Annotated in this window: 35 protein-coding genes and 1 riboswitch; of the genes, 9 read left to right on the top strand and 26 right to left on the bottom strand. The window is 56.7% G+C overall.

Annotation, left to right across the window (positions count from 1 at the left end; translation table 11 throughout):
- Positions 1-237: 237 nt before the first annotated feature.
- The 9 genes from ACESLM_RS02430 to ACESLM_RS02390 all read right to left on the bottom strand — a co-directional run bounded on the left by ACESLM_RS02430 (position 238) and on the right by ACESLM_RS02390 (position 13,380).
- Positions 238-2,520, bottom strand: coding sequence for an FG-GAP-like repeat-containing protein (locus ACESLM_RS02430; RefSeq protein WP_372629669.1), 2,283 nt, complete (start codon positions 2,518-2,520; stop codon positions 238-240).
- A gap of 84 nt (positions 2,521-2,604) precedes the next feature.
- On the bottom strand, positions 2,605-4,392 hold the full coding sequence (locus ACESLM_RS02425; RefSeq protein WP_372629667.1) for a type 2 periplasmic-binding domain-containing protein: 1,788 nt from the start codon (positions 4,390-4,392) through the stop codon (positions 2,605-2,607).
- Positions 4,393-4,461: 69 nt separating this feature from the next.
- A complete protein-coding gene (locus tag ACESLM_RS02420) occupies positions 4,462-5,343 on the bottom strand; it encodes a carbohydrate ABC transporter permease (RefSeq protein WP_372629665.1) in 882 nt (293 codons plus the stop codon).
- 31 nt (positions 5,344-5,374) lie between these two features.
- Positions 5,375-6,268 carry an ABC transporter permease gene (locus ACESLM_RS02415; RefSeq protein ID WP_372629663.1) on the bottom strand — a complete coding sequence of 298 codons (894 nt, stop codon included), beginning with the start codon at positions 6,266-6,268 and terminating at the stop codon, positions 5,375-5,377.
- Positions 6,269-6,450: 182 nt separating this feature from the next.
- On the bottom strand, positions 6,451-8,274 hold the full coding sequence (locus ACESLM_RS02410) for a sensor histidine kinase (protein WP_372629661.1): 1,824 nt from the start codon (positions 8,272-8,274) through the stop codon (positions 6,451-6,453).
- A 28-nt stretch (positions 8,275-8,302) separates the two neighbouring features.
- Entirely contained in the window at positions 8,303-9,961 is a 1,659-nt protein-coding gene (locus ACESLM_RS02405; RefSeq protein ID WP_372629659.1) for a response regulator, read from the bottom strand.
- A gap of 51 nt (positions 9,962-10,012) precedes the next feature.
- Positions 10,013-12,538: a U32 family peptidase gene (locus ACESLM_RS02400; RefSeq protein ID WP_372629657.1), complete on the bottom strand. Its 2,526-nt coding sequence runs from the start codon at positions 12,536-12,538 to the stop codon at positions 10,013-10,015.
- 172 nt (positions 12,539-12,710) lie between these two features.
- On the bottom strand, positions 12,711-13,049 hold the full coding sequence (locus tag ACESLM_RS02395; RefSeq protein ID WP_372629656.1) for a hypothetical protein: 339 nt from the start codon (positions 13,047-13,049) through the stop codon (positions 12,711-12,713).
- Between the two features lie 121 nt (positions 13,050-13,170).
- Positions 13,171-13,380: a hypothetical protein gene (locus tag ACESLM_RS02390; protein WP_372629654.1), complete on the bottom strand. Its 210-nt coding sequence runs from the start codon at positions 13,378-13,380 to the stop codon at positions 13,171-13,173.
- A 241-nt stretch (positions 13,381-13,621) separates the two neighbouring features.
- On the opposite strand from ACESLM_RS02390, the gene ACESLM_RS02385 reads away from it, so the two are divergent.
- Positions 13,622-13,774 carry a hypothetical protein gene (locus ACESLM_RS02385; RefSeq protein WP_372629652.1) on the top strand — a complete coding sequence of 51 codons (153 nt, stop codon included), beginning with the start codon at positions 13,622-13,624 and terminating at the stop codon, positions 13,772-13,774.
- Positions 13,775-13,855: 81 nt separating this feature from the next.
- A complete protein-coding gene (locus ACESLM_RS02380; RefSeq protein WP_372629650.1) occupies positions 13,856-14,383 on the top strand; it encodes a hypothetical protein in 528 nt (175 codons plus the stop codon).
- Between the two features lie 62 nt (positions 14,384-14,445).
- Here ACESLM_RS02380 and ACESLM_RS02375 read toward each other — a convergent pair whose 3' ends face one another.
- The 7 genes from ACESLM_RS02375 to ACESLM_RS02345 all read right to left on the bottom strand — a co-directional run bounded on the left by ACESLM_RS02375 (position 14,446) and on the right by ACESLM_RS02345 (position 24,325).
- Complete coding sequence (locus ACESLM_RS02375; RefSeq protein WP_372629648.1) at positions 14,446-16,107, bottom strand: sulfatase family protein; 1,662 nt, start codon at positions 16,105-16,107, stop codon at positions 14,446-14,448.
- Between the two features lie 22 nt (positions 16,108-16,129).
- Complete coding sequence (locus ACESLM_RS02370) at positions 16,130-17,017, bottom strand: carbohydrate ABC transporter permease (protein WP_372629646.1); 888 nt, start codon at positions 17,015-17,017, stop codon at positions 16,130-16,132.
- Between the two features lie 18 nt (positions 17,018-17,035).
- Positions 17,036-18,010 carry an ABC transporter permease gene (locus tag ACESLM_RS02365; RefSeq protein ID WP_372629644.1) on the bottom strand — a complete coding sequence of 325 codons (975 nt, stop codon included), beginning with the start codon at positions 18,008-18,010 and terminating at the stop codon, positions 17,036-17,038.
- A gap of 75 nt (positions 18,011-18,085) precedes the next feature.
- Positions 18,086-19,603 carry an ABC transporter substrate-binding protein gene (locus ACESLM_RS02360; RefSeq protein WP_372629642.1) on the bottom strand — a complete coding sequence of 506 codons (1,518 nt, stop codon included), beginning with the start codon at positions 19,601-19,603 and terminating at the stop codon, positions 18,086-18,088.
- Positions 19,604-19,712: 109 nt separating this feature from the next.
- A complete protein-coding gene (locus tag ACESLM_RS02355) occupies positions 19,713-21,314 on the bottom strand; it encodes a response regulator transcription factor (RefSeq protein WP_372629640.1) in 1,602 nt (533 codons plus the stop codon).
- 2 nt (positions 21,315-21,316) lie between these two features.
- The gene (locus ACESLM_RS02350) at positions 21,317-23,083 is read right to left on the bottom strand and encodes a sensor histidine kinase (RefSeq protein WP_372629638.1); all 1,767 of its coding nucleotides are present in this window, start codon (positions 23,081-23,083) and stop codon (positions 21,317-21,319) included.
- 114 nt (positions 23,084-23,197) lie between these two features.
- Positions 23,198-24,325, bottom strand: a complete 1,128-nt coding sequence (locus ACESLM_RS02345; protein WP_372629636.1) for a helix-turn-helix domain-containing protein — start codon at positions 24,323-24,325, stop codon at positions 23,198-23,200.
- Positions 24,326-24,475: 150 nt separating this feature from the next.
- Between ACESLM_RS02345 and ACESLM_RS02340 the strand changes: the two genes are divergently transcribed.
- A complete protein-coding gene (locus ACESLM_RS02340; protein WP_372629634.1) occupies positions 24,476-26,746 on the top strand; it encodes a glycoside hydrolase family 3 C-terminal domain-containing protein in 2,271 nt (756 codons plus the stop codon).
- A 113-nt stretch (positions 26,747-26,859) separates the two neighbouring features.
- Here ACESLM_RS02340 and uvrA read toward each other — a convergent pair whose 3' ends face one another.
- Both uvrA and uvrB read right to left on the bottom strand, forming a co-directional pair.
- Complete coding sequence (gene uvrA / locus ACESLM_RS02335; RefSeq protein WP_372629632.1) at positions 26,860-29,718, bottom strand: excinuclease ABC subunit UvrA; 2,859 nt, start codon at positions 29,716-29,718, stop codon at positions 26,860-26,862.
- Positions 29,719-29,875: 157 nt separating this feature from the next.
- Complete coding sequence (uvrB, locus tag ACESLM_RS02330; protein WP_372629630.1) at positions 29,876-31,876, bottom strand: excinuclease ABC subunit UvrB; 2,001 nt, start codon at positions 31,874-31,876, stop codon at positions 29,876-29,878.
- Positions 31,877-32,212: 336 nt separating this feature from the next.
- On the opposite strand from uvrB, the gene ACESLM_RS02325 reads away from it, so the two are divergent.
- From ACESLM_RS02325 to ACESLM_RS02305, 5 genes are all read left to right on the top strand, one after another.
- Positions 32,213-33,268: an SPFH domain-containing protein gene (locus ACESLM_RS02325; protein ID WP_372629628.1), complete on the top strand. Its 1,056-nt coding sequence runs from the start codon at positions 32,213-32,215 to the stop codon at positions 33,266-33,268.
- 15 nt (positions 33,269-33,283) lie between these two features.
- Entirely contained in the window at positions 33,284-34,399 is a 1,116-nt protein-coding gene (locus ACESLM_RS02320) for a TFIIB-type zinc ribbon-containing protein (RefSeq protein ID WP_372629627.1), read from the top strand.
- A 259-nt stretch (positions 34,400-34,658) separates the two neighbouring features.
- Entirely contained in the window at positions 34,659-34,946 is a 288-nt protein-coding gene (locus tag ACESLM_RS02315) for an autorepressor SdpR family transcription factor (RefSeq protein WP_372629625.1), read from the top strand.
- Entirely contained in the window at positions 34,930-35,622 is a 693-nt protein-coding gene (locus ACESLM_RS02310) for an SdpI family protein (protein ID WP_372629623.1), read from the top strand. The genes ACESLM_RS02315 and ACESLM_RS02310 overlap by 17 nt, the downstream gene beginning before the upstream one ends.
- 34 nt (positions 35,623-35,656) lie before the next feature.
- Complete coding sequence (locus tag ACESLM_RS02305; RefSeq protein ID WP_372629621.1) at positions 35,657-37,003, top strand: alpha/beta hydrolase family protein; 1,347 nt, start codon at positions 35,657-35,659, stop codon at positions 37,001-37,003.
- 15 nt (positions 37,004-37,018) lie between these two features.
- Here ACESLM_RS02305 and ACESLM_RS02300 read toward each other — a convergent pair whose 3' ends face one another.
- The 7 genes from ACESLM_RS02300 to ftsE form a co-directional block, all read right to left on the bottom strand.
- Complete coding sequence (locus ACESLM_RS02300) at positions 37,019-37,339, bottom strand: DMT family transporter (RefSeq protein WP_372629619.1); 321 nt, start codon at positions 37,337-37,339, stop codon at positions 37,019-37,021.
- Positions 37,339-37,677, bottom strand: coding sequence for a DMT family transporter (locus ACESLM_RS02295; RefSeq protein ID WP_094047637.1), 339 nt, complete (start codon positions 37,675-37,677; stop codon positions 37,339-37,341). The genes ACESLM_RS02300 and ACESLM_RS02295 overlap by 1 nt, the downstream gene beginning before the upstream one ends.
- Before the next feature lie 123 nt (positions 37,678-37,800).
- Positions 37,801-37,909, bottom strand: a riboswitch (guanidine-I (ykkC/yxkD leader).
- 79 nt (positions 37,910-37,988) lie between these two features.
- A complete protein-coding gene (locus ACESLM_RS02290) occupies positions 37,989-39,416 on the bottom strand; it encodes a PDZ domain-containing protein (RefSeq protein WP_372629617.1) in 1,428 nt (475 codons plus the stop codon).
- Positions 39,417-39,565: 149 nt separating this feature from the next.
- Positions 39,566-41,032, bottom strand: a complete 1,467-nt coding sequence (locus ACESLM_RS02285; protein WP_372629616.1) for a S41 family peptidase — start codon at positions 41,030-41,032, stop codon at positions 39,566-39,568.
- Between the two features lie 116 nt (positions 41,033-41,148).
- A complete protein-coding gene (locus ACESLM_RS02280) occupies positions 41,149-42,318 on the bottom strand; it encodes a murein hydrolase activator EnvC family protein (RefSeq protein ID WP_372629614.1) in 1,170 nt (389 codons plus the stop codon).
- A gap of 44 nt (positions 42,319-42,362) precedes the next feature.
- On the bottom strand, positions 42,363-43,280 hold the full coding sequence (gene ftsX / locus ACESLM_RS02275; protein ID WP_372629612.1) for a permease-like cell division protein FtsX: 918 nt from the start codon (positions 43,278-43,280) through the stop codon (positions 42,363-42,365).
- Positions 43,270-43,956 (bottom strand): cell division ATP-binding protein FtsE, encoded by a 687-nt coding sequence (ftsE, locus tag ACESLM_RS02270; RefSeq protein ID WP_372629610.1) that lies wholly within the window; start codon positions 43,954-43,956, stop codon positions 43,270-43,272. The genes ftsX and ftsE overlap by 11 nt, the downstream gene beginning before the upstream one ends.
- 329 nt (positions 43,957-44,285) lie before the next feature.
- On the opposite strand from ftsE, the gene ACESLM_RS02265 reads away from it, so the two are divergent.
- A complete protein-coding gene (locus ACESLM_RS02265) occupies positions 44,286-45,827 on the top strand; it encodes a VanW family protein (protein WP_372629608.1) in 1,542 nt (513 codons plus the stop codon).
- A gap of 215 nt (positions 45,828-46,042) precedes the next feature.
- On the opposite strand, the gene ACESLM_RS02260 is transcribed toward ACESLM_RS02265, so the two are convergent.
- On the bottom strand, positions 46,043-46,511 hold a 469-nt coding region (locus tag ACESLM_RS02260), incomplete at its 5' end, for an RpnC/YadD family protein (RefSeq protein WP_483862595.1).

The following is a 46,511-nucleotide window of genomic DNA, read 5'->3' as shown; positions in this document are numbered from 1 at the left end:
TTTGGGATATGTTCTTTGGTCGGAACGCTTCCCAGTATACTAAGTGGCGCTTTTTTGCTCAAAGCTCAAATTACTTCATTACAGGAATGGCTCCTCTATATCAATCGCGCCCAAGCGCAACTATGTTCTTGAAACCGATTGTATCATCGAAGTGAAAACGAACAGTTAGAGTTGTGTTAGGGGAGTGTAAAATTACACCTGGTATGGACAAGTTCGTACGCGATTATGACCGGCAACTTATTGGAGAATGAGGACTTCCGCCAGACTCGAGCCGTCGTCGAGAGGATTGCTGTTAAAGTCGTTCAGGATGTAAACCTTGACGGTATGTCTGGGCTTCTTGACGACGTTAAAGTGTGCCGTAAAGGTTTCGCCCGCCGTAATATCCTGCTGCAATGCGACAAGACTAACCGGTTTCGGGCCGTTCATAAGCTGGAATACGATAACTTCGGCCCCGCTATGATTTATGCCGTTAATCGGAGACACGGTTACCGTAACCGCAATTTTGGCTCCGGGCTCAAGCTCCCCTGCGACGGCGAACGCGCGCGTCGGTTCTCCCAACAGCTCATTAATTTTCTGGACCGTCATGTTCCAATAGAAATCCGCATCGAGCTGTCCCGACTTGTTGTACCACTTTTCGCTCGGCGCAATGAGCCGACTCGTATCCGCTGGCTGAATCGCGTTCTCCTCGGCGAATTCGTTAAACGACCCTATAATAACGGTTTTCGGCTTTTGCGCGATGACGCGATCCCAGGAACGCTCGTAAAATCCGCCATTCACGCCGTCAAGAACGCGCGAAATGACCGAAACGCCGATATTGGGATTGTGCCCGGGATTGACGAGCATCGCATCCGGATGAGGGACGGCTCCATTGGTCGCGACCCAACCGTAATATAGTCCGCTTTCCTCAACGGGCGGATTGCCGAACTCCGGCACCCTTCCCTGGGCGTATTTGATCGTAAATTGATTCTGGTACGTTTTGTCTCCCGTCCAATTTTCAATGGCGATTCGGTCTTCATAGGAGCTGAAGCTGACGATGAGAGGCTTGCCGTCCTCATAATAATAGTTGTCGCTGCCCCCGTACGTCCCGTGATTGACATACTGCTCCAGAACGACTTTGGCTTCGTTTTCGAACGATTGAGGATTGTGGTTGAATTGGATGAAGCCTACGGCGAAGGCGTATTTGACTTTCCGGTTCGACGGATTCGCGTTCCACGCCGCCAATCTTTCCATTACCGCAACGGCTCGATTAATAATGTATTTATTGTCGGCGTCGATGGAGTTCGTCATATCGAGAATGATAAAATCGATTTTGGCGTTCGCCAGCATTTGAATATGCTCGTCGATGACCGCCGGATCTCCGCTGTCGTACATTCCGTATACGCCGGCCGTTTTCGGGCGATATTTAATTTCGCGGGATTCCGCGTTCAAACCCGATTCCCACGTATTCCACGTATTCGGCTTCAGATAATCGTTACCGGAAGGAATAACTTTCCACTTCCCAGTATTGCCGTCAAAGGCGACCGGAGCCGCTCCGGGGTATGCCGGGCCGAATACTTTGCCCATTCCCTGCCATGTCGATCCCACTCCATGCTTGTACTTCCACTCTCCGGAGTAAGGATACGGCTCGGCGACGAACGACGAGCCGTCGGAAACTCTCGCCTGCCAATCTCCGCCCGTAGGACCGTTCGTATAGAAAGTAATGGCATCGGCTTTGCCGTCGTTGTTTTTATCCGCCAGCATTTGCCTGCTTGACCACGAGCCGTACCCGGAAATCCATAAAGAATAGGCATTGAATCCGCTTCCATTTGATATCGCGACCCACCAACTGCCGTCGCCGTCATACATGCTGACCGCATCTGCTTTGCCGTCTCCATCGACATCCGCCATCATGCGGGAAGCGTTGGCCCCGAATCCGGCCAGCCATTCCGAGCCGGCTCCAAAGGCATTCCCTGTAGAGAGCGCAACTTCCCAAGTGAACGTCGTATTATTGTAGACGATCGCATCAGCCTTGCCGTCCCCGTCCACATCAGCGATAAAGGCGTCGTCCGCCCCCGTTCCGAATCCCGATCTTAGCTGGAAATATGCGCCGAACCCGTTACCCGTAGAAGGGGCGATATACCAGGACCCATCGCCCTTATAGAAAATAACCGAATCGGCTTTGCCGTCCCCGGTAACATCCGCGACGAACTGTTTGGTCGACCCTACGCCGTGGCCGGCAACCCAGACGGATTCCGGCCCGAACTTGGTTCCGTCCGATTTCGCGACTTTCCATATTCCGTCCGCTTGAAACACGATGGCATCGTCCAATCCGTCCCCGTCCGCGTCCGCCAGAAACTGGCCGACAGAATTCGCGCCAAATCCGTCGCTCCAAAAATAATGGCCTTGGTTCGCATACCAGGTCGAATACCAGATGCCGATATTAGGCTTATAAGGCTCGCTTGCGGATGCGGTAACATCGGCGCTCCCTATCGTTACGGCAAGAGAAACAATTGCGGCGGCAATACGCTTGATCGATAGCATAGAAATCCTCCTTAGGGGTCATGATCTTGCCGGAAGAGGCGCAAGCTTGCCTGAATAGCGCTTGCGCCCCGATTGTTTTCGGCGTTATTTCCCGTTGATCGCTCTGAATTCCTGAAGCATCTGTTGCATCGCTTCATCGTAACGGCCGTTGCTCTTCATGTCGTCCGCGATCGCTTGCCATTCCTTGTCGAACTCCGCATCCGTCTTCGCCATCATAGCGATAGGCAGCTTCTTGACGGTCGAGCTCCAATAGTAGCCGGCCAACGTGCTCGCCGCTTCACCTTTCGCAGGAAGCATGGAGCCGTCGCGTGCAAGCATCTTGGAGGAAATGAAGTTTTGCATATCCGCGTAGGCGTTCAGCTTGATCGGATAGCTTAACCTGTAGTTTTGCAAGTTGTACGGCGGTGTGGGCGCATAAGCGAATGCTTTGCTTGTCCATTCAACCGGCGCGAAATAATCGAGCAGACCGTAATAAGATGCGCCCTTTCCGTCCGCAGTCGTAGTTCCCGTACTGATCGCTTCCCACAGCGCGTTGTCTTTGAAAACCTTTTTGCCGTCCTTCACTTCCCATAATCCGGCGGATTCCGGGCCCCATGTGCCGAGCTCCATCGCTTCGTCGCTATAAAACCAGTCCAAATATTTCAAAAGCCGCGGAATGTCATTGAAGTTTTTATTGATCATAATGTTGGCCGACCCCGCCGGATACGACGGATCGACATAGGCGGTTTTGCCGGACCTGGACGCCGGCCACGGGATCGGTCTGAAATCGTCCTCCGGATTAGAACGTTTTACGGCCGTTCTCGCAGCGTTAATGTCCGAAGTCGTGATAATGACGGCGGCATTTCCGCCCGCGATCTTGGTCTGCATCTGATCCGCCTTATCGATCATGAAATCCTTGTCGATAATGCCGTCCTTGATCCATTTATTCATGACCTTGTAAAACTCCTTGACGTTCGGATTCTCAAGAAACGCGCTTGCCCGGTCGGCGTCCTTGTCATGCCAAAACCCGCTCGTCGGCGCGTAAATGACCGACAAAATATGAGGTCCGTATTCTCCGGGGACATACAACGGATACACCGGCTTTCCGTTGGCCGTCAGGTTCAAATCTTTAATTTTGTACAAGAGGGCTTCGAAATCTTCGAACGTGTCGATCGCCGGCTCGATTTGCAGGTCTTCCGAGGTGACTCTCCTGGGCGAGCCGTCCAGTTCTTGCTGGAGATCGCCGACCGACTTGAAGGTGTATCCGGCCTTTCTCAAAACGTCTTCTCTGACTTGAATGGCGAAATTGTTCATCGGACGGTACAGGAGATCCTCGTTCAACCGGCTCGCAAGCTCCGGATTGTCCATATTCGGATCTCCGCCGCTCGGGAGCGCAATGAGCTTCCCATCCGACTCCAACATTTTCCATGCGACGTCCGAGTACCATTTTTTCATATTTACGAGATGATCCTTGTACTCCGTCAAATCGGCGAATGCATCCTTCGCGTAGAAATTGCCGATGTTCTGATTATCCGTAAAGACAATGTCCGGCACGTTGCCCGCAGCCACCATCATGTTGATGAGCTCTGCCGGCATTTTGCCGCCCGACGGCGTAATTTCCGCAATCTTGATGTTAAACTTCTTCTCTACCTCGGGCGTCACGATGTCGTTCGGATTATCGGCTCCCGGTTTGACGGCGGCATTCAGCGCGTCCAGAATTGTAATCTCCATAAGCGGCTCCGCTGCCGTCCCCGAACCGTTCGGCGCAGTGCCCTGCGTCGATGACGGATCCGCAGATTCGGTCTTGCCGCCGTTCCCGCTGCAGCCCGCAAGCACGGCGGACAGGAACAGAACCGCAACGAGACATGCAATCCCCATCTTGAAGCTTTTCAATGAAATGACCTCCTGATGTTTTTTTATATATAAACAGGTTTCCCTGCGTATACTTTCTCTTTAACGGCATCAACCTTTGACGGCGCCAATCATCATGCCTTTAACGAAATATTTCTGCAAGAACGGGTAAATGACGAGCATTGGCACAGTCGAAATGATTAACGTCGTCATTTTGATCGCTTCGGGGGTCACGGAAACATTCGCGTTCGCCAGCCTGGCCAACTGTTCCATGGAAGTCGCCTGATTTTCCAGAATGATCTTGTACAGCAGCGTCTGAAGCGGCGCCATGTCCGCCTTGTTGGTGAAGAGCAGGCCGTCGAACCACGAATTCCACTGCTGCACGCCGATAAACATGATAATCGTCGCGATCACCGGCATGCTCGAAGGGAGAATGATGCGCGCGAATACCGTGAACTCGCCGGCGCCGTCGACTTTAGCCGACTCCTCGAGGCTTCTGGGCAGCTGCTCGAAAAACACCTTCATGACCAGCATGTTAAAGATCCCCATCGCCGTCGGCAGAATGTATACAAGAAAGTTGTTATACAGGCCCAAATTTACGATTTGCACGTAGAAAGGCAGGAGACCTCCGCTGAAGTAAAGCGGTATGATGAAAAAAATCAGCAGTTTCCTTCGCATAATAAGGTTCTCTTTCGAGAACGAGTAAGCCGCCAAGCCCGTTACGAGCAAATGCAGTAAAGAACCCAGCACGGTTCGTTCCACCGAAATCCAAAATGCCTTTAAGATTCGATTATCGACGAAGATCGACCGGTAATTGTCCAGCGTAAACTCGATCGGATACACGGTGATGCTTCGGGAAGCGGCGGCTGCGGCATCGCTGATCGAATACATAAACACGTAGACAATCGGATACATCGTTACAACGCACAGCGCGATAAGTACTAAGCCGTTCAGCAGGCTAACCGGCCTTACTTGAAATTGTTTTGTCTTCATTGCCCCTGTCCTCTCGTATCGACTCCGACGATTAGATGATGGAGTAATTAAAGTATTTCTTCGCGACTTTCAGTCCGACGAAGAACAAAATGAAGGAGATGACCGACTGGCACAGCCCCACTGCCGTCGAGTATGAAAACCTGCCAAGCAATATCCCCGTTCGGTACACGTACGTATCGACGACATCGGCCGTCGACATGACGAGCGGATTCATCAGATTAAATGCGGCATCGAAACCGACATTAACGATTGTGCCGAGGTTCAGCACGAACATCAGCGCGATGGCGGGAGCGATTCCCGGAAGCGTAATGTACACCAGCTTCTTCCATGGGCCGGCTCCGTCTATTGATGCCGCGTTGTATAGTTCCGGATCGATCGAGGAGATCGCAGCAAGGTAAATGATGGAGCCCCAACCGACCTCCTTCAGAATCGAGACGACGATAAAGATGAGCCAGTACAGCTCCGGCGATCTCATGAACGAAATCGGAGACAGCCCGAAGAATTCGATCAGCGCGTTGACGACACCGTCTTCCGCCAGCATTCTGTAGACCAATCCCGCAATGATGACCCAGGACAGGAAATGGGGCATATACGTGATCGTCTGCGTGATCCGCTTGAAGCTTTTGCTTCTGACGCTGTCAATCATCAGCGCCAATAGAATGGGCGCGGGAAAGGCAAAGAGCAGCGACAGGAATCCGATTCCCAGCGTGTTCTGGAGCGCGGAGCGAAAAGCCGGGTCGTCCAAGAACGTTCGAAAATGCTGGAAACCGATAAATACACTGCCGAAAAAACCATTTTGCGGCTTGTAATCCTGAAAGGCGATCAGAATTCCGGCCATCGGAATATAGTTGAACACGATTAAAGCCGCAGCTCCCGGAAGCAGGAACAGCAACAGCATTCTTTGCGACCAAATCCGGCTAAGCATGCGCTTTCATAACCTCCCGATCCGTCATTCGCATTTCTCTCCTTCTCTCTTTATTGGTTATGTGATTAAAACTATCATTTTCGCAGTCGATTCAATAGATGACGATTCACCTTTTTCCGCTGCGATCCACAGGCTAACCGACAAAAAAAACCACCCCTTGGCAAGAGGTGGAGATTCATGGATTAGATTGGGCGATCGGGCAGCAGCGCCGGAAGCACAAGCGTTGCCTCGGTCCCCTGATTCGGAGCACTGCGCAAATGAATATCGTAGGGTTCGCCGAAGTACAGCTTGATTCTTCGTTTTACGTTTCGAATGCCGTAGCCCCCGGAAGCATGCTCGTATACGCCGTCGTTCAGATTGTCCACCGTTGTCGAATCCATTCCAACTCCGTTATCTTTCACGATAAAATAGAGAGATCCGTCCCGAATGCTTCCCTCGATCTGCAGATGCCCAGGACGATCCAACGGCCTGATACCGTGAATGACCGCATTCTCCACGACGGGCTGCAGGATCAAATTGAGTGAGTGACAGGAATAAACTGCCTCGTCCACATTCATCTTGACGTCAAGCTCCAACTCGTAGGTGAAACGAAGAATATCGAGATATTGTCCGATCATATCAAGCTCGTTGGCCAAGCTGGACATCACCGCTCCTTTGTTCAAGAAATACTTGAAAAAGCGAATCAGCTTGTCCGCCACAAGGCTGACATCGGCAACTCCCTCTTTCTTGGATCGCCACTTGATGGCCGCAAGGGTGTTGTAAAGCAAATGAGGATTGATCTGCGATTGCAGCAGCTCGACCTGCAAGCTCGACTTCTGGTCCTGCAGCTCCTTCTCTTGCTCGACCAGGCGGTTGATCTTATGGATCATTTCATTGAAGCTTCTGTCCAGCCGGCCGATTTCGTCGTTCCCTTTTAATTCGCTTAAAACGATGTTTCGATCCTGCTTGACGAAGTCCATCTTGCGCTTGATCTTCTCCAGTCTTCTCGTCGTCAGCACCGAGATGGCGAAGGTAAGCAGAATGGATACGGCGATTCCGACGATCAGCGTGATCGCGACCGCCGATTTGATCGGCGACAGCTCCTTGTAGATTTCATCTATCGGGTATACGGCCAACATGTTCCAGCCGCTCAGCTCGGACGGAGCATAGGCGTAAATGTACTTTTTATTGTTCATTTCGTAATCCAACACCTTGGCACCGTTGTTCCTATCGGTCAGCTCCAGCATCGCCCGAATGTCCCGATCGCCGAAAGCGTACGCGGCGTCCGCCTTCTTGGAAACGACGCTTCCTTGGCTGTCCAGCAAGTATAGGCTCAGATTGGCGTTGGCATTGTCCTGCTCCATCAAATACGCCAGTCTGACGATCGGTATTTTAATCGACAGGACGCCGAGCTGGCGCAAATTCCGAAAATCCGTCAATACCCTGTTGATTGAAATATAGTCGGTGCCGTCCTCGTTGAACAGGCTGCGATAATACAGTCTGGTCGAATTGGACAGCATTTCTTCCACCCAGCCTTCTCCCTCGATTTGCCCGTAATCTTTAATGAGCTGCCCGTCCTTGGGAAACGACGGATTGTTGGAGTAGATTTCTACCTTGATCATATCCGTTCCCGTTCCTCTTGGAGACGGCTTTAACGTCAGATTCGGGTAAACCAGGTCCTGGATCACCGGCTCGATCGTTTTATATAACGCATTATGATAGGCATTGTAAATCTCTTTGCCGTCCTCCTGCCCGTAGTCCTTGCCAATCGCCTCTTGGATAGTCGTGCTGGAGAAAATCATTTCGCATTTGCGCAAAAAGACTTCCAGGTTGAAGTCGATCAGCTTGTTCGTCTGCACCAGATTCTGCCAAATCAAATGCTCCTTGTTCTCTTCCAGCTTCTGAATGGAGATGTTGTAAGTGAACAGCCCGATCGTCAGGATCGCAAGCGTAACGAAAGGCGTGAAAATGAGAATCAGCTTTCTCTTTAAGCTAAGGTCTCTGAATAGCGATAAAAGTCCTGTCATCCGGCGCGCTCCTCTCGGTATCCCGTCCTTAGAGACTGTCTTTGTATTCTCTCGGAGTTAGTCCGGTATACTGCTTGAAGATGCTGCGGAAATACGACTCGTCGTTATAGCCGACCGCTTCTGCGAGCTCATACGTTTTCATGCCCGGATCGATCGCGATCATCCGTTTCGCTTCTTCTATCCTGACCTTCGTAATATGCTCCAGAATCGTCTCCCCGGTTTTCTGCTTAAAGACATTATTCAGATAATTCGCGCTGTACATGAGCTCGTCGGCAATCGACTTCACCGTAATTTTGCCTCGAAAATTTTGCCTGATGAACTTGATCGCTTCTTCGATCATTCTGCCGTACTGATGACCATGGCTGCTCTCCATATAAGCGATGATCGTAAAGAGAGTATTTTTCAGCCATATCTTTACGTCGGCGATCGTCTCGATCTGCATCAGCTTCTCCCACAACAGCTGATCCTTGCCGTAAATGGAATCCAGATGGATGTTCATGCTGTTTAACACTAGATGTGTATATAGGACGACGGTAAAGCACATGTTTTTCGTTTCGCTTTTGGACGCGAAAGCTTCGATTCTGCCAAACATGCCGTCTACGAATTCCTCGGCTCTCCCCCGGTCTCTGGTATGAAAAATAGCAGCGAGCTCGTTCTGGGTTTCGCTGTAGGGGATGGTGTAGCTGCCGGGTCCGTCCGAAATGTCCTCGCAGCGAATCATTTGGCCCTTGCCTAGCCTAAATTTGTATTCTAGCGAATGGATCGCTTGCTCGTACATCCCGGATAACCGATCAAGGCGTCTCGCAACCGAACTGATGCCGACAGAAACGCTTATCCCGCTTTCCTTCAGCGACGCGATTAGCGCGGCCGATATGCTGTAGGCAGTCGTCTTTAACGTTTCTTCGCAGCCGACATCGCCGCTGACGAGCAGCGCCCAGAGCTGTTCGTCCGTGCGCGACCAGAGGAACCCGCTCCCTCCCGACTGCCTGTCCAATATTCTCGAAATGCGAAGCGCATGCATCTCCTTCTCTTCACGGCTTTTCCCCGCCATCGCTTGTTCGTAATCGTCCACTTCGACCGCCAGAACGATAAGCCGCTCTCCCGGCTTGTCGAGCCTTAAATAATCGAATTGCTGCCCGATTTCTTCGGCGTCCTTATCCATTCCCATAAACAGGCTGCGCTTAAAGCTGTCTACAAGCAACGGCTTGCTCGCCTCCAGCAGCTTCTTCAACTCTTCCTCTTCCTGGCGCTGTTGCAGCTCGGCCTTTCGCTGCTCGATCAGCTCGCGAAACTTTCCGACCAGCTCTTCATCAACGATCGGTTTCAGAATATACGCATACGCTTCCAGATCGATCGCTTTCTTCGCATATTCGAACTTGCTATGGAAGCTGAACAAGATCACTTTGATTTGCGGGTAGCGTTCCCTGACCTTCTCGCCGAAGGTCAGTCCGTCCATGAACGGCATTTCAATATCCGTAATAATGAAATCCGGCATATCCCGTTCCAACGCGAGAAGCGCGTCTTTGCCGTTGGCGTACTCCCCGCAAACTTCAAGCTCCAATCCCGATTCGATGATAATATCTTTGACATTCTCTCTCTCGATTTTGAAATCGTCTACAATGATCAGCTTGAACAAAGCTCTCGCCCCCCCTTTGCCGTGATGATCTCCCGATACAATGATAAGCAAAAAGAAAATCCCCGTCATCTGCGCCTGCGGCAGCGACGGGGATCTTTCCGTTTACTTCACCAACTGACCGCGGGTAACGCCAAGCTGGTTAATCGCTTTAAGCTTGCGCCACACTTCGGAGCCGGAGATGCGACCGTCGATGGCGGCGCGGTAGAGGGTGAGCACCTCATGCACCTTGTCGGCGCTCTCCTCGAGAAACTCTACGCGGAAGGAGCGTACGCCGAGCTCCATGAACAGATCCAAGTATTCCGAGCCGGACTGCTCGATCGCGTTGTACACCGTATTGCGGCAGCCTTCGTCGACGCGGACGGGGTGGGACATGCCGATCCGGTCCTGCAGCGACGCCCGCTTCTCCTCGCAAGGACGACCGCAGTTCGTGTAGTTCGTGCCTTCGCTCATGAACGTGCAGTAGACGCAATGCTCGGTATGGAACATCGGCATGTGCTGGTGGATGACCATCTCCAGACGGGACGTATCCGCGCGGCGCAGCATGTCGACCATCTGTTGAATGTTCAGGTCGTAGGAAGGCGTCACCCAATCGAGGCCCGCTTCGCGGAAAAGGTTCACCGTCTTGTGGTTCGCCACGTTCAACGAGAAGTCCCCGATCAGCAGCGGATGAGTCTCGTTCGGCTTCTCCATCCGCTCTTTCAAATAGTAGTACAAAGCCCCCGTATTGCGAACGAGCACCGCATCCGGCTTCAGATTTAGAATGTTGCGATGATAGCCGTTCTCTCCCGGCATATGGATGCGCGGAGTGGCGAGCGCGATCCGCTTGCCGGCTTCGCGGCACACTTGAATCGCGTCCGGGAACTGCTTGATGAACTCGAAGTCGGCATAGATGAACTCGACTTCCGTCTTCGCGACCGCCTTCACCTGCTCCAGCGTCCGGCACAGCGCGGTCAGCTTCACTTCGCTCGGCTGAACGCTTACGTCCGCCGCATCGGAATCGAACGCGTCGGCGAACTCGTCGATCTGCCGCTTGATGTACTTCGGCGGCAGCTCCCGCATCGCCTCCAGCTGCTCGACGGCCTCGCGCCGCATGCGGTTCAGCTCGCTCTTCGGCACGATGACGTCGCCCTTCAGCCCGACTTCCAGCTGATCGAGCCGGTACAGCGTTCCGCCGAGACGGCCGAGCTGCTCGCTCAACACCTCATGGCCGAGCGGCCGCTTCTCCGCGCGCTCCAGCGGCATCTCCGACTCCACGGCCACCGTCGTTCCTTTACGAACGTCAGTCCAGATCGTGCGCAGCGGCACGCCCTCCTGGCCGAATACGGATACGGCCAGCGGGAACGTGCGATACGGCTTCTCGGTCTCGAAGCTGGCGCGGAGGCGTCTGTCCAGCGCAGGATCGCTCGTCTTCCAGATCCGGTCGCCTTCGTGCACCCGGTTCAAGTCGATGTCGTTGCGACCCGGCACGATCTCGATCCGCAGCCCTTCAGCCGCTTCTCCCTCCAGCTTGGCTCCCGACACCCGCACGTCGTAGACGCGTCCGCCCTCTTCCTTCTTCGTCGGATCGCCCGCATCGAAGACGATGCCGTCGCCGCGCTTCAGCGGAGCCTCTAGCTTGCAGACGACCGCGTCGCGCAAAATTTTCTCCACCTTGCCCAAATACACGCCGCGGCTCTTCGGGAACGTTCCTTCGACGAGCTGCTTGTTATTCGTCCCTTCCAGGAAGCCGTGCGTGAAGCCGCGCGAGAAGCTCTGCTGCAGCTCCCGCACTTCCTCCTTCGAAGGTCCGGTCTCGTCCCCTTCGAAATACTTGTCGATTTCCTTATTGTACTTGCTGACCACGTTCGCGACGTATTCGGGGCTCTTTAAGCGTCCTTCGATCTTGAATGACTCAACGCCCGCTTCGATCAGCTCCGGCACGATGTCGATCGCCGCCAAATCTTTAGGTGACAGCAAATACGCGATGTCTCCCATAGGCTGCTGCACGCCGTCGACCATCAGATCGTAAGGCAGACGGCAAGCTTGCGCGCATTCGCCCCGATTCGCGGAACGGCCGCCCCACACTTCGGACGTGAGGCATTGTCCGGAGTAGGAAACGCATAAAGCGCCGTGCACGAAAACTTCCATCGGCAGCTTCGCCTGCTCGCCGATCTTCCGAATCTGCTTCAGGTTGTTCTCCCGTCCGAGCACGACCCGCTCCATTCCGAACGGCTTCGTAAATTCGACCGCCTCCGGGGAAGTAATCGTCATCTGCGTGGAACCGTGAATCGGAAAATCCGGAGAAATTTCGCGTATCATTTTCACCAGCCCCAGGTCCTGAACGATCACCGCGTCCACTCCGGCGTCGATACACGCTTCGATCAGCTTGCGCGCTTCCGGCAGCTCGTCCTCGAACACGAGAATATTAAAGGTAAGAAAACCTTTCACGCCGTACTTGTGCAGGAACGCCATAATTTCCGGCAGCTCGTTCGTCTGGAAGTTGTGGGCGCGAGCCCGAGCGTTGAACTTCTCCACGCCGAAGAACACCGCGTCGGCCCCATTGGCCACCGCGGCTCGCATGCATTCCCAGTCGCCGGCCGGGGCCAGCAATTCGATATCTTCACGCCGCAGGGCGGCTTTGTCCTTCATGTAATCCTAACCTCCAAACCGCTTCTGTCAAGCGGCATTCGCTGTTCTCATTATTGCGCTTAAGGCGGGACAGGTCAAGGAGATTGGGTTTCCATCTTCCCGACGCGGCGAAGAGGCCGCCCCGCATCGTCTTGGAATGAAGCGGAACAGCCTCTAGCGATCGGCGCTTCGATTAACGAGTAAACTCGAACGAGCTTAACGCTTTCTCCATGATGTTCACGTTAAAATCGCTGGCATTGGCCAGGGCGCAGTAACCCCACACGTTGTAGAGCTTATCGCCCTTCAACACGTAATAGTTCGTGACTCTGTGTGGAGAAGAGTCCTTGCCGACGGTCGTATCCTCGATAACGACTTTCCTCGCGGTGTAGCCGGCGAATTGAACGGTCGTATTTTCGACGATCCGGTATTTGGACGATTGCGCGGCTTTGACTCTATAATATTCGTCGATACCCGACGAGAGCTCGCCGACCGTGAAGGAGCTTTCCTCCGAATAAATCACTCCGACCGACACTCCGGTACCTCCGAACTCCACCGCCGGTTCCTCGAGGTTTTTTTTCAAGCCCGTCCAGTATTCGACAAAAAAACAAGCCCGAGACATCGCTCAGGCTTGTTTATGTATAGTCGTATTTGAACTACCAGCCGCTGATCATTTTGAAATCCGCCGCCAGGAATACGAGAAGACAGACTGCGGCAAATCCGATTGCCAACAAGTTTTTACGAGGCCTCTGCATCAGCAGACGCACTAAACCGATTGCAATGAGAACCGTGAAAATCAGCATGAAAATGTCGAAATGCGAGTATGTGCTCTCCACAGCTTCCGTTGCCGCTTCGGCTAGAAACATAAAGGGGACCTCCTTTATCTGACCTAATGAACCCATCTTTATCTATGTTAGCCTCTGAACGTCTCCGTTGCAAGTCCGAAGTTGGCGTCGTAACAAGTTTGTCACACATTCCGGCCCCCGGATTCGTCCGTCCGGAGTTGCCGTTAGTATTCGTAAAATAACCGGTTCGTATTCCCGGATAGACGAGTGAAACCCATTTCGTTGTCTCATACTACATTCAAAAAAAACGGGAGGTTATCGCATGCCGCAGCCGAATTTTACGATCGCCGATCTGGAGCCGGAAGAGCTTGAAGAAGTTCGCAGCATGGAGCAGAAACTGTCCGAGCGCGCAGGTCACACGATCAGTCTGATTGCGTTCGAGGCTAGTCAAGAAAATCCGGCTTCGAAAGGATAACGGAATGTCAACGTTCCATAGAATGGAAAGCGGCGTTTTGACCATACTAGTGGAGAATCCACGAAATGGGAGGAACACGAGATGAAACGTTTCCTGTATGCTTTGCTGACGCTTACCGCGCTGGCCGTTGCCGTCCCGGCGCTCGCTTCCGCCAATCCCGGCGAACATCACCGCCATGAACAACACCCGGCCAGGCCGAACGTCGATTGGAGCGCCCTGCCTGCCGATATTCAAGCGTTGAAGACGCAGCTCGATCAGATTCGTACGGAGCAGAGAAGCTTGTTCCAGCAGATGAAATCGCAAAATCAGCAAATCAGGGAAGCCAGCAAGACTCTGACGACGGAGAAGCGGAATTCGCTTAAGAAGCCTGCCAAGCAGCTGGTCGAAAAAATGAGGGCCTCCAAGGACGCGATCCGCGACATGCGCGATCGCAAGCACGAATCGTGGGACAGCTTCCATGAGCATGCCGAGAAGAAGCAATGGGCCGCCGCCAAAACCGATATGGAAGAAATTCTGAAGCAGAAGCGGCAAATTCTCGAGAAACAGCAAAACATCGTCAAGCTGCAGAAGCAGCTAATCGCGTTGATCAACCCTTCCGCCCAGTCCTAGGCAAAAAGGGCTGCGACCGCCCGTTCCTACCGGAACGGCGGGCCGCAGCCCGTTTTTCCATGCTACGCTTCCGCAGCCCCGATCTTCACGGTATAGGCGGCCGAAGCTTCCTCGCTGTCCTTGTATCCGATTCGGACAGCTTTGGCCCGGATAGAGACTCTGCCTCCGCTCAATAGAATCGGGCCCGTATACAGCTGCCAGCGCGGTATCTCGCCTTCCTCCGTCGTATAGGCGATGGAAGCCCCTTGCGTCGCGGTGTGCAGCATAATCGCCGTCGGCTCTTCATACTCGCCCCGAGCGGAAGGCTCGACTCCGGGCAAAGCGCCGTTGATCGGCACGAAAATCGGCGCCGCCGCTTGAGGTTGAACGCCCCCGGGCCACATTCTCGCTACCATCTGATCCTCCGGAACGTCGCCCCATACGTCGTAATGCCGGCACCATGCGTCCAATTCGCCGCGAAGCCGCTCCAGCGTCTCGAGATATGCGGGATCGGCGGCCAGATTCCGCGTTTCGTACGGATCGTGATCGCAGTCGTATAGCTCTTCCGCAGGACGAGTCCGCCGCAGCAGCAGCCGCTGCTCGTCCTTAAGCTCGCCTGCCAGTTCCAATCTCCACAGCTCCCGGAACATCTGATGCTGATGGCTGAACGGAATCCATTGCAGATAAGGCTGATTCGGGTAGTCGTTGCGAATATATTTAAACCGCTTGTCGCGCACCGCGCGCACCTTGTCGTAAGCCTCGTCATACCGGTCCCTCGTCGCGTAGACGTAGTCCCTCGTCCGCTCGTCCGATCCCAGAAACGGCTTCCCGGCCAGATGGCGCGGAACCGGAGCTCCCGCCAACGACAGCGCCGTAGGGCCGAGATCGATGAGGCTGACCAGTCGGTCGTTGACCGTCCCCGGCTCCAATCTGCCCGGCCAGCGAACGATAAGAGGCACGCGGATTCCGGCGTCGTAAGGCCAGCGTTTGGCGCGCGGAAGCCCTTCGCCGTGGTCGCTCCACAGAAACACGATCGTATTGTCGGCCAATCCGTCCTCTTCCAGCTGCCGGAGAAGCCGTCCGACATAATCGTCCGCCTCTGCGATCAGATCGTAATATCTGGCCAGCGCTTCTCGCGATTTCGGCGTATCGGGCAAATAGGGCGGCACTTTTACCTTGCCCGGATCGGTCTCGAGCGGACGCGGTTCTGCCGCGGAAGCCGGATCGACCCATTTGCGGACCAGGTCCCCCCACATGCCGCTCTCATGCGTCAACATATGGTTGAATACGGCAAAGAAGGGCTGCTCCGGGTCTCCGCGGCGACGCCAGTGAGCGTCCACCCCGTCCTCGTCCCAGGCCGTCAGCGGAGACGCGAATTGATAGTCCGTCTTCCAATTGTTCGTGCAGAAATAACCCTCGGCGCGCAAATACTCCGTGAACGCCTTGACATGAGGCGGCGGTACGGCTAAGTACGGAGTCGGCAGCTCCGGGGTATGCGGATTCGTATGCTCCGTGCGCATATGATGCGTTCCGATCGACGTCGGATACATTCCTGTGATGACGGCCGAGCGGCTCGGGGAGCACACCCCCGCCACGGCGAAGGCGTTGGAGTACCTCGTCCCTTCCGCCGCCAAGCGGTCGATATGGGGCGTACGGGCCAAGGAATCTCCGTAGCAGCCGAATCTCGGGCTCGTATCCTCCAGGGAAATCCACAAGATGTTGGGCCTGCCGGTCGGCGTTTGCATTCGCGCTCATCCTTTCGGTTCGTTATTTGACTGCGCCGATCGTAATTCCCTTGACGAAATATTTCTGGAAGAACGGATAGGCGACCAGGATCGGCAGCACGCCGACGACGGCGATCGCCATGCGGACCGTCGCGCTCGGCAGTTGGGCGATCGTCTCGCTGGCCGACGTGGACATATTCGGATCGGAGCTCAGAAACTGGATTTCGGTAATCATTCGGTTCAGAATGTTCTGAATACTGAACAGCTTCGAATCGGTCACATAGGTCATCCCGTTAAACCAGTCGTTCCAGTACAGAATGGACTGCAGCAGGCCGATCGTGGCCATGATGGGCAGCGACAGCGGCAGCACGATTTTGTAGAACGCCTTGACCTCCCCGCAGCCGTCGATATTCGCCGCCTCGATCAGCGCGGGAGGGACAGAGGTGATGAAAAAAGTTCTGACGAGCAGTACGTTGAACCCGTTCATCAGCAGCCCAGGAACGATCAGCGCCCAGATCGTATTTTTGATCACGAATAATTTCGTGTAAATCAGGTAGGCAGGCACCAGTCCGCCGTTAAACAGCAGCGTGAAGAAGACGAAGAAGGCCCAGAAGTTCCGCCAAGGCAAATCCCGCCTCGAGATCGGGTAAGCCAGCATCGAGGTCATGGCGAGACTGACGGTCGTTCCCACGATCGTGATCAGCACGGTAATTCCGTACGCCCTGCCAAGGCTCCGCCAATTGTCCCATAAATAGTGATAGGCGCTCAAGCTGAATTCCTTCGGAAAAAAGGAGTAGCCATGCTTCAAGATGGCTTGCTCGCTCGATACGGAAGACAGGATGAGCAGCAGGAACGGAACGGCGCAGGCAATCGAGAAAGCCGTCAGCGCCGCATGCGCGATCCACTGCATTTTCTTGTTGTCGGAGGTCATACCCTAAGCTCCCTTATGCTAGAATAAGGCGTTCTCCTTGCTGACTCTGCGGACCACGTAGTTGGACAAGATGACGAGCACGAATCCGACGAGCGACTGGTAAGCCCCCGCCGCCGAAGACATGCCGAGATCGCCCAGAAAGATCAGTCCGCGGTATACGTACGTATCGATAACGTTCGTCACTTCAAGGAGCGGCCCTGAGTTCATCGGCACCTGGTAGAACAGGCCGAAGTCGGAGTAGAAGATCCGGCCGATCGCCAGCAGCGTCATGAAGATGACGACAGGCGCGATCAGCGGAATCGTAATCGAAAAGATCTGCTGTCTCTTCGACGCTCCGTCCAAAGTGGCGGCTTCATAATATTCCGGATCGATGCCGATAATCGAAGCGAGATAGATGACGCAGAGGAAGCCGATGCCCTTCCAATTGTGAACGATCGTCAGGATGGCCGGCCAATACTTCGTCTCCGTATACCAGGAGATGCTCTCGATTCCGAAAAGCGGCAGAATCGTCTTGTTCAAGAACCCGGTTTCCATGCTTAGCAGCGCGTAAACGAGATAGCTGACAATAACCATCGACATCAGATACGGCACCAAAATAATGCTCTGATACAAGCGGGCAAACCATTTTCTCCGGATTTCGTTCAGCAGGATCGCGAAGGCGATAGCCAGAACGGTATGGGTGACGATAAACGCCCCGTTGTAGAGAAGCGTATTCCGAGTAATAATGTAGGCGTCTTCTGTTTTGAACAAATACTCGAAGTTCCTCCAACCTACCCAATCGCTTCCGAAAATGCCCTTCGCAAAATTAATGTCCTTAAACGCGATGATAATGCCGAACATCGGCAAGTAATTGTTGATCAGCATGTAGAGCACGCCGGGCAGCATCAGCAAGTATAGCGGCCAAAATTTCTTTGTCTTGCTCCACCGCGCGCCTGCCCCTGCCGCTCCGCGCGGTCGCGGCCGAACGCGTACCTTATCCGCTGTCTGTTCCATCGCTGCTACTCCCTCTTCTTGGTATTAAAAAGCAATCCAATCCACCCTATTCGCCGATTGGATTGCTTGCCCTGGTTATTCTTGGGTTTGCGCCCACTCATCCAATTGCCTCTGCTTCTCGGCTATAATTTTGTCGATGCCTGCGCTTTGCAGCTTTCCGAGGAACGCGGGCAGCTCCTTGTCCGGATCGAGAATGCCGCTCTCCAGCCCTCTTCTATATTGGTCGACGACATTGTAGACCGCCGTCACCTCCGCTTTAACCGGAGTCGGGTCCCAATTAAAGCCTAGCGCCTTCGATTTGACGGCGTTCCGATTAAACTCGTCCATCGCCTTCCATACGTCAGGATCGTCGCTCTTCCACACATGGGAGAGGAACTGGTTTCCGAACATCCACCCCATGTTCAGGCCGTAACCCGTCGATTGCGCGTTAACCCCTTCCGGGTAATCGATCAGCCCGTTATCGGTCTTCACGTAATGCTTGCCTTCAATGCCCCAATCCAATAGATTAATGATATCTTTATCGGTATACATCAGGTTGAGAAATTGCATCGAACGCTCCGGCTTCTCGGCGCCGCTCGGCACTCCCCACATGATCGTGGAAACCGTACTCGTCTTGGCCACTGCCGGGGCGAGTTTGATCGCGACCATCTCCATGCCGGTCGCGCGGCTCTGCTGCGCCTCGTAGCCGGGCTTCTGGTGGCCGAGAAAGGAAGCCGCCTTGCCCGCCTTGATCATCGCCACGTCCGACTCCTGATTTTGCACGGCATCCTTCAGGACATATCCGGCTTCGTACCATTTCCGGACCGTTCGCAATTGGTTGGCGTATTCCTCGGTGGCAAACCAGTTGACGACCTTCAGATCGTCCTGGCCGTTGTTCAGCAGCACGCCGAAATTATCTCCAAGCGAATCCCTTGTACTGAACGTGCCAAGCACGGAATCGTTGGTTTTATTCGTAATCGGTACCAGGTTCGGTTCGTTATCCTTGATTGCCTTGAAAACCATCTCCAGATCCTCGAGCGTTTGCACCTGGCTGACGTCGATCCGATATTTGTCTATCAAATCCTTGCGCATGACCAGACCATAATCCGCAGCCAGATCGCGGATGCTCGGCACGGCGTAGCTTTGTCCTTTTATTTTGGTCGCATTGTAATAGTCCGGGCCAAGCGCCTCGAGAATCCCCTGACCGTGCTTCTCCAGCAAGTCGTTGATCGGCTGCAGGCGTCCTTTGGTCACGTCGTTGCTGTACTCATTGACAACGATCAGATCCAGCTTCTCCCCGCTTGTCATCATCAGATTCATCTGATTTTTCCAGGCGCCGATATTGATCGGCAGCAGCTTGACCGTCGTGTTGATCTTGGCCTTGCTGATCTTGTTGATCTCTTCCTGTACCATTGGCAAATCCCCGGGGACCTCGCCCAAAACAAAGAAGGCGACCACTAGCTCGTAAGGCTCTTCGCCTGCTTGCACGGTCGGACTCCCCGCGGCTTCTCCGTTCCCCGAATTCGCGCCGCCCGAATTCCCGTTTCCGCCGCATGCGGATACGAGCAGCATGAGCGCCAGCAACGCCCCGACCCAACCCGTTTTTTTCTTCATCGTCAGCCTCCAGCACCTAGGAATGTTTGCGATCGCTCCGGATTCGATCTGACTTCATTGTAAGGGACGCCGGGATCCGCATCCGCTCCGTTATCGACCCGTTCTTTGCCTATTTTCGACCTTCGGACTGCCGCCGATAGTCGTACGGACCTATGCCGACGAGCTTCTTGAATCTTCTGGAGAAATGCGAAATATTCGCATATCCGGCCTTGCCGGCGATCGCTGCGATCGGCATGTTCGTCTTGGCGAGCAGCTCCCGGGCCAGCTGCATTCGCTCCCGCACGACATAATCGGTTACCGACATGCCGGCCTCCTTCTTGAACAGACGATCCAAGTAATCCGGGTTCAAGTAGACCTGGTTCGCCAATTCTTCGCGCGACAGATCTTCGGCTTCAAGATGACGGGAAATGTACATTTTGACCTTGTCCACGATCGACCGCGACTGCTCGGCCTTGCCTGCATACGACACCGCCTTGGCGACCAAATGCCGAACCCACGCGATCATGTCCACGACGCTGCCCGAGGCTCGGACCGCCAGCTTGACCGACTCCGGATCGCCGAACAGTTGATGGGCGTGAACGCCTTTCAGCTTAAGCGAGTAGTATGCCGTCTGCATGAAATTTTGCTGGAATCGGTTCAGCGCATCGGCGTCCACCCCTTCCCGGTCAACGGACCGCTGAAGGAACTGTTCCGCCTCCGCAAGCACCTTGTCCGCCGAGCCTTCCGTCAGCATGACGGACCACAGGTCCATCGTCGGCAGCGGCGCGCGCGCGCTCGGCCTGGGCTCGGACAGCAGAAACGCTTTATTGGCGAACGCGACATTGTTCTCGGACAGCAGCGTCAACTGCTGTACGGCCGCCGACAATTGGTGGCTGTACACGGCGTCCCCGATGTAGCACGAGATATCGCAATAAAAGTATTCGTTGCAAGCACGGATGTACTTCTCAGAGGCCTGCCTTAACGGCCCCGGGCCCATTCTCCCGGATTCGTCCGCCGCCGCGATCGCCAGAAGCAGCCTGGGCGCTTCCAGCGCAACCATCTGTCCGCCGCCGTCGTTCAGCAGCGTCTCTTCGGCGCCGTTTCTTAACGCGTACTCGATCATTCGGACTTCCCTCTGGCTGAGCTCCTTGTGAAACCGCTGGACCTCGATCAGCACCGGAACGAGCTTCATCTGCGGGGCGAACGGAATATTGCGCTCGGCCGCCGCCGCCCGGATCGCTTCGGGGCTCGGAGCGATGGCATGACGAATAATGTCCAGCCAGAACCGTTCCGCCAGCAAGGGCTGATGCTTGTTCCAGAATTGGCCGAGCCGACTGTACTCGAGCAGCTTCGTTTCCTTGCCGATCTTCTGTATCGCTTTCATGACCGCCTTCTCCAGCTCCGCGGTCGAAACCGGCTTCAGCAGATAATCGATGCTGCCGAGCTGCATCGCTTGCTGCGCGTATTTGAAATCCGCATGGCACGTCATGAAGACGCACTCCGTCTGCGGATAACGCTCCTTCACCCAAGTAAGCAGCTCCAGCCCGCTCCCCTGAGGCATCTCGATGTCGCAGATCATCAGATCGACGGGCCTTTTCTCGAACGTTTCCTTCGCCTGCCGGATGTTGTAGGCCAACTGGACGCCGCCGATGCCCAGCTCCTCCCAGCGGAGTCCCGTCTTTACCGATTCGGCCATCCAGCGTTCATCGTCTACGATCAAAGCCTGCAGCATGTTTAGTCCTCCAAGTTTCCGGCCGCCGGTCTGAGCGGAAGCCTGATCTCCACTATCGCGCCATGCGGCATCGCGTTCCCGTACCGGATCGAAGCCTTCCGACCGTATAGAAGCTGCAAGCGCCGGCTCGCGTTCCATAATCCGATATGCTCTCCCTCTTGGTCGACGACGCGGTTCCCTCGGTTAATCTCCTCCAGCGCCTCCCGCCTGAATCCGGGGCCGTTGTCCTGGATCGCGATATGAATCCACTCCTCTTTCTCGTCCTCTCTTGCTTCGAGATCGACGGCGACGGAGAGCAGAGTCGGCTCGTCCAACGTAAGGGCATGCTTGACCGTATTTTCCACGAATGTATGCAGCAGAAGCGGCGGGATTGCCGTGCGAAGCAGGAAGTCCGGGACCCGAAGCTCGCAGCGGAAGTCTTCCGGGTATCTCAGCTCTTGAATGCGGACGTAATTCCGGATATGCAGCAGCTCCTCTCCGAGCGTAACGAAATGAAGATCGCTGCGCAGCATATAGCGAAAATAGTGGACAAGGCAGAGCGATATTTCCTCCGCCAGCGCGTTATTCTTCGTGCGGGCCAGCATATGCACCATATTGAGGGAGTTAATAAAAAAGTGGGGATTGAGCTGAAGCTGCAAATGCTGCAGCTCGGCTTTTTGCTTGCTCAGCTTTTCTTCGTACACGCTGATCCGCAGCTCCCGGATCTGGGACATCATGGCGTTAAAGGTATCCCGGACGGCAGCCAGCTCCTCGGAGGTCCTGAACTGGGGAATGCGCGTGTCCAAGTTGCCCTCCCCGATCCGCTTCATCGCTTGCAGCAGCCGATTAAGCGGCACAAGCAGCACCTTGCGGAGCAAATACAGGCATAACGGCAGCAGCGGAATCGCTCCAAGCGTAATCAGCGCCACCAGCCTTTGAAGCTGCGGCAGCTTCTCCAGGATTTTCCCTTCCGGGATAAAGGCGATCAGGCTGAAGCTCCCTTTGGAGGAACGGTCGCCTACGGCCAGAAAGCGGTCTCTTTTTCCCGTTAGGTAGTAATGCCCCAATTCTTCCTCGATGCGCACGCCCGTCCTTCCGACGAACTCTTCGTTCGTCAGCGGCGCGCCGTCGAGGTCGGCGAACAGCACCGCTCCTTCCGTGCCCGTATGAATGAAATCCAGCGGAATGTCCGCGCGGTCAATGTTCATCCAAGCGCCTAAATAAACCGAGTCGGAACGCATCAGCCGGATCAAATAGTGGGAGGATTCGATCTGCCGGACATCCCACCCTCTATGGAACAGTTCCTTGGCCGTCAGGCCCCGGGCGGTCGTCGCTTCCACGTAGGAGCGGACCGCCTGCCTTTCGTCGATGGTCGTTCTTGAACTATGGGCCGGTATATATTCGTCCCGCGACACGGAGTAGATAAAGATTCCGTCCACCGGCTGAAGAGAAGGGAGCATGCCGGTTGCACTGACGGACAGCCTGCGCACGGCGCTGTACCGCTCGAAGTCGGTTGCGGAATCCAGCTCCTCGAGCCCGGAGCCGGTCCCGATCAAGCCGAGCAAATAATCGTCGGCGTTCTGCAGACTTCTGTCGAACTGGTCCATGTACATGGACATTAAATTTTTGTTCGACTCCGCTACCTGGTTGCGGACGACCTCTACGGCATAAAAGTTGGAGTAAATCAGCAATCCGATTAACGGAGCGACCAACAGCACAACTCCCGCGATCAGCTTGATGCGCAGCGACTTCCATGAGATGTGCGTTAATCTGCCGAGTGGATTCGTCATTGTCAGGCACCTCATGGGGTAGATTCGGGCGGGTCCGACCATTGATTATCGATTATAGCATTCGCCTATGCTCCGTATTCGACTTCCTTGTTGCCTATTGTCGACCTGCCGCGCTCATTCCCGCTGCCGATTGCGGAATTGCCGGGGCGTCAAGCCGGTATGCTTCTTGAATACCTTGATGAAGTGGCTTTGATCGTGGAAATTCAGCCGGGAGCCGATTGCCAGCAGCGTATCGTCGGTAAAGAGCAGCAGCTTCCCGGCCTCCTCGACCTTTACGCGCTGAATGTATTCGCTGACGGTGAGGCCGGTCTCCCTCTTGAACAATTGCGACAAATAACCGGGAGCCAGCCCGGCCGCGGCGGCAAGCTGCGTCAGCGTAATCTCCTTGTACAGATGGTTGAAAATGTAGTTTTGACAGGCCGCGACGGCTTTGGAGTAGCGTCGGTTTCTCTGGCCGCGGACCCGTTCGGCGAAATCCAGCAGCGCCTCGTTGCTGACCCGGCTAACCTCTTCGACTTCCTGGAGTTCTTCGATATGCTGAATGTACAAGTCGCTTACCGTAAACGCGGTTTCCGGGAAGAGGCCGCCTTCGATGGCCGCCCGGGTGACCAGCGTAATCAAGCAGATCGCCAAATTTTTCTCGTTCCTCAAACGGCTTCTTTTGGACAATACGCCTGCTCTTTCTCTAGGGATCAGATCGAAGCCGCTGGCCAGCTCTTCCTTTCGTCCCTCCTTCACGTATTGGAGCAGCCTCTTTTCCAGAATCGGATCGTGATGAAAGACGAAATTCTCGCGGCGGTCCGACAGATCGAGATCGACGTCCTGGGCGGGCACGGCCGTTCGTTCGACGCTTTGGGCGGCTTGGTAAACGTCCGAGATGTCCAGCTTGTTGCCGTGAAGGAGATAGTACAGCAGCCCGCCGGCATGCAGCAGCGCCGTTTTGTTTTTGACCGTAGGACCCATGATGACAGCCCCGAGAGGATGATCGGCCGCGCCAAGGCGAAAGAGGAGACGGTTTTCCAGCTTGTTGACCGCGCTTAACACGGGAACGGAGTACGGAAGCTCCGGCGGAGCAAGGTCGTCCGGTTCGTCCTTCTCCGCCGGACGGGCAGGCTGGCCGGACGGATACTCGGCGACGAGCTCTCCGCTTCCGTCCCGGAAACGAATCGGAATATGAAAATTGTCGTGCATCAGCCTGCAAATATAATCGACTTCATCTGCATTTACGCGGTGTCCCGTCATGGTCGGCCCCCTCCAATTCCTATAAGCCTGTAATTATTTTTGTACAATTAATATAGAATACATACCATATAATCGTCAAAGAAATCGTTACAATGAGCTGGAAGACGCATGAAAGCGATTACCCAACCGATTAACAAGGAGGAGATAAAAATGGCAAGAGACGTTGCGTCCCTGATCTCGCAGATGACGCTGGAGGAGAAGGCCGGGCTTTGCTCCGGTCTGGACTTCTGGCGGACCAAAGCGGTGGAGCGGCTCGGCATTCCGTCGGTCATGGTCACGGACGGTCCCCACGGATTGCGCAAGCAGAAGGAAGGAAGCGACCACGTCGGCCTGTTCGACAGTGTGCCCGCCACTTGCTTCCCGTCCGCGGCAGGCTTGGCCTGCTCCTGGGACCGCGCGCTGATCGAGAAGGTGGGCGTTGCGCTCGGAGAAGAATGCCAGGCCGAAGAGGTCGCCGTGCTGCTCGGCCCCGGAGCGAATATCAAGCGTTCACCCTTGTGCGGGAGAAACTTCGAGTACTTTTCCGAGGATCCGTACCTTTCTTCGGAGATGGCGACGGGTCATATCAAAGGCGTGCAGAGCCAAGGCGTCGGCACTTCGTTGAAGCATTTCGCCGTCAACAACCAGGAGCACCGCAGAATGACGATCGACGCGGTCGTGGACGAGCGGACGCTGAGAGAAATCTACCTGGCGAGCTTCGAAGGAGCGGTCAAGCAGGCTCAGCCCTGGACGGTCATGTCCGCTTACAACCAGGTGAACGGCGCATTCGCTTCGGAGAACGGGTACCTGCTGACCGATATTTTGAAGAACGAATGGGGACACGAAGGCTTCGTCGTCTCCGACTGGGGCGCGGTAAACGAACGGGTTGCAGGGCTGGCCGCAGGCCTAGAGCTGGAAATGCCTTCGAGCCACGGAATCGGGGACCGCAAAATCGTCGAGGCCGTCAAACGGGGGGAACTGTCGGAGGAAGCTCTGAATCAAGCGGTGGAACGAATCCTGAACGTCATCTTCAGGGCGGTCGAAAACCGGAAGAAGGACGCCTCGTACGACCGGGAGGCTCACCACCGGCTGGCTCGGGAAGTGGCGCGGGAAAGCATGGTGCTGCTCAAAAACGAAGACGGCATCCTGCCGTTGAAAAAAGAAGGAAGCATTGCGGTCATCGGCGCGTTCGCCGAGCAACCGAGATACCAGGGAGGTGGGAGCTCCCACGTCAACCCGACGAAGCTGGACAGCATTCTGGAGGAAATCCGCCGATCCGCCGGGGACGCAGCCTCGGTTTCTTATGCGAAGGGCTATTCGCCGGATACCGACGATATCGATGGCGCGCTGCTTCGGGAAGCGGTGGAGACGGCCGCGCGGTCCGACGTCGCGATCCTGTTCGTCGGCTTGCCGGACCGTTACGAATCGGAGGCGTACGACCGGACCCATCTGTCGATCCCGGACAACCATCTGAAGCTGATCGACGAAGTCGCCAAGGCACAGAGCCGTCTCGTCGTCGTGTTGAGCAACGGATCGCCGGTCGAGATGCCATGGCTGGGCCAAGCCAAAGCCGTGCTCGAAGCGTATTTGGGCGGGCAGGCGCTGGGCGGCGCGATCGCCGACCTTCTGTTCGGGGACGCCACCCCTTGCGGCAAGCTCGCGGAGACGTTCCCGGTCCGGTTAAGCGGCAATCCCTCCTATTTGAACTTCCCCGGAGAAGGCGACCGGGTCGAATACAGGGAAGGGCTGTTCGTCGGCTATCGTTACTACGATAAGAAGGAGCTGCCCCCCCTGTTCCCGTTCGGATTCGGGCTCAGCTATACGACGTTCGAATATACGGACCTTACGGTCGATAAAAAAACGCTTAGCGATCAGGAGTCGCTGACCGTCCGCGTCAAAGTAAAAAATACGGGAAGCCTCGCCGGCAAAGAGATCGTTCAACTGTACGTCAACGACGTGCAGAGCAGCGTCATTCGTCCGGACAAGGAGCTGAAAGGCTTCGAGAAGGTAGAGCTGCAGCCGGGAGAAGAAAAAACGGTCAGCTTCGTTCTCGGTAAGCGCGCCTTCGCCTACTACAATACGGAGCTGAAGGATTGGCACGTGGAAAGCGGAGACTTCCGCATTCTGGTCGGCCGTTCGTCCGCCGATATCGTTCTGCGGGAAACGGTTCGCGTAGAGTCGTCCGTAACGGTGCGCATCAAGGCGACCCGCAATTCGACAATCGGCGATCTGATGAGCGATCCTAAGCGGGCGGAGCTGGTCGGCGAATGGATGATAAAAATGAGCGCGGCCAACGACACCCTCGGCATGCTTCAGGAAGACGGCTCCGAGATGGTGGCAGCGATGATGCGATATATGCCGCTGCGAGCGCTCGTCTCGTTCAGCCAGGGCGCCTTGACCGACGAAATGCTGGATCATATGCTTGCGGAGCTGAACAAGTAGGTCCGCGCACCGGCGAAACGGCGATGCTGCGGGATGAACCCGCTCGCCATCAGAAAGAGCAGGCCCTCGGCCTGCTCTCTTTATGCGCTTATGCTCCGTACGCCGACGTTCGCTCAAGCCTTCGACATGGCCGCTTCCGTGCGGGCGCGATCCCGTTCCAGTACCGGGCCGAGGTATCTGCCCGTGTACGACTTCTCGACCTTGGCCACATCCTCCGGCGTTCCGGTGGCGATAATCGTGCCGCCTCCGCTGCCCCCTTCGGGTCCGAGATCGACGAGATAATCCGCCGTCTTGATGACATCGAGATTGTGCTCGATGACGAGCACGCTCTCTCCGGAATCGACGAGGCGGTGCAGCACCTGCAGCAGCCGGTCGATATCGTCGACGTGAAGACCGGTCGTCGGTTCGTCGAGAATGTACAGCGTCTTGCCCGTGCTGCGGCGGTACAGCTCGGCCGCAAGCTTAACGCGCTGCGCTTCACCGCCCGACAGCGTCGTCGCCGGCTGGCCGAGATCCATGTAGCCGAGGCCGACGTCCATCAGCGTCTGCAGCTTGCGGTGGATTCGCGGAAGATTGACGAAAAACTCCGTGGCGTCCTCGATCGTCATCTCCAACACTTCGGCGATGTTCTTGCCCTTGTACTTCACTTCCAGCGTCTCGCGGTTATATCGCTTGCCTTTGCAGATTTCGCAAGGCACGTAGACGTCCGGCAGGAAGTGCATCTCGATCTTGATAATGCCGTCGCCCTTGCACGCTTCGCAGCGACCGCCCTTGACGTTAAAGCTGAACCGGCCTTTCTTGTAGCCTCTCACCTTGGCTTCGTTCGTCATCGCGAACACGTCGCGGATGTCGTCGAATACGCCGGTGTACGTCGCCGGATTGGAGCGCGGCGTCCGTCCGATCGGAGACTGGTCGATGTCGATGACCTTGTCCAGATGCTCCAGTCCGAGGAATTCCTTGTATTGACCAGGACGCGTCTTCGCCTTGTTCAAGTCGCGAGCCAGCGTCTTGTACAGAATCTCGTTGACAAGCGTCGACTTGCCCGAGCCGGATACGCCGGTCACCGCCGTGAACACGCCGAGCGGGAACTTGGCGTTCAAGTTCTTCAAGTTGTTCTCCTTCGCGCCCTTGATTTCCACCCATTTGCCGTTCGGCTTGCGGCGGTTCAGAGGAACGGGGATGAACTTGCGGCCGCTCAAGTAAGCGCCGGTCAGCGAGCTCTCATTCTCCATCACTTCCGACGGCGTGCCTTCGGCGATGACCTGTCCCCCGTGCTTGCCCGCTCCGGGTCCGATGTCGATGATCCAGTCGGCGGCCATCATCGTGTCTTCGTCATGCTCGACGACGATCAGCGTATTGCCTAGGTCGCGCATATGGTTCAGCGTCTGGATGAGCCGGTCGTTGTCCCGCTGATGCAGGCCGATGCTCGGTTCGTCCAGAATGTACAGCACGCCCATCAGGCTGGAGCCGATCTGCGTCGCAAGCCGGATCCGCTGCGCTTCGCCGCCGGACAGCGTGCCGGCCGCGCGAGAGAGCGTCAAATATTCGAGACCGACGTTGACCAGGAAGCCAAGCCGGTTGTTAATCTCCTTAAGGATCAGGTTGGCGATCGACAGCTCCTTCTCGGTCAGCTCGAGGCCGGAGAAGAAACGCTGCGCATCGCCGATCGACAACGAGGTGACGTGCGCGATATTCTGGGCGCCCACCGTAACGGCGAGCACTTCCTTCTTCAAGCGCTGTCCGCGGCACTTGCCGCAAGGCTTGGCGGACATGTACACCTCGATGAACTCGCGAATGCCTTCCGAGCCGGTCTCCCGGTATCTGCGCTCCAGATTGTGGACGACGCCTTCGAACGGCACCTGCGCGTCGCGCGTATGGCCGAACTCGTTCTCGTAGCGGAAGCGAATGCGCTCCCCGCCCGTTCCGTACAGAATGATCTGCATGTGCTTGTCTTGCAGCTGCTCGACCGGCACGTCGGTGGGAATGCCGTAGTGCGCGCACACCGCGCTCAGAAATTGCGGGTAGTAATTGGAGGTGCTGCCCGCCCACGCCTCGAAAGCGCCGTCCTCGATGCTCTTGGAACGGTCGGGAACGAGCAGATCGGGATCGACGATCATCTTGACGCCGAGGCCGTCGCACTCCGGACACGCACCGAACGGCGAGTTGAAGGAGAACATGCGCGGCGCCAGCTCATCCATCGAGAAGCCGCACTCGGGGCAAGCGAGATTGGAGTTGAACATCAGCTCTTCCTTGTCGATGATGTCCACGAGCACTTGCCCGCCGGACAGCTTCAGCGCCATCTCCAGCGAATCCGCAAGCCGCGTCTGCACGTCGTCCTTGACGACGATCCGGTCGACGACGACTTCGATCGAATGCTTCTTGTTCTTCTCCAGCTCGATCTTCTCGGAGAGGTCGCGGATTTCGCCGTTCACGCGAACGCGCACGAACCCCTGCTTCTGAACGTCGGCCAGCAGCTTCGTGTGCTCGCCCTTGCGGCCCGATACGATAGGCGCGAGAATCTGCAGGCGCGTGCGCTCGGGATATTCCATAATGCGGTCGACCATCTGCTCGACCGTCTGGGACGTAATCTCGATGCCGTGGTCCGGACAGTGAGGCTTGCCGACTCTGGCGTACATCAGACGCAAATAATCGTAAATCTCCGTGACCGTGCCTACGGTCGAACGGGGGTTGCGGCTCGTCGTCTTCTGGTCGATGGAGATCGCCGGAGACAGACCGTCGATGGAATCTACGTCGGGTTTGTCCATCTGTCCGAGAAACTGTCGGGCATAGGCGGACAAAGACTCGACGTATCTGCGCTGCCCTTCGGCGTAGATCGTGTCGAAGGCGAGCGAGGACTTGCCCGAGCCGGACAGCCCGGTCAGCACGACGAACTTGTCGCGCGGAATCGTTACGTCGATATTCTTCAAGTTATGGGCGCGCGCGCCCTTGATGACGATCTTCTCGTTAGCCAAAACGAAAAAGCCCCTTTCGCGACAAGGCGGGGGCTGCTCTTCCAGCTTGGCCGTCCGCAGTCGCACTCCGAATAGGAATGTACGTTCCCGTACATTATACCGGACTGAGGGCGGCCTTGCAAATAGATTTGTAAGGAAATTGCAGAAGCAACGTCAACTACATGGTCGCCTTCAGCTCGAGCAAAGCGTCGCGAAGCTCCGCGGCGCGTTCGAACTGCAAGCTCTTCGCGGCTTCCTTCATCTCGAACTCCAGGCGTTCGATGACGGAAGCGCGATCCTTCTTCGACAGCTTGCGCAGATCTTCGGCGCCCGTCAGGTACGAACGCTTCGACTCCACCGCTTTCGTCGCTTCGATGAGATCGCGCACCTTCTTGACGACCGTCTGCGGAGTAATGCCGTGCTGCTCGTTGTAGGCGAGCTGAATCTTGCGGCGGCGTTCGGTCTCGCCGATCGCCCGCTCCATCGAATCGGTGATCTTGTCGCCGTACATGATCACCCGGCCTTCCGCGTTCCGCGCCGCGCGTCCGATCGTCTGGATGAGCGAGCGCTCCGAACGCAGGAAGCCTTCCTTGTCGGCGTCCAGAATCGCGACCAGGCTGACCTCCGGCAAATCGAGGCCTTCCCGAAGCAAGTTGATGCCGACGACGACGTCGTACGTACCCAGACGCAAATCGCGCAAAATCGCCATCCGCTCCAGCGTCTTGACGTCGGAGTGCAAATAGCTGACCTTGATGCCGACTTCCTTCATATAATCGGTCAAGTCCTCGGACATTTTCTTGGTCAGCGTTGTCACGAGCACGCGCTCGTCCTTCGCGATCCGGTCGCGGATCTCGCCGAGCAGGTCGTCGATCTGTCCCTTCGTCGGGCGCACCTCGATAATGGGGTCGATGAGACCGGTCGGTCGGATGATCTGCTCGACGACGGTCGGGCAATGCTCCAGCTCGTAAGGACCCGGCGTCGCGGAGACATAGACGAGCTGCTTCGCCTTCTGTTCGAATTCCTCGAATCGGAGAGGCCGGTTGTCCTTGGCTGACGGGAGACGGAAACCGTGGTCGACGAGCACCGATTTCCGGGCCTGGTCTCCGTTGTACATCGCCCGAACCTGCGGCAGCGTCACGTGCGATTCGTCGATGACGACGACGAAGTCGTCCGGGAAGAAGTCCATCAGCGTATACGGAGTCGCTCCGCGTTCGCGGAACGTCATTGGTCCGGAGTAGTTCTCGATGCCGGAGCAGAAGCCCATCTCGGCCATCATCTCCAGATCGTAGCGCGTGCGTTGTTCAAGCCGCTGCGCCTCAAGCAGCTTACCTTGCTCCCTCAACTCGGCCAGCCGTTCCTCCAGCTCCCGTTCGATGTTCACCAGCGCGCGCTTCATTTTCTCCTCGCCGGTTACGAAGTGGGATCCCGGGAAAATAACGACGTGCTCCCGCTCGGCCGTAATCTCGCCCGTCAGCACGTCGATCTCCGTAATCCGCTCGATCTCGTCGCCGAACATCTCGACGCGAATCGCCGAATCGCCTCTGGAAACGGGAAAAATCTCGATGACGTCGCCGCGCACGCGGAACGTGCCCCGAACGAAGTTGAGATCGTTGCGCGTATACTGGATGTCGATCAGCTTGTGCAAAATCGCGTTGCGCGACTTCTCCATGCCCACCCGCAGGCTGAGCCGAAGATCCCGGTACTCCTCCGGGGAACCGAGGCCGTAGATGCAGGACACGCTGGCCACGATAATGACGTCTCTTCTCTCGAACAGCGCCGCCGTGGAGGAGTGCCGCATTTTATCGATCTCGTCGTTGATGCTGGAGTCCTTCTCGATATACGTATCGGTGGACGGAATATACGCCTCGGGCTGATAGTAATCATAGTAACTGACGAAGTATTCCACCGCGTTCTCCGGAAAAAATTCCTTGAACTCGCTGCACAGCTGCATCGCCAGCGTCTTGTTGTGCGCGATGACGAGCGTCGGACGGTTCACCTGAGCGATCGTCTGGGCGATCGTATACGTCTTCCCCGTCCCCGTCGCCCCGAGCAGCGTCTGGTGCCTCTTCCCGGCCAGTATGCCCTCCGCCAGCTGGCCGATCGCTCCCGGCTGGTCGCCGGAAGGCGCGTATTCGGATACCAGCTTAAACGGTTTGTTCAGCAATTCCGTTTCTGCCATCTGCTCTCTGCCCCTTTCGCATCCGCAGCCTTGCCCGATCGGGCATCCCGATTCGCCAGACTGTTCGGATCGTCATTTTCCGTCATCAGAATGTGTGTTCCCATCCATTATATCGGTTTGCCCGCGCACCGTCAAAAGGGTCCGAAGGCCCGCCGCAGGGCGCGGATTTTGACGAATATGCGGCAGACGTTCGCCTTTTTATGATACGATAGGGGCATACGCATAAACGGTTCGCGTCTCTCTTCCGAGGCAGGCGGAGCTTCGTTTATGGACGCTAACGATTCGCATCGTTAACAATTCGCCGTCCGCCGTCGGCGGCAGACTGGAGAGTGGCGCATGGGATTGTTTGATTTCATCAGAGGACAATTTATCGAAGTAATCGAGTGGCTCGACGATCGGGGGATTCTCGTCTATCGCTTCCCCGCCTACGACAACGCGATCAAGATGGGCGCCAAGCTCATCGTCCGCGAGTCCCAGGCCGCGATCTTCGTCAACGAAGGACAGATCGCCGACGTGTTCGGCCCCGGAACCTATACGTTAAGCACGCAAAACCTGCCGGTGCTCACGGCGCTCAACTCGTGGAAACACGCCTTCAACTCTCCGTTCAAATCGGACGTCATCTTCCTTAATATGACGACGTTTACCGATCAGAAATGGGGCACCACGAACCCGGTCATTATGCGCGATCCCGAGTTCGGCATGATCCGCATGCGCGGATTCGGCAACTACTCCTTCCGCGTTCAGGACCCGGTCGTGTTTCTGCGGGATATATTCGGCACGAAGAAGGAGTTCACGACGGCGGGCATCACCGGTTTCCTGAAGGCCGCGGTCGTATCCGGCATCAGCGACCTGGTCGGCGAAGCGCGAATTCCGGTGCTCGATCTGGCCAGCTCCTACGACGAGCTCGGGCGGATGGCGGCGGAGAAGCTGCAGCCGAATTTCGCGGCGATCGGCCTCGCGCTGACGAACGTGACGATCGAGAACCTGTCGCTGCCGCCGGAAGTGGAGCAGATGATCGACCGCAAATCGTCGATGAACATCGCCGGCAACCTGGATCAATATATGAAGTATCAGACGGCCGAGGCTCTTCGCGAAGCCGCCAACAAGCCGGGCGGAAGCGCGGCGGGAACCGGCGCGGAGCTGGGCGCGGGCATGGCCATGGGACAGATGATGGGACAGATGTTCCAGCAGATGAACAGCCAGCAGCAGCCGGGCTCGGCTCCCGGGACGGCGGCCTCTGCGGGACAGGGTTCCGCGCCGGGAGCTGCGGGTCAGGGCTCGGCGGCGCAAGATCAGGGCCAAACGGCGGGCGGAAAGAAATTTTGCTCCGAATGCGGCAGCCGGCTGAACGAGAGCGCGAAATTCTGTTCCGAATGCGGAAGTAAAATTTAGCCGGAGGCGTACCCGATGAGCAACGCTACGACCGCGATTCGTTTTCCGTGCGCGAGCTGCGCGGGACCGATGGTCTTCGACGCGGAAAGCCAAAACCTGAAATGCCAATATTGCGGCGCGGAGCGGCAGATCGACAAGGTGCTCGACGAGCCGGTGGAGCATCCTTTTCACGGTCGGGCCGAGGACCTGGATCTCCTGCAGGACTGGGGAACGCAGCAGCAGGCGATCCGCTGCGAAGCGTGCGGCGGAGAAACGCTGATCCCGGCGGGACAGACGACGTCCACCTGCGTCTTCTGCGGCTCCCCCAAAGTGCTGAGCCAAGACAACGTTCGCAGCATCCGGCCGGAATCCGTCATCCCGTTCCGGGTGTCGCGGGACGAAGCGCTCCAATCGTTCGCAAGATGGAAGAAGAAACGTTTTTTCATGCCCGGCGACTTCAAGAAAGCGGATGTCGACTCCCAGTTGAACGGGATCTACATCCCCTACTGGACTTATGACACGAATACGTATTCCGTCTATTCGGCGGAAGTCGGCATCTATCACTACCGCACGGTGACTAAGACCAGGGTCGTGAACGGCAAAACGGAAACGTACACCGCCACCGAGAGATATACCGTCTGGCACCCTGCCCGCGGCGATTACGGCAGAAGCTTCGACGACATTCTGATTCCGGCCTCCGGACACTACGACGCGGATTTGCTGAAGAAGCTGGGAGATTTTCGCCTGGGCGAGCTTCACGGCTACAAGCCGGAGTACCTGAGCGGTCATATCTCGGAACGCTATTCCGTCACACGCGAGGAAGGCTGGGAGAAGGCGCAAAACGTGGCCGACGGAACGATCCGAGCGGAGATCCGGAACGTGATCGGCGGCGACGAAATTCGCAACCTGCGCATTCGGACCACCTACAACAACGTCACCTACAAGCATCTGCTGCTTCCAGTGTGGAATGCCAACTACGTCTACAAATCGAAGACATACTATTATATGGTCAACGGCCAGACCGGCACCGTCTCCGGCCGCGTCCCCCGCAGCGCCTTCAAAATCACTCTGTTCACGCTGTTCTGCCTGGGCATCGCCGGCGCCGTCGTCTGGTTCATCGCCAGCCACCCGGAACTATTCGCTTCGTCCTAATCCGTCTACCGTCCCCGGGCAATCGCCCGTTAAACGCGCAATTCGGTTCAACCGCCGAGTTTCGCGTTTTTTTGTTCCCCCCAATTCCTCCTCCCTCCCCTATCTGCACTTCACTCAGGCAGACGACTTTTGAGATGGAGGACGCTAGAGGGTATTGACTCATTTTAATATTTAGCTTATCATCTAAATATAAGATTTAGATATTTACCTAAATATCAAATCAAATACTCACCCCTTCATGGAAGGAGGGATCAGCTCCATGAACGACGCCTTCAAGGCGCTGTCGGATCCGACAAGGCGAAAAATACTGCAACTGTTGAAGGATCAAGACCTGTCCGCAGGCGACATCGCCGATCATTTCGACATTTCGAAGCCGAGCATCTCTCATCACTTGAACATTCTGAAGCAAGCTCAGCTCGTTCAAGACGAAAGACACGGCCAAAGCATCATCTACTCCATCAATATGTCCGTGATGCAAGAAGCCATGAGCTGGTTTCTCGGCATGATCGGAACCAAAGGAGAGAATCCCCATGACGAATCACGCTGACAACAACAACGAAAAAACGACGGGCGTCTGGTCGAAAAAAGACTGGCTTCTGCTCGCGACGAACGCCGCGATCTTCATAGCGCTGTTCCTGGCTTTCAACCACCGGCTTCCCGACATCGTCGCTTCCCACTACAACATCAACGGAGAAGCCGACCGCACGATGGCCAAGTGGAGCTTCTGGCTCATGAACGCCGCGCTCACGGTCGCGCTGCCGGCGCTCCTGTCCGTCATGCGCTACGTCGATCCGCGTAAAAACAACTATGCTCGCTTCCAGGATTATTACTATCTGATGCGCTGGGCGATCAGCCTTTTTCTCCATTCGGCGCTGCTTCTCGTGATCCTGGACAACGTCGGCCACAAACTGCCGATGCTTAATCTGGTGCTCAGCGGAATGGGACTGCTGTGGATGGTCGTCGGCAACCGGATGGGGCAAATTCGCAGCAACTTTTTTATCGGCATCCGCACGCCTTGGGCGCTGATGGACGAGCGTAACTGGCGCTTGACCCATCGCCTGGCCGGCCGTCTTTGGGTTATGGGAGGCATCCTGATGTTTCTGTCGTCCTGGCTGATTCCCACCGGCTGGGCGGTCGGCGTTCTGCTCTCCAGCGCTCTGTTAAGCGCTCTGGTGCCCGCCGTCTATTCTTATCTGATCTACAGAAAAAAATCCGAAGCTTAACCGCACGCCCCAATCCATCTTACGGAGGTATACCATGAAAAAGATCGCCCTGATCGCAACCGCGTCCGCCCTGCTCTTATCCGCGATTCCGCTATCGGCATCCGCCGCGGCAACGTTTAAGCTGAACGTCGACGGACAGACGGTTCAATTCTCCGACGCCCAGCCGTACAAGAGCGGCAAAGACGTCATGCTCCCTCTGCGCCAGACCGCGCAAGCGCTCGGCCTCAAGGTTGAATATCTTCCCGCTTCCAAGGAAGCCTCGATCTCCGGCCCTGCCGGAACGGCAACCGTGAAGCCCGGCAGCAACCAGGCCCTTATCGGTGGCGCAGCCAACGTCGCGTTCGGAGCCGATGCGGCCGTCAAGTCGAACCGCATGTTCGTCCCGCTCTCCTTCTTCGAACGCGCTCTGGGATTGCGCACGGCCGTTCACGAAGACACCTCGACGGCTTCCATCTTCACAGCCAAGCAGCCGCCCGCCCCTGACAGCCTGATCGAAGAAGAAATCGTTGTCGGGGCAGGCACGAAATACCCGCTTCCGGGAACGCTGACGCTGCCTAAGAACGCCTCCGGTCCGCTCCCGGCCGTCATTCTCGTACACGGCTCCGGTCCGAACGACCGGGACGAAACGGTAGGCCTGGCCAAGCCGTTCCGCGATCTCGCATGGGGACTCGCCGAGCAAGGCATCGCCGTCCTGCGCTATGACAAGAGAACCTACGCCCATGGTCAAAGCTTCACTCCCGACATGCTGGCGTCGTTCACCGTCAAAGACGAAACGGTCGACGATGCGATCGCGGCGGCGAAGCTGCTGAAGGCGGACGAACGGATAGACGCATCGAACGTCTACATCGTCGGCCACAGTCTGGGCGGCATGCTCGCTCCGCGCATCGACGCCGACGGAGGAGACTTTGCCGGACTCGCCCTTCTTGCCGGTTCCCCCCGTACGCTATGGGAAATCATTGCGGATCAGAACGCGGCGATTATCGCCACGATGGAGGAAGGCAACCCGGCCAAGACGGCCAGCGAAGCGCTCGTCGCCGCGGAAGTCGAGAAAGCGAAAAGCCTTGCCGGCCTGACCGACGACGAAGCGAAGGCGCAAACCTTGTTCGGCATTCCGGCCTACTACTTCAAGGAAATGGACAGCCGCGGAGCCGATCAAATCGCCGCCAGGCTGACCAAACCGGTGCTCGTGCTGCAAGGCGAAGCCGACGTTCAAGTATACGCGGATAAAGATTACGTACAGTGGAAAGAAACGTTGAAGAACAACGATAAAGCATCCTTCAAGCTGTATCCGGGACTTAACCATTTCTTCGCCAAAAGTGCGGACGGCAAAGTGGAATCGCAAGTCATCCAGGATATCGCCGACTGGATCAACAAACGCTAGAGACGGGGGAAGAGGCTATTCGTTCCCGAGAGCCTTAAGTCCGACGACCGCGGCGACTACCAGCGCCAGGAAAAAGATTCTCCGCGGCTGGCGGGACTCTCCGTACAGAAGCATGCCGACAAGAGTCCCGCCGACCGTTCCGATCGCGGTCCACACCGCGTAGGCGGTGCCCATCGAGATCGTTTTCATCGCTACGGACAACAGAGCGAAGCTGACGATAAATCCCAAGACAAGCAGGAGTACGCTCAGCTTGTCTTTTTTCTGTTTTAGCCGGTTCATCGCCAGCACGCCCACGACTTCGAACATTCCCGCCAGAACAAGCGCAAACCATGCCATTACGCGCTCGCCTCCTTCGGCTTGACGTCCGTCGTCATCTTCAAGCCGCCGATGCCGACGATCAGCACCGCTACCAGAAGCAATTTGACCGCATTCCACTCGGCCCCGAAAAATAACGATTCGGCCAGCACCGTACCCGCCGCGCCGAGCCCCGTAAACACCGCGTAAGCCGTCCCGACGGGCAAGTCCCTCGTCGCCCGCAGCAGTCCCGCGAAGCTAAGGACGATCCCGAACGCGGTCAGCGCCCACTCCCCCGCATTCGACGCATGCTTCAAGCCGGCCACCCAGCCGACTTCGCATACCCCCGCCGCAAGCAGCAGCAACCAAGAACGATTCATGATTCCATGCACCTCCGAATGTAGTGTGCCCTGCCTTCGCCCGAGCTCCTTGCCGAACGACAAAAAAGCCCGGAGCATCGCAGGACCGTCGCGAGCCAAGCTGGCGTCGCGGGTCGTCATCGATACTCCCGGGCTTTTATCCCTCCGTGTCCATCCTCCCCTAAGGGCGGATGCGCTCCCTCTCGGACCGAACCGGCGCTCGACTCGCCGTGGAACCCTAGGGACCCTATTCCTGATGATCACTAACAAAATACTAAACGAGGTTGTTCAAAAAGTCCAGTTTTGATCACGCACTAACCTTTAGGCGGTTGTCAAGATTTCAAGCGGGCATGAGAAGCACGAGGCGGCAGGCCGGCCTCTTCCTCAGCCTTCTTCCTCTCGGCCAGCGCCAACGCCTCCGCAGCGGCTTGCGCGGCCGCGGCCTGTTCCGCGGCGGCCAGCTCCGCTTCGCGGCGGGCCTCCTGATGCCTCATCGTCGGAGAATTGCGAAGCCGGCGCGCCCCCGCCTCCCTCAGCCCCTGCCAGATCGACGCGGAACGCGGCGAAGCCACGAACTCGACGTCGTCGTCCGGCGCCGGAATAAGCCCTAACTGGTAATGCTCGCCTTGGTAACGCGCCCGTTGCAGATACTTGACATGGCCCTCCCGATTGACGACTTCCAGCTTGCAATAAGCGGATTGAAGCTGCAATGCGGCATGGAGCTCCTCTTTGTTGCGCACGACGGCCCCGTTGACCTTCTTGATCACTTCCCCCGCTTGCAGCCCGAGCTCCGCCGCCGGCGTACCGGGGAGCACGGCCAGCACCTTTACGCCCGTGCCGTCTTGGGAATACAAAGGCTCCTTGCCTCTCTCCCTGCTTCGGCCGATCCAGAGCAGGCCTTCATGCAGCAGAAATGCCGCCGCCGATGCAATCACGACAACCGAGGGCCAGTAGATGACGCAGACGGCCAAGCCGGCGATCATCGCCCCGTAGAGCATGATCAGATTACCCGAAAATTTCGCCTTGCGTTCCGGCCAGTAAGCCGCCGTCCGGTCGCTGAAGCCGATCAGTACCGGGAAAGCGAGGAAGCTCCAGGCGGCCACGTCGCCGCCGAACAGAGGCGCCCAAGGCAGAGCGAACCCGCCGTCCGACGAAGGAACGAGCCATAGCAGCGGAATCGGCCATACTCCGGCGATGGCGTAAGCGCCCGTCGGCTTGCCTCTTTTTCCCTGGAGGAACAGAGGGATCGTAAGCGTCTTTCTCTGCAGCCGAACGAGGAGGCCTTCCGCGATATGGAGAAACCCGGCTATGAAGAGCAGCGCGGGAACGTCGATCGCGAGGAGCATGCGCAACGCTTCGGCGGCCGGACCCTCGGCGACTCCGAAGCCCGTCCATTCCGCCGCGTATTGAAGCAAGCCGATCGCGCCCGCGGCGTACGCCAGACATACGTACCGCAGCTGAAACAGCGCCAGCACGCCCATCCCGATCCAGACGAACATCAGCGTCTCGCCGTTCAGCGCGGCGCCGGCTCCCATTCCGACCAAGGATAACGCCAATCCGGCCGCCAGCCCCGCCGCCGTTCTCGCAAACGTCAACCGCGGCGCCCCGTAGAGACGAACGTGATACAGCCTGCGCTGCAGCGTAACCGTATGACGGGCATGCCACCATACGAGCGCAATCGCAATATAGAAATAAGGGAAAGCGAACAGGCCGATCGCGGCTTGTCCCGCTTCCTCAAGCACCTTCAGAAGATCATCCATCGCGACTCTCCTCTTTCTTACGACTAAACACGCCCCATCATGAAAAAGGAAGTTGACCTAGAGTCAACCTCCTAATTGGTATTCGACGGCGGGCGGGAAAATCCTTCTCTCTCCCTGCTCTCGGAGCATGCCGTTTTATGGTTATTCGATCATTCCAGCAGCTTGGCGGCTTCGGCGAGCGCCCTCTGCCACTGGGCATCGTTCGCGCGGTCTTGAAGGGCCGCGTACAGCTTCTCCTCCAGCCGCTGAGCTGTCTCCGCATCGACCTCTCCCGTCAGCAGCAGCGATTCGTCCTTCTGAAAACGTTCGACGGCCTCTCTCGTTTTCTGGCTGTAGTAGCCGTCCGAACGATCGGCCGGATAACCTACGCCCGACAAAATCGTCTGCAGATTCTCGACGTCCCCGCCGGTCGAATCCGGCTTGAGCACCCGGTCTCTCGGCAGCCTCCACGCCAGGAAGTAATCCGGCTGGGCAACCTGGATGTCGGGCTCGATCCCGTTTTCGTTAATCCACGTTCCGTCCGGAAGCAGCCACTTATACACCGTCAGCTTGATCAGGCTGTCGTCGCCCAGTTCGCCGTTGAAATGCACCTGGACGGTTCCTTTGCCGTAAGTCGTATCGCCGACCAGCAGCGCTCCGGCCGACTGCTGGAGCGCTCCCGCCAAAATTTCCGAGGCGCTGGCGCTGCCTTTGTTGATCAGCACGATCATCGGATACCGCTTGCCGTTCTTGGCCCCGTGCTCGGCGACGTCCACTTTGCGATGCCCGTCCCGGTACTCCGACTGCACGATCGGTTTGCCTTTCTCCAACAGCTGATCCGCGACTTCGACCACCGACTGGAGATAACCTCCGGGGTTATTCCGCACGTCGATCACAAGCACTTTCAGCCCTTGCCGCTCCATCGCCGCGAGCTCTTCGGCCACTTGCGCCGACGTCTCGTTCGTGAACTGGTTGATGAACAGATGTCCGATGCCGTCCGCCCCGATCTCCGAGCTTACCGTCTCCGGATCGATCCGATCGCGGACAAGCTCCAGGTCCAGCGGCTCAGACCTGCCTGCCCGCTGCACTTTCAGCTTCGCCTTCGTTCCCTTCGGCCCTCTGATCTTGGTGACGGCCTCGCTCAGAGTCAAGCCGTACAAGCTCTCCCCGTTAATGGACAGCAGCACGTCCCGCGGCTGCAGTCCCGCTCTCTCCGCGGGAGATCCCCGGATCGGCGATTCGACGACGACCGTTCCGTTCTCGATTCTCAACTCGGCACCGATGCCGGTGAACGCGCCTTGGAGGGCGTCCATGTACGGTTCGGCTTCGTCTTCCGGCTTATACACCGAATACGGGTCGCTAAGCGATTCGACCATGCCCTGCACCGCTCCGTCAAGAAGCTTCTTGCGGTCGGCGGGAAGCAGATAGCGCTTCTCGATCAGCGACATGGCCTTATTGAGCTTGTCGACTTCGTCCTGACGAAGGCCCTCTTGCTCCTGACCGGCTCCGCCGCCTGCCAACGCGCCCTTCGACATCCAGTTCCACCCCGGAAATTCAAGGACGGCATAGGTCGCGACGCAAGCGGCCACTGCCGTCAGCGCCAACATCGCCGCGACTGTGCGACCTCTGAACCACACGTACCCCACTCCCCGAAATTCGCCTTATGGTTAGATTATGACAAGCTTAGTTCATTTAGACAACAAAACAGCCGATTCCCGACGAATCGTCGGACGATCGGCTGCCCCTTGTCCGTTTACTTCAAATAAGGCGCCGGATCGACCGGCTCGGAGTTTTTGCGGACTTCGAAGTGCAGGTGATTGCCTGTCGATTGTCCCGTCGATCCGACAAGTCCGATTTTTTCTCCGCGTTTGACCGTGTCGCCTTTTTTGGCCAAAATTTCGCTCATGTGCCCGTACAGCGTCCACAAGCCGCCGCCATGGTCGATAATGACGCAGTTGCCGTACCCGCTCCAGGACTGGGCCACGATCACGACGCCCGTCTCCGCGGCGTAGATCGGCGTTCCCTTAGGGGCGGCCATGTCTATTCCGGCATGAAGCTTCTTGGCGCCCGTAATGGGGTGAATCCGAAAACCGAACGGGGAAGACAGACGGTACTCCGACTTTAAAGGAAGGCCCAGCTTGCCGCCCGTATAATAGGTTTTAATGCGGTTCTTCTTCGCTTCCAGCGCCGAAGCCTGCTTGGCGAGCTCGGTAAGCTGCTTGGCCGATTCCTCGCTGATCTCTTCCAGCTCTTCGATCTCTACCGCCAGCTTGGCGATCAGCACTTCCTTGTCCTTCTCTTCCTGCTCCAAGGACGCCTTATGCTGCTCGATCTCCTCGTAAAGCTTGCGGATTTCTTCGAGCTCCTGCTCGCTCTGGAGCTTCAAGGCGGCAACCTCGTCCGCGTACTTCTTCTTCTCGTCGAGAATGTTGCGGTCTTGGGCGGCGATCGCTTCCACCGCGTCGAACCGGTCGAGGAAATCGGAGAAGTTCGCCGAGCTCAGCAGCACGTCCAGAAACGATACCGGACCCGCCGTATAGGCCATCTTGACCCGGGAAGCCATCAGTTGGTCGCGGTTGTCGCGCTGCTTGATCGCGTTCTCCAGCTCGACTCCTGTCTGAAGCAGCTTTTCTTCCGCATCGACGATTTTCTTTTGCGTATTTTGCAATCTGACCTGTACTGTCTCGATTCTGGCCAGCAGGCTCTCGATGTCCGCCTTCGTCGCTTCCTGCTTGCCCGTCAGCTCTTGAACCGTCTTCTCCGCATATTTCTGGTTGTTGGCCGCGCGGTCCATATCCTTCTTAAGCTGCTTGAGATCTTGCTCGATCTTCTCCAGCTCCGTCTGGGCTTGTCCTTCATAGGGCCTGCCGACCAGGCCGACAACCAACAGCATCGCGATCAGTACCAACAGCTTCTTCTTCACAAGGCTCCTCCTCCGTAAAGCGTAAGCATTTTCCCATTATCGTTTTATACCCTTAAATATCTGCGAACCGAGATCGTACTTCCGAATATCCCGAGCACGGTTCCCAGCCCGATGATCGAACCGCCGACGCTGCTCATGACTTCGTCCATCGTCGCGAACTGGATCATGTACAAGCCTACGGTCGCACTGGTCGACTCGACCAGCTGCGAATAGCCGAACATCAGGATCGCCGCGCTCAGCAGCGAACCGAAAAATCCGATGATCGCCCCTTCAATGAAAAACGGCCAACGGATAAAACTGTTCGTCGCTCCGACCAGCTTCATGATCGAGATTTCCCGGCGCCGGGCGATAATCGTCATCTTGATCGTCGTCGAAATCAGGAACATCGCCATCACGGTCAAGCCGAGCACGATGACGATCCCGATGTTGCGGACCGCGTTCGTGATGCTGAACAGCTTTTCTATCGTATCTTTGCCGTATTTGACCCGCTCGATCGACTTCTCGGGATCGGTCAGATTGATCGCTTCGATCTGCTTGGCGATATAAGAGATCTGCTGCGGATCGAACGCTTCGATCTCAAAGGAATCCGGCAACGGATTGTTCTCCGCGTCGTAGCCGTCGAGGGCGGCCCGCCCTTCCTCGCCCATGCTGTCGCGGAACCGCTCCAAGCCTTCCGCCTTGCTAACGAAGGTAACGGTCTTGACCTCGGGAATGCGCTTGAGCAGCCTCTCGATCTCCTGCGCTTTCGCTTCGGTCGTATCGGTCTGCAAATAAACGTTAATTTGAACCTGACTGTCCAATTGGTCCGCCAGCTTGCTGACGTTTATGGCCAGCAGCATGAAAACGCCGAGAATGAACAAGGAAACGGCAATGGAGCTCATGGAAGCGAAAGTCATCCAACCGTTGCGGCCGACGTTCTTGAAGCCCTCCCGAATATGGCGGAGAATCGTGCTAAATCTCATAGCCGTATTCCCCTCTCGCCTGATCGCGAACGATGGTTCCCCGCTCGATGGCGATAACGCGCTTGCGCATCGTGTTCACGATCTCTTTGTTGTGGGTGGCCATGACGATGGTCGTGCCGCGGAAATTGATCTCCTCCAGCAGGTTCATAATGCCCCAGGACGTCTCGGGATCCAGGTTGCCCGTAGGCTCGTCCGCTACGATTACGGCGGGATTGTTCACGATCGCCCGGGCGATCGCCACTCTCTGCTGCTCTCCCCCGGAAAGCTGGGCCGGAAGGCTGCCCGCCTTATGCTTCAGTCCGACGAGCTCAAGCACTTCCATCGTACGGCGGCGAATGAGCCGGCGCGGCGTCTCGATGACTTCCATCGCGAATGCCACGTTCTCGAACGCCGTCATCTTGGGCAGCAGCTTGTAGTCCTGGAAAATGACCCCGATGTTGCGCCTGACGTATGGAATTTTGCGATGCTTCAGCTTTCCTATATTAAAGCCGTTGACCGAGATCTGCCCCTTCGACGGGTACTCCTCCCGGTAGATCAGCTTCATGAAGGTGGATTTACCCGCGCCGGACGGACCCACGATGTAAACGAATTCGTTCCGGTCGATCACGAGGTTGATGCTTTGAAGAGCCGTCGTGCCGTCCGCATAGGTCTTCCAGATGTCCTGCATTTCGATCACGGTATCACTTCCTGTTAAGATTCAGACTTTAGATACTTCGACATCATGCCCGATTTTCCTCTCTTTGTCGATCAATTGCCCGGGAAATCTGTCGAAGTTTCCTGCTCCGGGCCTTGCCGCGCTTGGGCTTTCGTTATTTGTTTAGAAATTTTTAATTTTTGACAAGAACGAATCGGGGAAATCGAAGTATAACTGATTAGAAACATTTTACAGACGTGCGCATCGTCATTCCCGGCGCTGCGGCGGGTAGAAACCGTCGATCCCGCAGACGCTGTAGTTAAGGGAAATCATCGATTCCACGGTAGCAATGGCAAGGGGAGGCCCGAAGGATGAAAAAGTTAGGATTGATTGCTCTTATCGCGATTTTCTTGCTGATCGGGGCCGGCGTCGGAAGCGCGATGAGCTACGGAAGCGACGAGACGCTGCCGGAAGGCTTCAGCGTGGGCGGGCTTGACTTGGGAGGACGAACTCCGGAGGCGGCCTTGGAAACGATTCGGACGCGAATTTCCGAAGCGCAGGCCGTGCAGGTATCGCTTGATCCGAACAGCCTCGGCGGCCCGATCAAAGCGGTTGCCGCCGAGGGAGCAAGCGCAAGCGCGGGCGTTCCGGCTGTGACTCTCGGGGAGCTCGGCTTAAGGATTACGGCGGACGCGGCGGTCCAAGCGATCGAGCGCCATCTTGATTATTCTTGGTGGGAAAGGGCCAAGCTGCGCGCGTACGGCGAACGGGGAGCAGCCTACGGCATCGATGTGACATGGAATTCGCAGCGGCTGGAGCAAGCCGCGAAGCAGGTTTGGGGAGATCTGATTCGGGAAGACGGGGCCGATGCGAGCCGAACGATCGACGAGCGGGACAATGTCGTCTATACGCCCGAGAAGCCGGGCCGGAGAATCGAGCTGGAACCCGCGATCGAAGCGATCCGGAAGCTGGCGCCGTCCTCGTTGACGGAACAGGCGGACGGTCCGCGGCTGGTCCCGGCCGGAATCATGGAGACGCCACCGGAGGTTACCGTCGCCAAGCTGAAGGAGGATGGGCTCGAGCGTAAAATCATCGAGTTCACGACGTCGTTCGCCACAAGCGGCGAAGGACGCTCGCACAACGTCACCGCGGCGGCTCTGGCGCTTAACGACACGTTGCTGCAGCCCGGGGAAGTGTTCGAATACGGTAAAATCGTCTCCAAAGCGGAGAAGGAATACGGCTATATGGAAGCCCCAGTCATTCTGAGGGGCAAGCTGACGCCGGGCATCGGCGGCGGCATCTGCCAGGTGTCCAGCACGCTGTACAACGCCGCGCTGCTGGCCGGGCTCGAGATCGTCGAACGCCGCAACCACTCGCTGCCGGTCAGCTACTTGCCGCGCGGGCTCGACGCTACGTTCGCGGACGGCTACGTCAACTTCAAGTTCCGCAACTCTACCGGCAAGCAGCTGCTCATCCGCACCGTCGTAGCCGACAAGACGGTTACGGTCAAGCTGTTCGGAACGATGGACGAAAAGGTGATCTACAAGACGGAAACCGCCCAATTGAAGGTGAACCCGCCGAAAACGGTCTACGTCGCCGACCCGACGGTCGCGCTCGGCAAGCAGACGCTGCTGCAGAAGGGCGAGAACGGCTATGTCGTCGAGGCGTTCCTGGTGAAACAGGTGGACGGCAAATTCGCGGAGCGCAAAAAGCTGTCCAAGGATACGTACCGCACGCAGGACACTCTCATCGCGGTGCACCCGGACGATCCTCGGCTGCTGCCTCCGGGCGCCGGCCAAGCTCCGGGCGGCTCGGGTTCGGGATCGGGTTCGACTCCGGACGCTCCGGCTCCGAACGAGACCCCGATTCCCGGCGACGGCATCGAGGACGGCATTATTGTAGAGCCGGTGTGATTCGGCGGGGTAATATCATTAAAAAAAGCGGTTCTCGAGTCAGGCGAGAATCGCTTTTACGTAATCGGCAACGCGAGTATAGAATGGCGAAGTCGGATCTATCCGTCCGATGACGACGGCGTCCCTTGCGTGGAGATCAACCGATTTGGCATGATCCGGCAGCGCACGATAATTTCGAGCTTGGAATTCGAAAACGACCGAATAAACCCATACGTTTAGTGCTTTCCGAGTTGCTCCACTTCGGTTAACGGAATTTCGAGGGTATCCGCCACTTGTTCCGGAGTAAATCCTTTGGTGAGCATTCGACGGATGATCGATGCCCGTTCTTCGGCTTTCCCCTTTTCCATTCCCTTCTCCAATCCTTCCGCTTTGCCTTCTGCCTTACCCTTTTCCATTCCCTCTTCGTATCCCCAACGTTTCCATGCAGGCATCAGTTCCATGAATTTCACCCTTTCCTTCGGATAGTCTTTCAAGATTTCGTCCAGAAGCTTCTCGTCTTCGTCCTGGTCGGGCTCGAAATACAGATCGGCTACCGACATCAACAGCGCTATTCTCGCATCGTCCAGCTTGTAACTAAGCCGTAAAAGCATTCGCAAATAAGCCGAACGCATTTCTCTTTTCTCCTTCTCATTGTATCCCATTTTGACCAAGAGCGCAGCAGCCACCGGGTTCTCCGAAGCGATA

Origin of the sequence: Cohnella sp. (genome assembly GCF_041641335.1) — a bacterium.
Taxonomy (GTDB): Bacteria; Bacillota; Bacilli; order Paenibacillales; family Paenibacillaceae; genus Cohnella.
The sequence above is the reverse complement of the archived record's forward strand: the minus strand, read 5'-3'. Positions and strand labels throughout refer to the sequence as shown.

Coding starts and splice junctions, on each gene's coding strand:
- ftsX (WP_372629612.1), bottom strand. CDS start 43,280: ATGAGATTTAGCACGATTCTCCGCCATATTCGGGAGGGCTTCAAGAAC.
- ACESLM_RS02315 (WP_372629625.1), top strand. CDS start 34,659: ATGAACGACGCCTTCAAGGCGCTGTCGGATCCGACAAGGCGAAAAATA.
- ACESLM_RS02320 (WP_372629627.1), top strand. CDS start 33,284: ATGAGCAACGCTACGACCGCGATTCGTTTTCCGTGCGCGAGCTGCGCG.
- ACESLM_RS02415 (WP_372629663.1), bottom strand. CDS start 6,268: ATGCTTAGCCGGATTTGGTCGCAAAGAATGCTGTTGCTGTTCCTGCTT.
- ACESLM_RS02345 (WP_372629636.1), bottom strand. CDS start 24,325: ATGACGGGACACCGCGTAAATGCAGATGAAGTCGATTATATTTGCAGG.
- ACESLM_RS02360 (WP_372629642.1), bottom strand. CDS start 19,603: ATGAAGAAAAAAACGGGTTGGGTCGGGGCGTTGCTGGCGCTCATGCTG.
- ACESLM_RS02400 (WP_372629657.1), bottom strand. CDS start 12,538: ATGAAGGACAAAGCCGCCCTGCGGCGTGAAGATATCGAATTGCTGGCC.
- ACESLM_RS02300 (WP_372629619.1), bottom strand. CDS start 37,339: ATGGCATGGTTTGCGCTTGTTCTGGCGGGAATGTTCGAAGTCGTGGGC.
- ACESLM_RS02290 (WP_372629617.1), bottom strand. CDS start 39,416: ATGGATGATCTTCTGAAGGTGCTTGAGGAAGCGGGACAAGCCGCGATC.
- ACESLM_RS02420 (WP_372629665.1), bottom strand. CDS start 5,343: ATGAAGACAAAACAATTTCAAGTAAGGCCGGTTAGCCTGCTGAACGGC.
- ACESLM_RS02385 (WP_372629652.1), top strand. CDS start 13,622: ATGCCGCAGCCGAATTTTACGATCGCCGATCTGGAGCCGGAAGAGCTT.
- ACESLM_RS02410 (WP_372629661.1), bottom strand. CDS start 8,274: ATGACAGGACTTTTATCGCTATTCAGAGACCTTAGCTTAAAGAGAAAG.
- ACESLM_RS02310 (WP_372629623.1), top strand. CDS start 34,930: ATGACGAATCACGCTGACAACAACAACGAAAAAACGACGGGCGTCTGG.
- ACESLM_RS02430 (WP_372629669.1), bottom strand. CDS start 2,520: ATGCTATCGATCAAGCGTATTGCCGCCGCAATTGTTTCTCTTGCCGTA.
- ACESLM_RS02365 (WP_372629644.1), bottom strand. CDS start 18,010: ATGGAACAGACAGCGGATAAGGTACGCGTTCGGCCGCGACCGCGCGGA.
- ACESLM_RS02355 (WP_372629640.1), bottom strand. CDS start 21,314: ATGCTGCAGGCTTTGATCGTAGACGATGAACGCTGGATGGCCGAATCG.
- ACESLM_RS02380 (WP_372629650.1), top strand. CDS start 13,856: ATGAAACGTTTCCTGTATGCTTTGCTGACGCTTACCGCGCTGGCCGTT.
- uvrB (WP_372629630.1), bottom strand. CDS start 31,876: ATGGCAGAAACGGAATTGCTGAACAAACCGTTTAAGCTGGTATCCGAA.
- ACESLM_RS02350 (WP_372629638.1), bottom strand. CDS start 23,083: ATGACGAATCCACTCGGCAGATTAACGCACATCTCATGGAAGTCGCTG.
- ACESLM_RS02295 (WP_094047637.1), bottom strand. CDS start 37,677: ATGAATCGTTCTTGGTTGCTGCTGCTTGCGGCGGGGGTATGCGAAGTC.
- ACESLM_RS02370 (WP_372629646.1), bottom strand. CDS start 17,017: ATGACCTCCGACAACAAGAAAATGCAGTGGATCGCGCATGCGGCGCTG.
- ACESLM_RS02375 (WP_372629648.1), bottom strand. CDS start 16,107: ATGCAAACGCCGACCGGCAGGCCCAACATCTTGTGGATTTCCCTGGAG.
- ACESLM_RS02340 (WP_372629634.1), top strand. CDS start 24,476: ATGGCAAGAGACGTTGCGTCCCTGATCTCGCAGATGACGCTGGAGGAG.
- ACESLM_RS02305 (WP_372629621.1), top strand. CDS start 35,657: ATGAAAAAGATCGCCCTGATCGCAACCGCGTCCGCCCTGCTCTTATCC.
- ACESLM_RS02325 (WP_372629628.1), top strand. CDS start 32,213: ATGGGATTGTTTGATTTCATCAGAGGACAATTTATCGAAGTAATCGAG.
- ACESLM_RS02265 (WP_372629608.1), top strand. CDS start 44,286: ATGAAAAAGTTAGGATTGATTGCTCTTATCGCGATTTTCTTGCTGATC.
- ACESLM_RS02390 (WP_372629654.1), bottom strand. CDS start 13,380: ATGTTTCTAGCCGAAGCGGCAACGGAAGCTGTGGAGAGCACATACTCG.